This window comes from Novosphingobium sp. PhB55 (genome assembly GCF_004368805.1).
In the GTDB taxonomy this organism is placed as follows: Bacteria; Pseudomonadota; Alphaproteobacteria; order Sphingomonadales; family Sphingomonadaceae; genus Novosphingobium.
Map to the genome: position 1 here is coordinate 1 of NZ_SODQ01000013.1, position 57,671 is coordinate 57,671.

Genomic DNA, 57,671 nt, shown 5'->3' on the forward strand with positions numbered 1-57,671 from the left:
ACATGGGCCTGCGACAACAAGGCCTACATCAAATGGGAATGCCGGGATGCGTGATCCCAACCCGATTCAATTTCCATACGTGAGGTTGCTCAATCTGTCGGAAGATGCGAGCATTGCAGTATGGAAATTCGCCGTGCCGGCCCCAAACGCTGGCTGCGCGACGAGTTCGGTGGCGGCCCCGGCCTCGCCTGAAAACGCTGCCAATTGCAGCCAAAACACTAGAGCGATTTTCGATCTGACTGGGTCAGATCGACCGCTCTAGGCTTTTGATTTGGCGCATTTTCCGAGTCATCATGTGATGCCACCTGATTAGAAAATGCTTTAGCCCAGAAAAGCGGCAGCGCAGCGCTACAACGCAGCGCCGCAACGAAGCACTGCACCATGACGATCAAACCTGTGGCGGTCTATCAATGACGCCTTGTGACGAGGCGAACTTCTCCGCACAGGCTGCAGATGTCTTTCGCCCGTTCGAAACCGTTCGAACCCACCAGTTCGCGCGCCGCCTGGTCGGCGTTCTCGTGTCGTGAAAGACCAAGCGTCTGGGTGATGCAGTCGTCGCAGACCGGCTCCGGAGAGAGCCGGGTGACGAGCTTTTCGATGGCGCTAAGTTCGGTCATGGCCCTGCCCCCGATGGTATCGCGGATGTTATCCCGTCTCAGATGCGGTGGCGCGGCGGGCAGCGGCTGGCAACGCATTTTTTTGTGTTAGCGGCGGGGCCGCGCCTTTCAGCGCGCGGCCCCGCCGCAATTTTTGTGAGGACCGGCAAGAGGATCGACCGGAGGCGGGAAATTCCGCCTCCGGTCGCTTTATTCACGCCGCCAGCCGGTCAGACTCGCCACCGGGTTCAGAGCTTGGTTCAGCGCCCGGTCCCACACGCCGTTCGGCACCGGGATCAGGCACAAAATCGCCTTGGGGCGATTCGCCTTCGCCCTTCGCCAAGACGCCGTCGAGCTCCTCGGCCATCTCCCCCGCCAAGTCCGCGCCCGGCTCCCCGGCAAGCTCATCAGGTTTGGCGTCCTCATCCGGTGCGGCAAAAGCCCGGGCATGGGCTTCGACGGTGCCGACCCCGCCCCGCGAGGTGTAGGCGGCGGGCGGGAAGGCCATCCAGCGAGGAACCCAGCCCTCGCGCTTTTCGCGCCCGCCGTTCCCGGCCAGATGGTCGCGGATGATGCCCTTGAGCGTCTTGCCTTTCTCCTTGGCATTGGCGCTGGCAACCATGTCGCCCGCCACTTCCGCCACCATCGCCAGCAGCACTTCGCGGTCGCGCAAGCTGTCGAGGAAAGCCTCGTCGGCCTGCCACCAGTCGGCCATCGGCATGCCGATCTCGAGCCCCACGGCCTCGACCGCTGCGCTCCCCGTGGCAAGCGTTTCGCCCATGACGACGGTCAGGACGTCCATGACCATGGGATCAGGAAGTTCGACCAGCCGCGCGAATAGCTTGCACAAGTCGCGATGCGATCCGCACATGCCGTAACCGGTTCCGCCCGCCACGGCAGGTTCGTCGTCGGGAAGGTCAAGGATCGTCAGCACCGCGCGGCGCGCCGCATCGAAGACCGCTTCGGCGCGGCTCTCGTCGACGCTTTCCTTCGCTGCATCGTTGCGGCTCGACTGTGGTTCGACGACGATCCGCCAGAGCGGCGAACCGGCGATGGCGTGGGCGACCATGAGCCTCAAAGCAATGCCGCTCCGTCCCAGGAGTTCGGCGCGCACGGCGGCATGGCGGTGCAGGTCGATATAGGTCTGGGTAGTGGAGGTGAGTTCGGGGCGAACCGCCTTCGACGCGCCGTCCCCATTTGTGCCCCCATCCGCGTTCGCGCCGCCCGCCTTCGCCAGTCGGGCCGCTTCCTTGCAGGTGAGATAGCCCTCGTGGAACACGACTTCGCCGCTCGCGCGCACATCGATATAGACCCGCCCGCCCTTGCGCTTGGGAGTTTTCTCATATTCCCAAGAATGGAAATGGGTTTCGGGAGAGAGGATGACGGCATCTGCCCAGCCCGCCTCGATGAACGCGGCACGCTTCGCCTCGATGGCCGCATTCTGCAAGTCCCAGAAGGCATCGGCTTCGACGAAGTAGGCGTCTTCCCCGAACAGGTCCGCGATGGTGGCAAGGCCGCTCGCCTCGAGGTCGAACAGGGCGTGGTCCGCCGCGACCGACTGCCCTCCGAATAGCCAGGCCTTGAGCTGATAGCCGCGCGGCGCGTAGGCGTCAGGATCGTCAATGAGCGCCAGCCAAGCCTTTTGCTGGCTCTTGGAAGCGAGGGTGAGATGCCGCACGGTTGCCGCATCGATTTCCTCGGCGCGGTACATCTCGCGGATGCGCGGCAGCAGATTGCCGAGCGCAAGGATGCGCTTGACGGCGAGGTCGGGCAGGCCGAACGTCAGGGCAATATCCCCGATGCTACGGCCTTCCTTCACCAACCGCGTGAAGCAGACCCAGCGCGAAACCTCGTCGGGATCAAGCCTCGAGATATTCTCGATCAGCGAAGCCTCGACCGCGCTGGCATCGTCGGCGTCGTCCAGCACCGCGCACGGCAGCATGGCGGAATCGGGGTCCGGCTCGCCCGCTCCGGCGCAGGCAGCAAGCCGCTCGGCGGCAACGATCTGCGCGGCATGGAAGCGGCGGCATCCGGCGACGATTTCATAGTGCTGCGGCTTTCGATCGGTTTGGGCGGCCGGATCGCGGGTGGCAGCAACTGGTCCGTCTGGCGGCTGAGTGCAGGGTCGCACCAGGATAGGTTGCAGGATGCCGCGCGCCCGAATTGTGGGCAAGATGTCAGAGACATCAGGCGTTCTTTTTGAATAACGCATGTTAAGACGCGAGACACAAAGCTTGTCGAGGGGAAGAAATTGGAGTTTCATGACTTGATCCTTTTTTCTGGCTGTCAGGGGGGCATGCCGGTCCACTGCGAACAGGGGTGGGAGCAGTGGACCGGCTTCCCATTGGCGGCAGGAAACGCCTGCCCGCGTCATCGGCCCCTCAGCGGGGCAGAAGCCGTATGGCGTTCGGATCCTCCCGCGTGAGGCGGTCCAGCAGCAAAGCGGCATCGGGTATCGAGCCCGCCAGCCGCGCCGCTTCGGTCCAGACCGAGAGCCGGTGCCGGGTCGAAAAGGCGATATCGCGCTCGACGGTGAGGCCCATCGGCAGGCGGATCGCCTCGATTTCACGGAGCGAGGAAATGCCCAGCTCAGGGCTTCCAAAGCCAAGATCAGCCAGACCGAACAAAGTATCGTCGTCGGCATAGAGTTCGGTGATCAGCCAGACTGCACGCCCCACCGGATTGAAGAGGCGGACGAGCGGCAGCGGATCGAACTTCGGGTTTGCCACGCAATGCTCGAAATTGGCGCTGAGCATCGAGCGGATGGACCGGGAAAGGAGGGTCATTGCCGTGCCCTCCCCTCAACGGTTCGGCCCATCTCGCCCAATTCCCGAACAATGTCTTCGGCCACTTGCGCTTCGGCGGCGGCATGGCGCGCAAGCAACCAATCGGCGGCCTTGCTCGCCATGCTGGCCGCCCTGAAGATCGCCCGGCTGTCTTCGCGCAGCACCTCGAGCCACGCCCCTATGTAATCGGCGTGGCGCACGGTGGGCACGATGCCGAGCGCGGCGCAGAGGAAAGCCGAACCCATTTCGGCGACCAATTCCTCGCGCGCGTAATCCTTCGAACCGAACGGATTCGCCAGATTTCTGCCGAGTCGCGAGGCATGGCCGGTGGCGTGGCAAGCCTCGTGCAGGCACGTCCGGTAAAAGTTCACCTGATCATGAAAGGCTTGCTGGGGCGGCAGCTGCACGAAATCGGCACCGGGCGCATAGAACGCCTTGTCCCCGCCGATCCGGAACTCGATCCCGCTTGCCGCCATGAGCGCCTCGGCCACCGGCACGATTTCACGCTCGGGTAGGATGACGGGTTCGGGCACGACGTCATCGGGGAGGCCCTCGCACTGGGCGACGTTGAACACCGTGAAGCGCTTCAGGAAAGCCACCGACCGCGCGTCGCCGCCATTTTCGCGCGCCCTCTCCTTCTCGGCCTCGGGCGTGAACCTGTCGGCAAAGACCACTTGCGTGCCATGCTCGCCCTGGCGCACGTTCCCGCCAAGACTGAGCGCCTGCCGGAAGGTCAGCCAGCCCTGCGAAGGCCAGCCCCCGGCAATGACCGCGCCCCACAGGATCAGGACATTGATCCCGGAATAAGCGCGGCGCGTCAGGGCATTGGCAGGCAGACCCGGAAGGGGATTTGTCCCGCCTGCCGCCCCGCCCGCTGGCATGCCCGCTGGCGTGCCCGCTGGCGTGCCCGCTTCCCTGCCCGCCGCATCGCTGCCCGCTCCAATCCTACTCCATGGCTGCACCCACGGCACCCGCCCCGCCTCAAGCTCACCGATGATGCGGGCAGTGACCTCGTCATAGAGCGAAGCCCGATCCGCATCCGTGCTGCGGCCTGCCTGTCCCTTCTTGTCATGCTCCCTTTCCAACCGGGAACCCCGCGAAACCTTGCAATTGCTGCGCATGTCTCACCTCCATACGCCGCCCCAAAACCACCATGGCCTCCCCCGGCGGAGCGGGGGTGGGCGGCCCGGACGACCGACAAGGCCCGCCGCAAGGCGGCGCCTGCACCCGCAGCCGGGGTCCCGATCCTCGAGAGGATCGGGGTGGCAAGGGCCGGAACGTGAGTGGAGGAGCCGCGCTTCAGCGCGGCTTGCAGGAGACGCTGGCGGGCCTAGACGGGAGGCAAGCCCACCCGCGCTTCGCCCGGGAGAGGCCCTCAAAAAAGCGCCGCGCGCGGCCGAAGCCGCGCGCGTCCATAAAAGGGCGGGCATGCTCGCCCGCCCTCCCGCGCCAGCGATCGTGACCGTCAGGACGAAACTCCAAGAGACGCAAGGAACGGGGGCTCAGTGCCAGTGGGCGGCCCGAAGGCCGTGAGGCCAGTCGCCCGCAGCATAGAGCGCGGTCGCGCCGAACGGCGCGAGGCGCCGGGCGATGCAATGAGATAACCTCATGCCCCTACTCATTTCGTGGGGCCCGCCTCTCGCGATTCGCAGGATCGAGCTTCCCGATGCGCTGCTCGATGCGCTGCTCGATGCGCTGCTCGATGCGCTCCCGGATGCGCTCCCGGATGCGCTTCCCGGCGAACAGGCCAAAAAGCACTGCCAGGAGCCTTGATCGCCTACCACATGTTCTTTATATGTTCCATCAAGGACGGAGCATATGGAAACCATCAAGCAAATCCGCGACGCAGTCGCCAGCGAACTCGAAAACCGCGGCCTCGACAATCGCAAGTTCCTGCGCGAGATCCGCGCCGGAAGGCGCGACGATGGCCCGTACATGATCGGAGCTCTCGCCGCGACGCGGCTCGCCCACCAGGCCGCCAAGTCCGGTTGAATTCCCCTCCCCTCACGAAGGGGAATTCTTGCGCTCATCAATGCCGAAGCAGCAGGCCGCGATACCCTCCAAGCGCCATTGCCTTTGCTTGCCGGGTGAGACGGCGAACCCGCGACCGGAGCGAATCCGAGGGATCGTTCCAGTCGGCGTCGACGACCGTGGCGCCGACAAGGGCGCAGGCAAGGTCGCGGTGGCTGGCACCGTCCTCAAGCGCATCGTGGGTCCGAAGCAGTACGATTCCTCGGGCAATGGCCGGGTCGCGCGGATAGAGCATCTTGCCGAAACGCCGATGTCGGTGGAGAGCCAGTAGACGCTGTAGCGGCAAAACGCCGGACTCGGCCCTTTCCATCCCATCGAAAAGAATGCGAAGCCGAACGGCGCGGCTCTCCCGGAGAGATCCGGCGACAACGTCCAGCCTGATATGGTGGCTGCCATCCGAGAGGACGGCATGCTCGACGCCGGTATGGGCCGGCACAATGGTAAGCCAGGAGCAGATCCGCCCGATGTCGAGGCACGCCGCATCGCCTGCAACCCCGGGCTCAGCTTCGACGAAAAGCGTCGCGGGATCGCGTTCGGCCTGCCAGAGTATCCGGGCCGAGAGACAATCCCGGTCCGGTGCTTCTGCGAAAGTGAAGCCCCCATTCCAGCGGCATCTGGCGAAGCCCGCCGGTAATTGCAGAGGCCTTACCATACCAGGACAGGTAAGCGGAATCGCGCCGAAGCCACTCCCACATCAGGCCTGTTCGGTCAGCGTTTTTCAGATAGGCATAAGCCGAAGCATCTTCCCAGGAAAAGCGCCCATGCTTTCTCATTTTACATTTGGTGTGATCGAATTTTTAGAATGCTCGACTTCTGCGATTAACAAATTTTCACCGATATTCGGACACTCTGTCCGCAATAGTGCATTTCGCTGCACCGCAGCATGGTGATATGACAGTTTTGCGACACCACTTGCCAGGGGGCGATCTGAGAAATCGCTCTCTCGACGCTGCAAAACAGGAAGGGCGATCGCCGGAACTACGGTGACAAGCAACGCCGCCGAAGATCGTAAAGTCGAACCTTGGGCATGCACATAATAGAGCTGATGATGCGCTTCTGGCGCGAAATCGAAATGGCAATGTCGATGGACGAACTGGCTCTCGTCCTTGCCGAGGCCACCCCGATGCTGGGTTTCCAGCGCTATGCGCTGACCCACCATACCGATCTGATGAGAGCGGGCGGCAAGTTCATACGGCTGCATAACTATCCGGCCCAGTGGGCCGATTATTATGACCGGTGCGGATTCGGGATCAGCGATCCCGTCCACCGGGCAAGCTATGTGACCAGCGCCGGTTTTCGCTGGAACCGGATACCGTGGCTGATCGGGCTCAACAACGAAGACCGCAAATTCATGGAGCGAGGAAAGCTCCAGGGAATCAGCGATGGCTTCACCGTGCCGATCAACGTTCCTGGCGAAGCCCGCGGCTCGGTCACGTTCGTCGGGCCAGGCGCCGGCTTCGTGCGCGACGAAATGCTGTTCCTGGCGCAGCTTGTCGGCAACTGGACCTTCGAGAAGGCCCGGGTGCTGACCCTCGGCCGAGGGAACTTCACGCCGGCAAGTCCGCTGCTGACCAATGCACAGCGCCAATGCACGATGCTTGCCGCCTGCGGCAAGACCGACGGCGAGATCGGCACGATCGTCGGCATCAGCAAACTGACGGCTGGTCTGCATCTCAGGCAAGCCTGCGAGCGGTACGACGTTTCCAAACGCACATTGCTGGTGGTCCGGGCCCTGTTCGACGGAACGGTCACTTTCTCCGACATCTTCCGGCGATGATATATCGGTTTTCCGATATGGCGCGCTGAAGCCGATCGGGACGACCCTTGGCGCGTGACAAGCAAACGTCACGGCCAAGGAGTCACCCCCGATGCTCAATGTCCAAAGCTACGAAAACCGCGAAGCCCCAGACGAGGCGCTGCGCGCCATGTGGGCGGCGCGCAAATCGGTCTTCGTCGATCTGCTCAAATGGGATCTGCCGGTCTTGGCCGAACGCTACGAGCTCGACCAGTTCGACGATCCCTACGCCCGGTATGTCATTCTGGCCGGCCCCGACTGCGAGCACTACGCATCCGCGCGGCTGCTGCCGACGACGCGCCCGCATATCCTGGACAGCTTCTACGCCGATTTCTGTGACCACGGGCCTCCGCGCGGGCCGACGATCAAGGAAATCACGCGCTTCTGTCTCGATCGCCAGCTGACGGCGGCCGAGCGCCGCGAGGCGCGTGATACCCTCATCTGTTCGCTGGTCGATCACGCCCTGATGAACGGCATCACCGCCTACACCGCGATCGCCTCCGAGGGCTGGTTCAAGCAAGTGCTGACTTTCGGGTGGGACTGCCGCCCGCTCGGCCCGCCTCGCTCCTGCGGCAATGAAATGCTCGCCGCCATCCGCATCGATATCGACCGCGATACGCCGGCGAAACTGGCAGCGGCAGGCATCACCAGCCCGCATCGCGGGTCCGACCGCGCCGCGAATTGAGGAGAACGGACATGAACCTATTCGCCCAGGTTGCCCGCCATACCGCAGCGCTCAAGGAAAAGGGCTACTGCATCATCGAAAACGCGCTCCCGGCTGAAACCATCGCAGCGCTCGACGCCGATATTGCGCCGCGCTTCCATCGCACGCCGTTCTGCGAAGGCGGGTTCTACGGGGCGACGACCAAGCGATTCGGCCGGTTGCTTGCGCGCACACCGCACGCCGAAGCGCTGGTGCGTCACGCGCTCATTGTCTCGATCGCCGAGCAGATCCTGCTTCCCTGGTGCGACTGCATCCAGCTCAACACGGCGCAGGCCATTGCTCTCCACGGCGGCGCGCCCGCCCAATTGCCGCACCGGGACCAGGACATGTGGGCAGCCGCCAAGGGCAGCGCCGAGTACCTCGTCAACGTGATGTGGCCGCTCACCCCGTTCACCGCCGAGAATGGCGCCACCATGATCTGGCCGCGAAGCCACGCAGCTGCCGCTCTCGATCCGGATCCCAAGGAGGCGCCGGTCGCTATCGAAATTCCCCCCGGCGCCGCGCTCCTGTTCCTCGGCTCAACGCTTCATGCCGCGGGCAGCAATCGAACCGATGACGTGCGCCGCGGCGTCATCGTCGGCTACTCCCTCGGCTGGCTCAAACCCTATGAAGCCCAGTGGCTGGCCTACCCTCCCGGCATGGCGCGGAATTTCGACCCCGAACTCGCCGCGCTGGTCGGGTACCGTCAGCACCGGCCGAATCTCGGAAACTACGAGGGGCAGTGCCCGTCGGTTCTGCTCGGCGCGCATTTCGATCCCGATCGACCACTGGGAGCGATCGACGCGCTGCGCCCGGACCAGGCCGAGCTCCTGGGCCGCCTTGCGGGCAATTCCCCTCCAGATCTGTCGGAACCGAAATGAACGCGGGGCCGTTCTCCGAACGCGTCTACGGGGACCTGCGCGATCTCGTGACCAGCCGCGAAACACAGCCTGGTGCGCGGCTCGATCCCAGCGTGATCGCAAAGCAGCTCAATTCCAGCACGACACCCGTTCGCGAAGCCCTGAACCGGCTGGTCGGGGAGAGGATCGTGGAAACACGCACGAGCACGGGATATCACCTGCCGCTGCTCGACGAGCCGGCCCTGAAGGACTTGATCGGATGGTCGAACGACATCCTGTCACTGGCCCTTCGGCGTATCACCTCATCGCTTGCGCCTGCGGCCGAGCTGCCGGGACCATCCTCGAACTACCCCGACCGGATAGCGGCGACTTTCGCTGCCATCGTGAAGGCGTCGAGACACGTCGAATACATGCCTGCGATCTCGCAGGCGAACGCGAGACTGCACGCCGTTCGTTTGGGCGAGCATGAAACTTTCGATGATCTCGATCACGAATTGAGCGTCCTCGGGAAAGCCATCCGCAATGACCAGGTGCGTGAGGTCCGAAAGCTCGTCCAGTCTTATCACCGGCGCCGCCAGAAAGCGGCGGCCGAACTTCTTCGCCGGCGCTACCGCGCAGGCTGATCGACGCCCCGATCGATGCCTGATCGATGCCCGATCGGCCCGGGATTTGATATTCGCGGTATCAAATCCGTATAAGTTTCGGATACGGCAGCCCCGACCATAGCCTTGTCCCTGCTGCCAATTCCGGCGGCATCTTGAAGGAGCAAGACGATGGTACGCGAACTCGACGAAGACGTGATCGAACTGGGCGCCGTCAGCGCTGAAACGCATGGCTCGGGGCCGCAGCCCTCCGACGAAGCGCTCGGCCAGGTCTTCGGCCTTTCCGACGACTGACTGAACACGGGCCGCGGTCGGCCAGCACGCCGGCCGCGACCTGCCCGCCATTCGGGGAGCATCGTCGGGAGACCGCCATGGGTTATGCTTTACGACGCGATCTCACATATTGCGAGGTCAGCGACAGGCTGGTCTTTCTGGATCTGGCAGCGGATCGGTACTTCTGCCTTTCGCCGGGACTTGAAGCGGGATTCAGGGCAATTGCCGCGGGCTATGCGGACACATCGCCGACCGAGGAAACGCGGGCGCTTCTGCTTGCCGGCCTGATATCCGAAACGCCGGCGCCCACCGATGCGCCGCCGTGCGCCTCTCCAAATCCGGTCCACCGCAGCCTTCTCGACACTCAGACAGGGAAAGCCCGGCCGCTGACGATCGGGCTTCTGACAGGCCGCATTGCGTTTGCCCGCATGGCCCTGCGGATCGGGCGGTTTCACCAGACGATCCTGCGCCTTTCGCAGCGCAAGGCTGCCATCGGACGGGGATGCGATGTCGATCTTCTGGCGATGCGGGAGCTTGCAACCCAGTTCGAATGGACCGCGCGGCTGACGCAGGCGCACGACCGATGCCTGCCGCGCTCTCTTGCTCTCGCCCATCATGCCGTAACGCGCGGCTGGCCGGTCGATCTAGTGATCGGCGTTCAACTGCGCCCTTTCGCTGCACACTGCTGGGTCCAGGCCGGTTCCGACTTGCTGAACGATCGCATTGACGCGGTTCGTCCTTTCACGCCGATCCTCGTCGTATGATGCTGACCTCCCCGCATCTTGGTGCCAGGCACGCGCTGCCCGGTCCCCGCTACATCGGATTGCTGCGACCGTCCCCTGAAACCCATTCCATGCTCGCTGCCGGTTTCACCGCGCGAGCCAGCGCAACGCCCGACTGGACCATCGCGCTGGAGACAGGTTCGCTGGCGGTTGCCGCCAGCTGCGACGCGGCAATTTCCCTGGGTGCGCGCGGCATCGTCGTCGGCGAAATCTTCCGCAAGGCCGATGGTTCACGGGTCACGCACTTTTCGCTTGATGAAATCGAGCGCATCCACGCCAGCGACCTTGGGGAATTGACCGACCAGTATTGGGGGCCGTACATCGCGGTCTTGCACGATCCCGATCGGAATGAAACCCGGGTCCTGCGCGCCCCGCTCGGCGATCTTCCCTGCCTTCTCGTGCCCGTGGGCGAGGCCGTCGCCTTCGCTAGTGACATCGATCTGCTGTGCGATTTCGGGCTCTACGACCCGGCAGTGGATTGGAGTGAACTCGCCCTGCACCTTGCCCGCATGGACCGGGTCACCGCGCAAACGTGCCTCTGGAACGTCCGAGAGCTGCGGGGCGGGACGACGGAGGTGATTGGCCGAGCCGGCGTTCGCACCTTGGCGCAATGGTCTGCAAGCAAGGCGATCGGCCGGCAGCGCGCCGACACGGCCGAGGCAGCGGCAGCGCTGGTTTCCGAAGCGGCGCGAATGAGCGTCGCCTCAAGGGCCGCTCGGCTGCATCGCGCCGTGGTAATGCTGTCCGGCGGGGTCGATTCCTCGATCGTGGCGGCAGCGCTTGTCGAAGCGGGCATCCGCGTCGATGCACTGACGCTGGTGACCCGCGACGCGCGCGGGGACGAGCGGGACTATGCCCGCGCGGTCTGCGAGCACCTCGGCATTGCATTGCACGAAAGGCTGCGCGAGGTCGACGAGATCGACATCATGTGGAGCAGCGCTGCCGGCCTCCCTCGCCCGGCGGGCCGGGTCATGTGGCAGGAATCAATACGTCATTCGCGGGACCTTGCCCGCGCCATTCAGGCCGGTGCGATCTTCAATGGCGGCGGCGGGGATCAGGTGTTCTGCTCGCTCCACTCCTCCAATCCAGTGGCCGATGCCATGAGAGCCTTCGGCCCCGGCCGGGCCGCCTGGAAGATGGCGCATATCATGAGCGGGATCACCCAGGTTTCGATGGGCAGAATACTGCGGGACGCAGTGCAGTGCGCGTGGTTTGGAAAGCGCACAGCAGGTCCCACCTTCGACACGAGCCTTCTCGCCTGCCGCTTCGAGGATTTCGAGATCGCCTCATCCGAACCGCCGCGTGGCGGCATCCTTCCCGGGCAGGCTGCTCACTGCCGGCTGATCGCTGCCGGGCAGAGCTATGTCGAGACGCTCGATCCCCGATCTGCCCCGCCGATCGTCGCACCCCTCCTCTCCCAGCCGCTGGTCGAAGCCTGTCTGAACATTCCAAGCTGGCTATGGTTTGAGGAGGGAATGAACCGCCATGCGGCGCGGCGTGCTTTTGCACTGGATCTTCCGGAGAGCGTGATTTTCCGGCATTCGAAAGGCTCGCCGGACAGCTTCACTGCCGAGATCTTCGAGACCTGCCGCGCGCAAATCAGGGAGCTGCTTGCTGACGGCGAACTCGCCCGGCAGCGCATCATCGATCGCACTGCAGTCCTCGATGTGCTCGACGATCCGCGCCCTCCCCGCGACAATCGCTTCCGGAGAGTCCTGCAATTCGCCGAAGCCGAGGCCTGGGCCGCAAGCTGGACATAAGCTTCCCCCATAGTCACTCCCGCGTTTTTCCGATTGGCGCGTGATTGCGCGGCGCGATGGACACGGGTGTGGACACGGGCTCTTCGCGCACCGGTAACGGCGGCGGGAATGGCCGAAAAAGGCCGAATTTGATATTCGCCATATCGGATCGCTATCTATTTCGGATATCGCCCCTGCCCCCATAGCCTCGAGATTGCTGCCGCTCCTGGCAGCGCATTCGAGGAGTACGACAATGGCACGTGAGAACGAAGGGTCCGACGACCTCATCGAACTCGGCGCAGCGAGCACGGACACTCAGGGCGGAGGGCCGATGCCGATCGACGAAGCGCTGGGCTGGCCGATAGCCGGTCTCGACAACGACTGAATGCGAACCGCGGCCGTCTCCTGGGGACGACCGCGGTCCGTCGTACTGCGATCAGGGACGGGACCGCAGACGATCTCTCATCGCTTCCCAGCGCTTGTACTGAGGCCGCTTTGCCGGATCGGGATCCTCCTTGTCTTGAAGCCAGAATTGAAACCAATCGAGATTGCGCGCGTAGACGGCGGCACGGTGCGCGGGCTGCCATTTCCGGTGATGATCGCCGGGGAAGACGAACATCTCGACAGGTTGACCCGCGGACTTGAGAACGGTGAACGTGTTAAGCCCGGCCACGTATTCGTCTTCGGCAAGCTGCATCAGCAGAGGCCGGTTCATCCTCCCGGCATTAAGCGCCAGGGAATAGGGCTTCCAGAATTCCAGGTTACCCCCCGGACCTGCATAGCCCATCGCCTCGAACTGCCTTTGAACGGCCGGGCCGTTGTAGATCAACGCGTTCTCGTCGACGCAGCAGGTGCTGATCGAGGCCACCTTGAACAGATTGGAATTGATGAGCGCAAAGCGCACCGCCGACGATCCATCGCTTAGCCCGGTGATGCCGAGGCGCTGCGGATCGGCGATGCCGCGATCGATGGCGGCCTTTACTCCGACTTCGATCGCCGACTGCATGCTTTTTCGCTCCGCCCAGTCCTTGTGAAAAACCGAAAGCATCTGGTCCGGCGTCTTGACCTCCGGGTGCAGAGACACGACCGGAGCCGGGCGTTCGATGCTCAGGACCGCGGTGCCCTTCGCCGCCAGCGCATGGATGGGATACTCGTCGCCGGTCCCGCCGCGCAGGAAACCGCTGCTGTTGTATTGGACGACGACCAGCGGCAGGCGCGTGCCTTTACGATGGTCCGGCGGCAGGACAAGATCGCCCCGGACTTCGAGGCCCAGGTTGTTGCGCCAGTAGAGCCGCTCGACTTTGCCAAGCGATATCTTCGCAAACTCGGGATTGGGATCGAACACATCGGAAACTTTCCCCGTCTGCATGTCGATCAACGTAACCCGCCTGGGCGTAGTTGCATTCTCGCGCGAACACAGCAGGCGGGACTGGAAAGCCGTGCATCCGAGAAACACGTCTGCGGACGTCCAGAGCCGTACGGGTGCTGACCCCGCCTTTCCCGCCCAATGATAGAACGCGGTCGTCCCCTTGTCCCAGCCTTCTCGTCGCAGGAACACCAGGCCCTCACCGTCACGTAGCCACCAGACGCCGCTTAGCCCGCCCCTGCACGTCGGCGCCGAACATACGACCGGCGGTGCAGCGCCCTTATCTGGTCCGGCAGAGGTCACCTTGAGCTCATTCGGGCCATAGGGGTTTTCGGCCGTGTGGGCGATCGAGGCCGAGCGACCATTGGCGGAAACGGAACTCACGCCATGATCGACAGCATCAAGCATGCCGACAAGACTTCGCTCGTCGGCATCGCCTTGCCGCATGTCGCTACCGTCGCTCGCAACGGAGAGCGTTTCCAGCGGCTGAAGCGAAACGAAAGGCGCCGGACGCGCGGAAGGCCAGAACCTGCCGTCATAAAGCCAGCCGGATCGCCCTTCTTGTGCGAGCGCCATTTCCGCCTCCGCGGTTCCGGCACGGACCTGGTAGATCACCCGGTTGCCATCCTTGCTCCACGCAAGCCATTCTACGTCGGCATCGGCATGCGTTATCGCGCGCGCGCCGCTCCCATCCGCCGCTGCAACCCAGACCTGTACCTTGCCGCTGTCACGGTCGTCGTCGCGCCGAAGGTAGGCGATCGAAGATCCGCCCGGAGACCACCTCGGCGTAAATACGGCCGGGAAGCCGTTCTCGATCCGCTTGTCATAGGCGCCCACCGTGTCCGTGATGTAGTCGCCGCCTCGATCGACGATCCGTGGCAGCGTCGTGGTCGGCCCCTTTGCCCTGCCCTGCCCGCTTCCGCCGGCCGGTGGCAATGTCACGACCACAAGCGCCCGGCAGTACCGATTGCTCTGCGGATCTGCCCGACTGAGCACGAACGCGGCCTCCGATCCGTCCGGCGACACTGCGAACGGCGCGGGCATGTTGGTCACGGACCCGTCGGCCGAACCGAAATCACGCAGCCGCACGAGATCGTCGGCAGTGACTGCGAGAAGACCTCCCTTGGTCCGCCCGCGCGAAGAACTCGCAGTGCCGCTTTTGCCGGTTCGCTCATTGGGGTGGAACGCCGGCAACAGATCGTCGCATTGTGCGCGGGAAACCGAAGGAATCAGCATCGTACCGGCAAGAAGCGCGGCAGCAAGTCCGGCGGATCGCCGGAACTTGCTTTTGCCGTGGAGGGTTACCACGCCTTGGTCACCCCGATCCCGATGTAGCGACCGATTCCCGAGTAATTGGTCGTATCGTAGGAGGTGTCGGAAATGCTCGTTGTCGCGATGGTCTGCGGCTCGTCATTGAGCAAATTCTGGACTGTCAGACTGAGTGCAAGGCCGCGCAGCGGGCCACGCGCCTGCTGGAAGGCGTAGCGCGCCGTGAGATCCACGGTCGTCTGGCCACTGATCTCGACCGGGCTCGTCGTACGCTGATCCTCGACCCCGCCGATCCGGCTCACGGTCGCATTCAGCGAGAAGCCGTCCAGGTTCCAGGTCGCGCTTGCCCGGCCGCGCCAATGCGGCGGATTGAAAAGCGTGCCCGCAAGCTGCGTCGGTGCGGCGCCTGTGATCAGCGTTTGCGTGCTCTTTAGGTAGCTTGCATTCAGCAAGAGGACGAGCGAGCCGGCTCCATTGCCGAGGTCGCGGTGGTAGTCTGCCAGGAAATCTATGCCGTGGATGCGCTGGTTGCCGGCGTTCACGCTGGTGGTGTCGGCGATGGCGACCACGCCCGACGCGTCGAAGGGAGCGCCGGTATTGTTGTAGAGCGCGGCAGAATTGGCGACCACGCTTTCGACGGTCGCGGCGCTCGGGTTCCACTCGACATAGGGCTCATAGAGCGCGTTGCTCAGCGCCTGCGTGAAGTAGGTGATGGGCGTGACGATGCGATCGGTGTACCGCGTCGAGAAATAGCCGACCTGAAGTCCGAGCCCCGGGATCTGGTGCGGGTTGTATTCGAGCGTCGCGGTCCAGCTGGTCGCGCGCTCCGGCTTGAGGTCCGGATTTCCGCCAGTCAGCATGATCGTCCTGCCGCTCGTGCCCCCCAGCGAGGTTGAGTTGTAGTAGAGCGCCGACTGCACGGCATACTGTTGGTACAGCGTCGGCGCGCGGAAGGACTTGCCCCAATTGGCTTTGAACGCGAGATCGTGGATGGGTGCGAAGATCGCGCCGATTTTCGGCGTCACGACGTCGTCGATGCCTGGATAATGCTCGAAGCGGAGAGCCCCGCTGAGGCTCAGGCGGTCGATCAACCCGATGCCTTGCTCCGACGAGATGATGGGCAAGCTGAGTTCGCCGTAGGCGTAATAGCTGTCCTGAGAATGCTTGACGGTGTTGATGGTGCCCTTGCCGCGATCGATGAAGAGCAGGTTGTCGCGGTAGCCCAGACCCATCGCGATCTTGGCCGGACCGCCCGGGAGTGCGAACAGCGAACCGTCGGCGGATAGCTCGATTGATTTACCGGTGTTGCAATAGCAGTACCAGCCGGCGCTCGTTCTAGTCGTACCGGTGTAATTCCAGCTCCATGCCCGGACGTTCTCGGTGCCGTAGACACCCGAGAGCGCCAGCCGCCACCCTCCTTCCAGATCCAGGGTCAGCGAGGGAGCAATCGCGAACGACTTGCTGCGGGTGACCTTCTCGTTACGGCTTATGGAAAGATCGCCGGCCGTGTTCATCGGTATGACCAGCAGGCTGTCGCGATTGTTGAAGAGGCCGTCGACCGCGAAGGTGAGGTTATTGGTGAGGTCCTGATGGGCAGCACCTGCAAAGGCGTTGCGCTTCATCGGCGGGATCAGTGTATTGCCCGGTCGTGATGAAGCGAAACTGCGATCGTCCGAGAGGACGATGGTATTGCGCGCGAATTCGTAGGATCCGACAAATCCGCCGGAATCCCAGCGCTTGCCAGCCGTCAGGCCATACTGCTGACGGAAATCGCCCCCCTCGGTGGACGTCCCCAAATTGGCCGAGGCAAGGATGCCCTCGTAATCCCGTCGGAGGATGACGTTGGCGACACCGGCAACCGCATCGGAGCCATAAAGCGCGGAGGCTCCATCGGCGACGATTTCGATGCGATCGACCATCGCCATCGGCAGCGCCGAAATGTCGACGCCCTGGCGCGAACCATTGTAGGCGAGCCGGTGACCATTGATGAGCGTCAGCGTGGCATCGCTGCCCAGGCCGCGCAGGTTGACCGTCGATGCGCCGCCAACGTCGACGCCGCTGGCCGCCGGGACGTTGGAGCCGAGACCCGGGTTTTGCCCCCCGCCGAACGACTGGGGAATGCTGCGCACGACGTCGGCAAGTTCGGTCTTGCCCTCATCCTTCATCTGCTCGCTGCCAACCGCGATCACCGGCGAGGTCACCGGCGCGCCGCGGATGCGGCTGCCGGTCACGGTAATGGCGGAGCCCCCTACCTGTTTATCATTGTCATCGGCTGTCGCTTCGACGCTACCCCGCTGCCGGACCACGAAACCGCCCTGCACGGGCTCTGCAATCAGGTACGACCCGGCCAGCAACCGGCGAAGGGCATCTTCGAGCGTATAAGTGCCCCGCAGAGCGGGAGCGCGCATTTCGGCAACGCTCCCGTCATCCGCAAGGACCGTACGGCCCGAGAGCAGCGCAAGAGCCCTCAGCGATTCTGCCAGGCGCTGCTCTGGAAGATCGATGGATAGTTGCGCAGTTTGCTGCGCGTTTGCGACCGAAGGGCTAGGCACGAAAGCGACGAGCGACGTCGAAACCAGCCAGAGCGTGGCTGAGCAGGCACTTTTCTTCATTTTTTTTGTTTCCCCCCTGAGCCGAAAACTGGCCGGTTAATGGGGAAACGGAGGGAAACGAATCTGCCCCCCAACTTTTTCAATCCAAATTGTTCAGGGTCGGGAGCGCAGCAAGGTATCAGCGCATGGAGAGCACTATTTCGCTCGAATTCGGCCGCAAGATTTTCAGGTCCAGCATTCTGGCAACCACCTCCGCAAAAGCATTGGGATCGTTCGCCCGAAAGGCACCGGAGATCTTGCGCGACGCCAGGGCTGGATCGCCCAGACGGACGGTCGTCCGGTTGTACCGGTTGATAGCCGCGACCGCATCGCCGAGCCTGCTGCCGTCCAGCGCCAGCATTCCCGACACCCATTCGAGATCGGATCGCGCTACGGGGAACGGATCCGTACGAAAACCGATCTCCACTTGCGCGCCCGCGCCGATCCGCTTTGGCGCCCCGGTTTCCGGGTCCGCTGATGTCAGCTCGACCGGCGATCGCGGTGCGGCGATCCGCATCCCGGTGCCGGCAATGTATGCATCAAACGTCTCACCTTTCACCGTCGCGCTGCGCTTGCCAGCCGTCACGGTAAAGGCGCCGGCGCCCACCGTATTCTCGATGCGGACGCGCCCTTTAGCGATCTCGAGCTGACGACTGCCGCCCGACACGACGACTTCAACCCGTGAGTTGGTATCGAGGGTGATCGCGCTGCCGTCGGCCAGGCGAAAGGTCTGGATCTGGCCGATCCGCGTTTCGTAGGCCGCTGCCTGTGCCGGCGTGACGAGACCAGGAAAGGCGTCCTTGCCGACGATCCATGCGGTCGACAATCCTGCCAGCACGACGGCCGCTGCACTGGCCAGGCCCACATGCGTGCTTCTGCGCTCTAAGAAAGGCGCGCGCATCACGGTGCCGTCAAAGCCGCCGTAACCTTCGGGAATCACGTTTGTCTCGCGCCAGACCCGCAGGGCTTCATCGAAAGCCTCGCGGTTGCGCGGATCGGCGACCAGCCATTCTTCCAGTTTCGGCTCAAGCCCCGGCTCACCCGCTAGACGGCGATTGAGCCACCTCGACGCGGTCCGATAGGATTCGCGGGAGGGCGACGGTTCATGGCTCTCAGTCACGCCGCAGATGCCGCCCAAGCTGCTTGATGGCAACGCCCATGTGCTTCTCGACCCCCTTGACGCTGAGACCGGTCTGCTCGGCGATTTCTGCATGACTATAGCCATAGACGCGGCACGCCAGGAAAATCTGGCGTGTCAGAGGCTTAAGACGATCCAGCGCAGCTCCGATGCGGTGAAGACGATCGCGCGCCTCAAGCGCAGCCAAGGGATCGCAGTCGGCAAGCTCCTGCTCGTCGTCTTCGGACAATGAAAAATTTGGATGCCGGGCCGACCATCGCGCTTCGTCGCGAAGCAAATTGACGCTCGTCTGCCTGAGATAGGCGCCCGGATTGTCGAAGCGCGATGCGCTCTTGCCGGCGGCAAAACGGGTAAAAGCCTGCTGCACGACGTCTTCGGCATCCTCGCGCCGTGACCGCCGCGTCACGAACCGCAAGAGGCCGGCACGTTCCTGCCTGTAAACCTGATCGACCGACGGAAGCGGGGCACAAGCTCGGTCGATTTCCGGGGGAAGCGGATCGTCTTCATCTACCGATACAGATCCCAGGCCTAGGGCAAATCGCATGACTTGCCACCAGGTTGCTCCAAGACTGACTGTGAACGCATTAACCGGCTCCGCTCGACGAACGAGACAGAGCCGGTCAATGCCCGGGTCTTGAGAACATGCAAGCACATGCGCCGACGCTTTAGTCGCAAAGCGACCTGGACATACGTCAGCCCCCCGACATCATCCCGCAGGGCGGGAAGAATTCTGTTCGCTAGCGAGGTTCTCACGCCTCGGCATCACACTAAGTACGATGCCCGATCAGCGTACTATGAAGTTGACCATTTTCAAGCAAAAATAGCCCACGCAGATTTCCGTGATATATTAGCCACGACATCTTGGGCCGTCGGACACTGACAAGACAGCTATAGTGCCGAAATTGGCCGATCTTGCACGGTACAGGTTCATCCCTCTATCGACACATCCAAGAAATGCATTCAGCGTACGAAAAAACAGTTAGGGTAAATTCACTTGGCGGCGTTTAGCACGCTTATGCCCATCGCAAGTATCGAGTGGAACAGCCCTTGGCCGCGAACGCCCCAACCGGCGCTCCCCCCAAGCCTCCGCTCACAGTAGGGTTGCTTGGGAGTGAAACATGCCGGGTTTCATGCGGATTTCGACGTCATCGCCTCCCACTCCGAGGCGTGTTCGGCGCGATGCTCATGCACCATGCGTTTCGCCCGCTCGCGGGTCTCAGGTGAAAACTTGTTCCGGGTCTTGCTCATCACGAAAGCTCCTTCTCACAAATTGGAGCCTCCGGAAAACCCGCGACGCTTCAGAGCCCATCGGCGCCATCTCCATGTGTCCACCTCATCCTTGGTGGACACATCCTTCTCACCACCTCTCTCAACCGAACATGTGCGGGGAATCTCGCGCTTACAACAAACGCCTCCCCTACAGCCACCCGCAGAATTTTGCGACAGAACCGGGCATCGTGCTATGGGTTCGATGATTATCGACCAAAGCGATATGTTGATGCACCGATCAGAACTGAATTTTGACTTGTCCGCCTAAGGCGAGAGCGTCCGGTGTCCGGCGATAGCTGAAGGCGCCCGGATCGATGATATATTGCACGTCCGGGCGGATCACCAGCCAGCGGTTCACCTGGAAGCCGTAGCTCATCTCGATCGCCGTCTCCCCTGCGGGGAGTGAGGCGTAGCTGCCCGGCACTGGTGCGACATCAACATTGGCGTGGCGCAGGCGGGGATCGACCTGCGCATAAACGAAGCCCAATGCCGCCGTATCGGCATCGCGTCCCTTGAATGTGCCCGTTGTCACGAGTCCCCCCGCATACCAGCGGGTAATCTGCCCTGTATCTGCTGGATTGATCGTCACCTGGGCAAACAGGGACAGCCCACGCGAACCTTGTCCCTCACGCCAGATCATCTGGTCGGCCAGCAGGTAGAAGCCGTAGCGCCCCTTGACCATGCCGCCGCCGCCCTGCCGGGTGACGCGCGAGGTGTCATAGTAGAAGCCCACCTTGTAATGGCCGGGCAGCGTGCGGCTGCCCTTGCCCGCGCCGGGATCATATTCGATTTCCAGCGGCAACAGCACGCCGGTGGTGCCGCCCGCGAAGGGATTCCATGCATTGTCCTTTTCATTGAGACGCGGATTAACTTGATAAAGGCCAGTGCGGATCGTCAGGTCTGGCCGCAGTTTGTAGCGCACCGCCGCGCCCCAACGTGCGTTGGGATAATTGTACCACCCACTGTCGCCCGACATGGAGAGGGGATGGGCACAGAAGGCTGCGTTCACCAGGTCGCAGCCGATCGGCAAGTTGCCGATGTCGTTGCCCATGGCAAAGTAGCCCATTCGAAGGTTGAGCCTCCCGGCCATGAAGGCCTGCTCCCAACTCACCTCGGTCAACCGCGCATAATAGCCACCGGCCGCCTCCTGGATCGGCAGGCGATTGCCAACGAAGTCGGACGAGATGCCAACGCCGCGCCGGTCGTTGACGGTGAAGTGAATCGTCGCGCCATCCACGCCCGCAAGACGGTCCATGTCGAAGTCCGCGCCCATGCGGACCTGCTGGACATAAGTCGTGCCCTTCCTGAGCCCGCCGTCGACCGCAGAGAAAGTCTCCGACACATAGTCGCCCCGGAAGGTCACGCCCGTCTGCTTGAGCTGTGTGCGCAGCCCGCCCCAGTCACCGGTAAGCGTCTCGCGACCACCCGACGGGGCGGCAGGTGCCTCCGCCTCCACAGATTCAGTCCTGTCGGCCGACGCGGCGGGTTGTTCTTCCACCACGTCGGCATCCTTTGCCCGTGCATCGGCTGCGAAAGGTGCCGTGATGAACAGTACGCAGCCGACCAGGCGAAACATCCCACGGAAATAAACGAGCAGGGTCCCGTCTTTCTCCGCGTTCTCGCGCAACTGGCTTGCCTTGCACCGAGGGTGTGGCGCGCGGCGTTTCGTTTCGCTCGCCATGATCATGGCAGGGCGTAAGCGATCACATAATCGCCGCGATCCGGGGACTGACGCGCGCCGCCTGCGGTGATCACGATATATTGCTTGCCAGTCCTGGGCGACTTGAAGCTCATCGGCCCTCCGCCGCTGCCAACCGGCAGCCGCGCCTTCCAGATTTCCCTGCCATTCGCCGAGTTGAACGCGCGCAGATAATAATCCTGCGTGCCGGCGATGAAGAGCAGGCCGCCCTGTGTCGCCAGCGTGCCGCCAAGTGTCGGCAGGCCGACCGGGATGGGCAGGCCCATCTTGATCCCCAGCGGGCCGGTGTCGCGCACCGTGCCGACCGGGACCTGCCACTTGATCTTGCGGGTCTTCATGTCGATCGCCGTCAGGGTGCCGAAGGGGGGCGTCTGGCATGGTACGCCGAGCACAGAGAGGAAGCGGTCCTTCATCACCGAATAAGGCGTTCCTTTCAGTGGAACGCTGCCCATGCCGGTGTTGATAGCCTCGCCGCCACTGCTGGCGGGCGCGGCCTTTTTGGCAGTCTGCGGAAACATCTGCACCCACAGGCCAAGCCGCATGTCGTTGGCGAAGATCGTGCCGGTCGTCGGATCGGTCGACAGGCCGCCCCAGTTCATACCGCCCAGCGAACCGGGCAAGCTCAGCGACTTGTCGGTGCCGGATGCGGTATAGAGCCCTTCATAACGCATGCCCTTGAAGGCGATACGGCACAGCAGCTGGTCGAACGGCGTGGCGCCCCACATGTCCGCTTCAATCAGCGGGCCGACACCGATCTGCGGCATACCGACCGATCTTGGCTGGGTGAGCGAATAGGGTTCGTTCGGGATGTTCGCGGCCTTGACCGTGACGTTATCGACCCGGGTCAGCGGCTTGCCCGTCGCCCGGTCGAGCACATAAAGCTGGCCCGCCTTGGTGCCGAATACCAGCGCGGGCACCGTCTGGCCGCCGTCGGCCGCGAAGTCGATGAAGCTGGGTTGCATCGGTATGTCAAAATCCCACAGGTCGTTGTGGACCGTCTGGAAGTGCCATTTCTCTTTGCCGGTCGTCGCATCAAGCGCCAGCATCGAAGCGCCATATTTGTGGTCGAGCGCACTGCGGGTCACGCCGTAGAGATCGACCGAGGCGCTGCCCACGGGCATGAATACCGTGTTGGAGGCCGGATCGTACGACATCGGCGCCCAGACATTGGGGGTCGAACGGGTATAAGTCTGGCCCGCTGCGGGCATGCCTGTGATCGCCGGGTTGCCCGGATCGAAGGCCCAGCGCAGCTTGCCAGTGACCACGTCAAAGCCACGCATCACGCCGCCGGGCATGTCGACCTGAACATTGTCGGCGATGCGGCCGCCGACGACGACGGTGGTGCCCGCAATCGTCGGCGGGGACGTTAGCTGATATTCGGGGTCGGGAGCGCTGCCGAGCCCGGCCTTCAGGTCGACGCGGCCGCCATTGCCGAAGTCGGTGCAGAACCGACCGGTATCGGCGTCGAGCGCGATCAGTTCGGCATTGACCGTGTTCATCAGGATGCGGCGCTGGCACGCCGCACCTTCGGGCACGGTGACGGCGGTGACCGGCGTGGCACCGGGCATGTTCGGCTGCTTGAGCGGCGCCTTCGCATCGAAATAGGCAAGGCCCCGGCACCGCATCCAGACCGAGGCGCGGGCATCGATCCGCGCCTTCCATTTCTCACGGCCGGTATCGCCGTCGAGCGCGATCACATTGTTATGCGGGGTGCAGATGAAAACCGTGTCGCCGACCTGCAGCGGCGTATTCTGGTCTTCGGCGCCATTGCCGTCGCTGACCGCCACATCGCCGGTCCGATAGGTCCACGCAACCTTCAGCTTCTGGACATTATCGCGCGTGATCTGGTCGAGCGCCACGAAGCGGTTGCCGCCAGGACTATTGCCATAGGCTTCCCAGTTGCGCTGTTCATGCGCCGGATCGACAGGGATAAGAACGCTTTGCGCGCCGGCGAAGGCTACTGTTGGATGCGACACGAACATGCCCGCGAAGCCGACAGCCGAACAGAAACCCAGAACGACCGCGATCGCAAGAGCGGGGCGCCACAAAGGTTCGCGCCCGGCGGCGCGCCTCATGAGAGGCCATGAGAGAGCGACGACGGTCGTTCCGACTCCCATCGCCAGCAGACGCGAGATGAGCGGCCAGAAGGCGAGCCCGACTTCCCACAGCGCCCAGATAATCGTCGCGAGGAACATGGCACCGAAGACTAGGCCACCCGCAGGCCTCGCGCGGGCGATCAAGAAACCCGACGCCGAAAGTCCGATACCTGCGGTCAGAAAATAGGGGCTGCCACCAAGCAGAACGAGCTTTGCGCCGCCAATGAGAAAAAAGAGGCCGGCGACAACGATGACAGTGCCAAGAAGTGCGAGCCAACCCCTCATCAACTCACCGTGAGCGATTTTGGCATCTTTCACGGCAATCTCCTTTGGCGCAGCCCAAATGCGAGAAATCTATGTGATGGATTTGTCAGGTTCTGCATCCCAATGCACGCAAAATGTGGCTTTTGCTGGGCTTTGATGATGTCACTTCATGGCCAGCATAAATCCGTTACTCTCAGCGGTGGAAGTATTCATGAACGTTGTTTAGCATAACGCGCAAGAAATTCATTCGAAGAGCTGCAAACTCAAAGAAAAGGCGCATCGATCAGCGATCGACGCGCCTTCTTGAACCTCTCGTCAGTTCCCCGTCGGCATTCCGATCCGGAAACCTTCACTGGCGAGCTGGTCCTTGATGTGTTTGAAGCGCTCGTACTGAGTGAGCGTGATCGGCCCCGAATAACCCTCACCCTGCATCTTGCGAGGCGGGTATTCGAGATAAGTCTTCATGAGTTCCTTGATCGCCTTGTTGATCGTCACCAGCGTCCAGGTGTGCTCGGTGTAGTTGTTCATGAAGATGTCGTAGCGTTCCTGCGGGTCCTGCCAGAGATCGAACACCTGGGGCACCGTTGCGACATAGGCATTGGGGCCTTTCCATCCCAAGTTAGTATCGACGGCAAGGCCGCCCGTGGCCGCCCCGTTGTCGCCACGCACGTTAAAGCATGCCTTGTAATTGCCCACACGCGCGGCACCGGGGGTGAGTTCGTCTTCGGTGAAATAGAACCAGCTGTCGCGTTCCGACTTACCTTTGCCGAAGAGGACCGGTGACATGTCATAGCTGTCGAAGATGATCGGTTCGCCTTCACGATCCTTCTTCGGTAGCTTGATGCCGGCCAAGGATGCGAATGTTGCCATGTAGTCGAGGCCGCCCACGATGTCGGCGTTCCTCGTGCCCCCCTCAATGCCGGGGCCCCATGCCAGCGAAGGTACGCGATTGCCGCCTTCGCGGATTGTGCCCTTGGTCCCGCGATAGGGCGTATAGCCGGCATCGGGATAGACATCCTGCCATGCGCCGTTGTCGGTGGTCCAGAAGACGTAAGTGTTGTCATCAAGGCCCAGCTCGCGGAGCTTGTCCATGATCGCCCCGATGCGCGCGTCATTCTCGACAAGCGAATCCGAATACTTGGATTTGGACAGTGACTTACCCTTGAAATCGGGGTGGGGCATGCTGGGCTGATGCATCTTCATGAAGTTGATGTGCATGAAGAATGGCTCTTTGGAATCCTTGACGCTGTCAAGATAGTCGAGCGAAGCCTTTTCAACATACGAATCGTAGTAGGGGATGCCGACGATACCATTGTCCGGGTCGTCAACGTACTGTCCGTTGACTTTGAACACTTCCTTCGGTTCCTCTCCGGCGTCTCCGGAAAGGGCCCCCTTGGTCACCTTTTCGAACATCGTGCGCAGTTCCTCGTCCATGTCAGGGAACCACTCGGGGTCTGCATAAGTGTAGGCGTTCAGGTGATAGAGGCCGACATATTCCATGCGGTCGTAACCATGGGCGGTGGGCATCGCATAGTCGGACTCGCCCAAGTGCCACTTGCCGGTGAAGTAGGTCTTGTAACCGGCTTCCTTGAGCACTGAACCCAACGTCCACTCGGCCGCAGGAAGGCCGCCGCCGTCACCCTGGAAAGCCACCGTCGTCATGCCGCTGCGGTTGGGGATACGTCCCGTCAGGACGGCCGCGCGACCTGGAGTGCAACTGGGCTGCGCGTAGAACGACAGGAACTGCATCCCTTCAGCCGCGATGCGATCAAGGTTGGGAGTAGGCATTCCGCGATTTTCGCCGCCCCCGTAGCAACCTGCATCACCATATCCAAAATCGTCGGACAGGATCAGAACGATGTTGGGCTTGCGCTTGTCTGCCATTAGGATCTCCTGCTGATAGCCTGGACGAGATTTCTCGTCCGCACTGCGAGTGCTTTCGCACTGCCATTGCGCCTCCTGCAGGCGCTCGGGAGGTACCGCGCCAGCAGACCTTCATGAGTTAATCGGCTAGTCGCTGTGGTGCGCCAATCGGGGTTTACCCTATGTTACGCGCGTGTTGGCGCCCAGATCACTTTCGGAGAAAATCGGAATCCCGGTGAGGCTCGTGGGTTGCTTGCGGCGACGGGAAATCGTTTCGGTATCGAAAGGGTTTTGATGATGTAACCGCTCTCCTCCATGGATTTGAAGACCCACGTTGGCACATCAATGCCGTCGGGGGACGGTTACATCATCATTCTGAGGGACAGCCACCCAACTTGGCTACTCTTGAAACGCCGGCCCATTAACAGTGAAGCGTCCCGGGTTTTCCGGAGGCTCCTATCTGTGAGAAGGAGCGAATATGCCCAGCAAGAAAATGAACAAGTTTTCTCCTGAGACGCGCGAGCGCGCGGTACGAATGTTGAGCGAGCATCGCGCCGATCATGCCTCGCAGTGGGAGACGATAACGTCGATCGCCGGCAAGATCGGCTGCACAGCCGAGACGCTGCGCCGCTGGTGCCGTGAGGAGGCTAGCCGACGAACGGGACCAGCGGCGCAGGCGGCCGACGAGAAGGCCCGGATCAAGCTGCTCGAACGCGAGGTAAAGGAACTGCGCCGGGCCAATGAGATCCTGCGCAAGGCGTCGGCATATTTCGCGATGGCGGAGTTCGACCGCCGCGAGAGATGATGGTGGCGTTCATCGCCGCCCATCGCGAGGAACTGGGTATCGAGCCGATCTGCCGCGAACTGGCGATCGCCCCGTCCTCATTTCGAGAGCACGCAGCCCGGCTTGCCGATCCTGCCAAGCGTCCGGCGCGTGCCCGCCGCGATGACGAGATGCGCGAGAATATCAAGCGCGTGCACGAGAACAGCTATGGCCTCTATGGCTCACGCAAAGTCTGGCATCAACTGCGCCGCGAAGGGATCCCGGTCGCCAAGTGCACGGTGGAGCGGCTGATGCACGTCATGGGATTGGCCGGCATTCGCCGGGGCAAGAAGACGATCACCACGATCAGCAATCCCAAGGCGCCGTGCCCACTCGACAAGGTCAACCGAGAGTTTCACGTCGCCCGGCCCAACGCCTTGTGGGTGGTCGATTTTACATACGTCCACACCTGGACCGGCTTCGTTTACGTGGCCTTCGTGATCGACGCCTACGCCCGCCGTATCGTGGGCTGGAAGGTCAGTACATCAGCCACGGCCAGCTTCGTCCTGGATGCAATGGAACAAGCAATCCATGCCCGCAGACCCGGTCCCGATGATGGCCTGATCCATCATAGCGACAGGGGTGTTCAATATTTGGCCATGAATTACACCCAGCGCCTGGCCGAGGCCAATCTTGTTCCCTCGGTCGGCAGCGTCGGGGACTCGTACGACAACGCCTTGGCCGAGACGATCAATGGCCTCTACAAAGCAGAGGTCATCTGGAGGCAGCGCTCATGACCGAGTGTTTCCGCAGTCGAGATGGCCACCCTGCGCTGGGTCCACTGGTACAACGAACATCGTCTTTTCGGACCCATCGGCTATATTCCACCTGCCGAAGCAGAGGCTAACTACTATGCAGCCATAGAGACCCTCGATATGGTTGCCTGACTCAAACCATACGGCCTCCGGAAAACCCGGGAGGCTTCACACCCCTCACATTCGGCGATGACGGAATGGCTAACATGCCATCACGGCCTTGCCTATCTATCGATCGCGGGCGGCGCGCCGGCGCGAACGACCATGGCGCCGCGGTCTACGACGTCCCCTAATCCATCACAGCGCGGGTGGAGGGCGAAGTCTCTTCACCGCGTGAGTCCGGGGCGTTCAGGCTCGCAATCCGCCGCCCGCCGCAGGTGGCGAGCGCAAACTAGACCCGGCGATCGGCGACTAAACCCTCAACTCTCTTCCGGCAGGGTCCGGGGGCGCTCGCCGGAATCGGCATGGAGCCATAGCTCCCGCTGCGGGAAGGGAATGCCGATGCCCGCCTTTTCCAGCGCCTTGAGGATCGCGAAAAAGAGGTCCGATCGCACCGACTGGCGCTGGTTCACGTTCTCGACGAAGCACATCGCCTTGAGATTGATCGCGCTGTCGCCAAGGGCATCCAGCACCACGCACGGTGCGGGGTCGTTCAGAATGTGGGCGTGCCCGGCCATGACATCGAGCAGCACCGTCCGGGCCATCTCGACGTCGCTGCCATAGGCGATGCCGACCGGCAGAGTGATGCGGCCGAGGCTGCCGCCGTAGGTCAGATTGGTCACGCTGCCCGAGATCAGGTCCGTGTTCGGTATGATGACCTCGTGGCGATCGAAGGTCTCAATGTGGGTCGAACGGAACGCGATCTTACGGACATGCCCAGAGTAGCTTCCAACCTCGATCCAGTCCCCGACTTTGATCGGGCGTTCGATCAGCAGGATGATGCCGCTCACGAAGTTGGCGACCACCGACTGCAGGCCGAAACCGATGCCCACCGAAAGGGCCCCGGCGACGAACGCCAGGCTCGACAGGTCGAGCCCGGCCGCCGTGATGGCGACCAGTGCCGACAGCGTGAGACCGAAATAGCCGAAGCCGGTGAGCACCGCGGCCCGCGCGCCGGCCTCGATATGCAGCCGGTCGAGCACGGCGAAATGCAGAACCCGCTGCAGCCAGCGGGTCAGTGCATAACCGAGGAGGAACACCAGCGCGAAGGTCATCACGCTGCCGAACGACACGCGGATCTGCCCCACCGCCACACCGTTCTTCATCGCCAGCATGCCGTCGATGATCTTCTCCGGGCTGAAGCCCCACATCACCGCCACGAAAAGCAGCGTCAGGGCGAACAGGACGAAGCCGAAGGCCAGCGGCAGCAACTGCAGATACCGTGACCCGGCGCCCCCCCGACGGCGGAACAGGAGCTCGCTTGCCTCGGTGAGCGAACGATAGAGGAATAGCGCCGTGCAGACCGTCGCGAGCGACATCAGAGTCGAGATCAGGAGATAGCGCGCCAAAGCGACCAAGCCTGCAAGCGCAGCCAGAACGGCAAACGTCGCCGCCGCCAACATGGCCTGGCCAATGGGCTGAACCACATCGGCCGAACGCGCGTCGGGCCTGGGGGAACGAACGTCTTCGCCAACGTGCTTTGCTCCCGTCGAATCCTTTAGGATGCGTGCCAGTTGCCACATGAACAGGCTTGCCGTCACGACGATCGCAAAGGACAGAAGCGCGCTCAGAGCGGATGAACTGCCCGGCTGCTGCTCTCCGTAGTCGACGATCTGATCAGCCGCGATCGCCACTCCCAGCAGGGTCATCAGCCGGATCGCAGCGGACGTCCTGCCGTCAGCGATCCGCACAAGCTGCGCGGCCGGAAACGCCGGGGCGAACAAGCTCTGCCCCAGCCACCGCGCATAGATGACGACCAGCCCTGCCAGGATGATCTGTTCGCCAAACGCAGCCAGGAAAGGCAAATCAGCCGTTAGCAACCGGACGCTCGAAAGCACGATCATCAGCACGCCTGCTGGAATAGCGATGTCGAGCAGGTCGCGCGCGAAGGCGAGGCCGAGCCTACTGCGCGGCGATCCGGTCGCAACGCTTCGCCTATCTACGGCTGCTCGAAGCCGTAGGCGGCATCGCGCCGCGACCCAGACGGCAAACACACCGACCAGGACGGCCATTGTCAAGCGAACCGCCAGAGGCACGCCGGCAAGTTCGGGATAAGGTTTCCGTACAGGCGTCTGAGAGACGATATTGATCCTGCCCGCGCGCAAGTCTTCGGCTGCCGCGATCCAGGTGGTCGCCATCAGAACGGGATGGTCGTGCAGAAACAACTTCTGCCGCCGCTTTTGCCGGAGGACCTGATCGATTTCGCGGATTAGTACACCCCCTCGTGCCTCGACGTCGCGGGCGGCAATGACGGGCCCGTCTTCCACGGCGACTCTCTCGTTCAGGTCGAGACGCTTCTGCCTGATCCAGACAGGTTCGCTCGTGCCCTTCGGGGTATCGGCATCGAGTTGGGCCAGTTGAGCCTTGGCGATCCTACCCTTCAGCGTTCCCCGCTCCACCAAGGCGAGTGCCAGTTCGCGCTGGACAGTCAGGTCGAGCCGGAGTTGTTCCCATCGATCCTCCGTTACGCGGCCGCGCACCGACAAAGGTAGATCGAGCAGCGACTCTGCCGTGCCGGCTGTCTTGCGCCATTCCCCGATTGCGCGCCAATCGTCCGGCGGAGTCTGCGCGACCGCAGGCGAACACATGGCGACCATGCAAATCATCAGATTCAGGAAATAGAACGATAGGCGAGCGATGATTGCAGTCTTCCTGTCGTGTTCACACAAAGGTTTAGCCGCAGGCGCTAAAATGAAAAGCCGCGCCTGCCAAGCCCAATTAGAAAACGTGGTATCCTACACCGGACGACGAAGCGACACATGCTATTGGAAACGTTCAAATGCGATACCTCGCCGGGTGATCGACCCAGATGGCCGCATACCCGAGGCGCTTTCGATGTCTCACTAAAGGCGGGCCTGAGGTGTGCGAGCCACGGCGACTGCGAGCGCTTGAGGACGAGAATGCGAAGCTGAACAAGCTGCTGGCAGAGGCTAAACTCGAAAACCCCGCTTGTAAGGTTTTCCGTCACTCGTTTCGCCCGTTTCGTAACCGCCGCTTTATGAGAATTAGATCTCCTCGCCGCCACCCCAGCGGCATTCGCTCGCGCAAAGCCCTGCATACAGACCGGCGGTTTCATTCACCACAAGCGCTGCAACGGCGGTCCACGAACGTCGGAGCCTACCGGAACCGACGGTTTGCCGAAAAGGCGCTGCATTTTGGGGGAAGGTGGATCAGAAGCCCGCCGCGTTTTCTTCGACCAGATCGGCAATGCCCGCTTCGGTGGTGATGACCATTCCCGCGACCGACGCCGCATCCTGGATGGCGCAGCGCGCGACCTTGGTGGGATCGATGACGCCGGACTGAAACAGGTTCTCATAGCGCTCAGTCTGGGCGTTGAAGCCCATGTTTTCGTCGCCGCCATCAAGCAGCCTCCCGGCCACGACGCCGCCGTCATGCCCGGCGTTTTCGGCGATCTGGCGGACGGGTGCCTGCAAGGCGCGGCGCACGATTTCGATGCCTCGGGTCTGGTCGTCGTTCGCGCCTATCAGCCCGGCCAGTACCTTGGATGCATAGAGCAGTGCGGTGCCGCCGCCCGGCACGACGCCTTCTTCCACGGCGGCACGCGTCGCGAAGAGGGCATCGTCGACGCGGTCCTTCCGCTCCTTCACTTCGACTTCGCTGGAACCGCCGACCTTGATTATGGCGACGCCGCCGGTGAGTTTGGCCAGGCGCTCCTGAAGCTGCTCCTGGTCGTATTCGCTGGCGGTGTTTTCGATCTGCCCGCGGATCGCCTCGATGCGGCCCTTGATCGCATCCGCAGTGCCGGCACCGTCTACGATGGTTGTGGTATCCTTGTCGATCGTCACCTTCTTGGCAGTGCCCAGCATGGCGAGCGTGATGTTTTCGAGCTTGATTCCCAGGTCTTCGGAGACAACCTCGCTGGCCGTCAGGACCGCGATATCCTCAAGTACGGCCTTGCGGCGGTCGCCGAAGCCTGGCGCCTTCACGGCCGCGACATTCAGGCTGCCGCGCAGCTTATTGACGACAAGCGTGGCTAGGATCTCGCCCTCAACGTCCTCGGCGATGATCAGCAGCGGCCGCCCGGACTGGACGACGGCTTCGAGCAGGGGAAGGATCGGGGCGAGCGTTGCCAGCTTCTTGTCGAACAGCAGGATATGCGGGTCGGTCAGTTCCACCGTGAGTTTCGCGGTGTTGGTGACGAAGTAGGGCGACAGATAGCCACGGTCGAACTGCATGCCTTCGACAACATCGAGTTCGAATTCGACGCCCGAACCTTCCTCGACGGCGATAACGCCTTCCTTGCCGACCTTTTCCATGGCCTCGGCGATCTTGCGGCCGACGATCTCATCGCCATTGGCCGAGATGGTGCCGACCTGCCCGATTTCGTCCGTGCCCGCCACCGGCTTGGAGCGGGCCTTGAGTTCGGCAACCACGGCCTTGACCGCCATGTCGATGCCGCGCTTCAGGTCGATCGGATTGGACTGCGCCGCGACCGATTTCATGCCCTCGCGGACGATCGCCTGCGCGAGCACGATGGCCGTGGTCGTCCCGTCGCCCGCGTGATCGTTGGTCCGCGATGCCACTGTGCGCATAAGCTGCGCGCCCATGTTCTCGAACTTGTCGAAGAGGTCGATTTCCTTGGCGACGGTGACGCCGTCCTTGGTAATGCGCGGCGCGCCATAGCTCTTGTCCAGCAGCACGTTGCGGCCCCTGGGGCCAAGCGTCACTTTCACGGCATTGGCGAGAGTGTCGACGCCCCGGCTGAGAGCTTCACGGATATCGCGCGAGAATCTAACGTCTTTGGCGGCCATGGTCGTTATCCTTAAGGGTGGACATGTCGGCTTCGCCGGGAGGCGCCGGCCCGCAAACAACTCAGCCCAACACGGCGAGCACGTCGCTTTCCTTCATGATGATAAGGTCTTCCCCAACCACCTTGATTTCGGTGCCGGACCATTTGCCAAACAAGATCCGATCGCCCGCCTTGACGTCGAGGGCGATGATGGCCCCATCTTCCGAGCGAATGCCGGAGGCGGCGAAGACAATTTCGCCTCCCTGTGGCTTCTCACGGGCATTGTCGGGAGTGATGATGCCGTTGACGGTCTTCTTGGTGGCTTCGAGCCGTACGAGGACACGGTCGTGCAGTGAGCGAAATGCTATGGGGAGCGATCCTGTCGCTGGGCCGCGACGGAACATCGCTTTCACAAATGTGGCCAGCGCCGAACATTGCGATCTGGCCGTCTCGATAAAAGACTACCAATTATCTGCATATGGGCGGGACATGTGTCAAATCAAGTATGGCATTCATCTTGCCGAAGGTGACGCAGTCACTCAAGCAGGGTCTGAATTCTCCTCCTGTTCAAACTCCAAGGCGATCGCAGTGTCGAGCTTGTCGAGAGGGCTCGATTTTGACGCCCGCTTTTCTGCCAGCAGTGCTTCGGCTTCCCAGGCGTTGGCGGCCTGCAGAGCGATTTTCCGCCTATTTTCCAAAGGTTCGCTGAGCGCCTTGGCACGCTGCAACGCCTCCTGCTCCCTGCAATGGGCCGCCGAAATTTGCATTAGCCGCCCTTCCTAGCGTTTTATGTTTTGAAGGCCGGGCACTACGCCTGGCTTCTCCGATGGCTTGGACGCATTGGTCTTGGGTTTTTCTGCTTTGGGCTTGCGAACTTCGCGGCTCGATTTCTTCTGCGATTTAGCCATGATATCGTCCTTTCGAGACAGTGCTTGGTCGTGATGATCCGCTTGTCATGCCGTCGCTATTAGCGGCATGTCGATAGGCGAAGGCATTTTGACTGCGTTCGGCGGCGCATGATAGACATCCGCTGCGGGAGTTCGCAGATGGCGCTCGAGCAGAGAAAGGATCCGTGTGTCCTGCTCGGCATCGAACTTGCGCGCGAAAAGGTCGGTGCTACGCTGTAGCTCTTTCAGATCCGCTTCATCATAATTGCGGGGACGCAGTTTGATATCGCCGTCTGGAACCCAGTCTATCATCCTCAGATCGTCGTTCATGACGATGCCCGGATGGTCGAAGCCCCGCGCACGGCGACAAACGTTTCCTGCCTCAGGAAAGCCAATCAAATGAATTTCTGATCGTGCAGAGACATCGCCAGACAGAGTTGCGATTTAAATCGGCGCAATGACGTAATAGGTAGATGTCATTTGAATGGCGAAATTACAAGGACTTTTCTTTGATGAAAGTCGTATTTTAGGCTCACGGACAAAGGAATGTATCCTCCATCAGGAGGGCAATTTTACTCGAATGAATAATAATGCAAGTGAAGACGGCGGTGTGAGATGTCGCTTCGACCTACACGCTCAGGCATGCGGCCATCTCGTCCGAAACCCGCCGATCACGACGCGTTCGGGCGATCTCAACCCCAGTCACGTCGCCGCCTACACTTTCGTCGACGTGATCAACGGCCCGATGGAAATGCGGCGGTCGGTCCGCAAATTCTTGAAAGAAGGCGTCGACAATATCAAACTCAACCGTAACCGCTGATCCGACCCCACGCATTTATGGGTTCGGTAGGTGTTGTCAGGCCGCTGAGGTCATGCGCGCGAAGGCGCACTGGTCATGGATCAGCGAGATGATTTGCGGGACCATGCGCCAGGTATCGGCAAGTGCCAGATTGGCAAGCGGATCGCCAAGTTGCTCGATCCATGACGGGCCGCCGGTTACGGTGCTGTGTGCCAGCAATGCAGTGAGTGGGTAGCCGAACTCCGGTTCGGCGATGAAGGGCTTCCATGCCTCCATGTCCAGGTGCATGGCCGTGAAGAACCCGTTGGCGAAGTCCTCGAGCAGCACCTCGCCTTCCTCGGTGCGCATGTAGATCGGCGCGTAGGCCTCGGGCTTCTCGGCAAGCTCGAAGCAGATGCGGTTGTAACGCTTGAGGATCGTCCGCCGCGCAGGCGCCGAACGCGCGCTTTGAGTGTGCTCGCGCAGGATGCTCTTGATCCAAACGTCGGGGTCAATGACGCTGGGGCCTGCGGCGACTGCGGCCAGGAAGCCGTCGATCGATGAGACGCCAGCTACGGGGGGATCAAGCTCGTCGAGCCATATCTCGAGCTGTTCGAGCGAGAGGGTCCGGCCCTGCGATGAGCGACTTTTGAAGTTCATGCCGCCAGAGCCTTTACCGGTTCTGCCGCCGGCCGCCAGTTCCACGGTAGCAAGATGTCCAGTTCGTTGATCTTCACAGCGCCCGTGACGATGCGCTCCAGCACGTCATTCAGCCAGGTGTAGGGATCCAGGCCGCCCAGGCGAGCCGTCTGCAGAAGGGATGCCATGACAGCCCATGTCTGGGCTCCTTCCTCGCTACCAGCGAAGAGACTGGACCGGCGGCTGTCAACGGCGGCGCAAAAGTCGGCCACGGGGCGGAGTAAAACATGGGGTAATCGCGGCGCGATTGCCCCATGCCATTTTATAAGATGATGGCTGGCGGAGGTGGTTGCCCCGATAAGATGGAAATACGGGCTCACGATTGGAACCGGGCCCAAACATCAAATGGAGGCAACCGTGGACCAATATATAGGGCTGGACGTTTCATTGAAAGATACCGCGATCTCGATCCGAGAAGACGGGAATCGGATCTGGCGGGGGAAGTGCCCTTCTGACCCAAAGCTTTTGGCAGAGATGATCCGCAAGCACGCACCATACGTCAGGCGCGTCGTATTCGAGACGGGGCCGTTGTCGACGTGGTTCTATCATGCGCTGACGGCCGAGGGAGTTCCCGCGATCTGCATTGAAGCGCGGCACGCGCAAAACGTATTGAACGAGACGCTCAACAAGACCGACGCCAATGATGCGGATGGTTTGGCCCAGTTGGCAGAAGCCGGCTTCTACAAGTCGGTCCGGGTAAAAGCGTTCGACAGCATGCTAACACGCACGCTGGTGGGGGCCCGCAATCAGCTCCTGAGCATCTCAACCCAGCTGAGCAACCAGATTCGCGGCCTGATGAAGACGTTCGGTCTTATCATCCCCAAAGGGAAAGGTCGGGTGTTTGATGGCAATGTAAGGGAGCTTTTGGATGGGAGTGACGGCCTGGCACGGATCATATTGCCTCTGCTTGAGGCGTGGCGCGACATACGCAAGCGCGCGGCCGATCTTGATCGCCAATTGCTCGCAGTGGCACGGGAGTAGCCAGGCTACGAAGCTTTTGATGACAATTCCGGGCGTTGGTGCCGTCACGGCCGTCTCCTACGTCGCAGCGATTGAAGATCCAGACAATTTCCGAACGTCGCGCTCCGTTGGCGCCTGGCTCGGGCTGACAACACGGCGTTATCAGTCAGGCGAGGTCGACTATGACGGCCACATCTCACGAAGGGGCGACAACCACCTGCGGGGACTGCTTTACGAAGCGGCGACGGTGATCCTCACGAGAACCAGTACCAGGAACGAGAGCAGTCTCAAAAGCTGGGGGCTAAAGCTGCGTGAGCGGTTGGGCTTCAAGCGCGCTGCGGTGGCGGTCGCGCGAAAGCTTGCGGTCATCATGCACAGCATGCTTAAGACAGGTGAAGTATTCAACACATTGGCTGGCGCAACAGCATAAGAAAAGTGTCAGCCTTCTCACCTCAGCGCGTCAAACCGATTTGAGGCACTGAGCGTCCCTGCTGCGGACGTGGGTTGGATCATTCCGCTTAGCCTGGCTGCAGCTCATTGAGACTGCGGGTAAAACATAGGAAGATCCTACCTGCGAAGACCCATTGTGCGGCGACCCTATGTCGACCGCGGAGACAACCCTGCTCCCAGCACTGGACAGCTCTGACGAAAACAAAGCCGCTGAGGCCCGATCCAACCAATCAATTACGTCGCGTTGCGTGTTCTGCAACACGGCGGCGATGCCGAATGCCCAGGCCACCTTGACGAACGATGTGCGATTAGACAACCAGGCCAGTGTGGCGGCCGCCCGGGGAAGTGCCGTGAGGGCGTAGCCCGAGGGCCACTTCCCCGGGCGTTGGCCTGATTTCAGGGGTTGGTTTTGGGCTTTCGGGCGCGGCTATGGGCGAGGCGGTAGCTCTCGCCATTCATCTCCAGGATGCTGACGTGATGGGTCAGCCGGCCGAGGAGCGCGCCGGTGAGACGTTCGGATCCGAAGGTCTCGGTCCATTCGTCAAAGGGCAGATTGCTGGTGATGAAAGTCGAGCCGCGTTCATAGCGCTGTGAGATCAGCTCGAACAGCAATTCGGCCCCGGTCTTGGAGAGCGGCACGAAGCCCAGTTCGTCGATGATGAGCAGCTTGTAACCAGCCATCTGTTTCTGGAAGCGCAGGAGGCGTCGCTCGTCCCGGGCCTCCATCATCTCGCTGACCAACGCGGCGGCGGTGGTGAAGCCGACGGACAGCCCTTTCTGGCATGCCGCCAGCCCCAGTCCGAGAGCCACATGCGTTTTGCCCGTGCCCGATGGCCCCAGAGCGATGGCGTTCTCGCGGCGCTCGATCCATTCGCAGCGCGCCATCTCGAGCACCTGCATCTTGTTGAGTCGGGGGATCGCGGTGAAGTCGAAGCTGTCGAGGCTTTTGACCGCGGGGAAGCGTGCCGTCTTGATGCGCCGCTCCACCATGCGACGCTCCCTGTCGATCATCTCCATCTCGATGAGCCGGGCGAGGAAGCGGATATGGTCGAGGCCTTCGGCCGCGCATTGCCGGGCCAGTTTCTGATGCTCACGAAGGCAGGTGGGCAGCTTGAGCGCCTTGAGATGGTGGGCGAGCAGGATCTCGGGGGCCTGACCGCTCATGCCGCTTCCTGCTTGTCGGACAGGAGGCTCAGGTAGGCTTTGGCCAAAGTCTTTTCGACCTTGGCCCTGGGCAGGAAGGGATAGACCTCAAGATCGAGCCTGGGCGGCACGCGCTCCACCCGGCACAGGATCAGGTGCTTGACGGCATCGAAGCTGATGGCGCCCAGGTCGATGGCCTGTTCCACCGCCACCTGGAGATCGGCGATATCGAAGCTCTCCAGCAGGCGCAGCACCTGCACATACTCGCGCCTGCCATGCTTGTGCATGCGCGCTTCCATCAGGCGTTGCAGTGTCGCGAACGCCTCGGGCAGTTCCCATCCCTGCAGCGGCGCCGCCTGGTCCAGCGCATTGATCTTCTGTTCGATCAGCGGGAGATAATGAAGCGGATCGAAGATGACCTCGTCCCGCCGCCAGCAACGAGGATGCCGGGCGATGACCTCGCTGCGGCAGCCGATCACCACCTCATCGACATAACCCCGGACCCAGGCTTCTTGATGCCCCCAAGCCACCGGCACCGAATAGTCGTTGGTCTTGTAACGCACCAGGGACTGTGACGAGACACGTCCGCTGGTCTGGTCGCAAGCCTCGAAGGGCGAGGCTGGCAGGGGCTGCATCGCGGCAAGATCGCGCTGAAGCCGCTCGCCGATCGTCTCGCTCTCCCCCCGCAGCTTGTCGTCCTGGCGTTTGCGGCACTGCTCCTCGAGCCACAGGTTGAACGCCTCCCAGGTCGGGAACTGCGGGATCGGCACCATGAAGTTACGCCGGCAATAGCCAACGAGACCTTCCACATTGCCCTTCTCGTTCCCCTTGCCCGGGCGTGCGTAGCGATCGCGGATCAGGTAATGAGACAGGAAAGCGCTGAACAGCGATGCGCGCTGCCTCGTGCCGTCGGGCAGGATCTTCGCCACCAGGCAGCGATCGTTATCGTAGACGATCGAACGGGGCACCGCGCCGAAAAAGGCGAAGGCATGGACGTGACCATCGACCCAGGCTTCGGCCACCGCGGCCGGATACGCCCGGACATAGCACCCGTCACTGTGCGGCAGATCAAGCACGAAGAAGTGCGCCTTCTGCGTGACCCCGCCGATCATCACCAGCGCTTCCCCAAAATCGGCCTGAGCATCGCCCGTCGGGTGGGCCAGCGGCACGAACATCTCCCGGCTACGCTGCTCGCGCTCCCGGACGTAATCCTTGATGATCGTATAGCCGCCGGTGAACCCATGCTCCTGGCGCAGGCGATCGAATACCCGCTTCGCCGTATGGCGCTGCTTGCGCGGAACGCCCCGGTCCCCGTCGAGCCAGCCATCGATGATCGCTACAAACCCGTCCAGCTTCGGACGGCAAGGCGCTGCCTGGCGCCGGTAACCGGGCGGCGATGAAAACGACAGCATCTTGCGCACCGTGTCGCGCGACACATTGAAACGCTTCGCCGCGCTCCGCTGGCTCAGCCCTTCCGCGCAAGCCAGACGTACCTTCAGATAGAGTTCCACGCTGAAAATCCCCAGTCCTCCCTGCCAAGCAGAAAGGCTTCAAGGTGGACGACTTTTACGCCGCCCGCAGCGGACCTATCCCGCCGCTACCGTGGCCGACTATTCCACCGCCGTTCTCATACTCTGCTGGGAGAGACATAATCGTCCACCGTGCCGCCGCGCCGATCCAGCCAAGCCAGCAGGCTTGCCCGAGCGTCCGGCAGCAGCTCGAACTGAACGGGCCGTCCCGTTTTTGCTGCATCACAATTGCTCGCGTTCGGATCTGTCCGCCGCTGACAATGTCGCCGATCTTCATCTGCACCAAGTCGCAGCCCCGAAGCTTGCTATCGATCGCCAAATCGAAAAGCGCCCGATCTCGCAGGCGGCGGCGCTGATTGAGGTAGAAACGGATTTCCCAGATCTGCTTTGGTTTCAGAGCCCGCTTTGCACCCACGGTCCTTCCGGCATTCCAGACCGGGCGCTTGATGGCGGTAAGTTCGGTTTCAGGCATCTCCATGGTCGTTCTCCTGTGGCCAGATCGGCCAAATGCAGAACGCTTGTCGGCGAGGACGCGGGCGAATTGCTTTGGGGCCTGTGCCGGCCACAGCCCGTCGCTCAGATCAGCTATCGCGAACGTCTGCTCCTGACAGAAGCTGCCGTTCGAAGGAGATCTGGTAAGCTGCAGTTGTTCACCGTCGATCTGATAGGCTATTTCCCGCGGCCGCGATCGGCACCTCATCGATCAACACATTGAGAAACGCGCGAACGGCTGGATTGGAGCGACGACTTTCCGGCCAGATCGCCGTGACGTTGTGTCGCTCCACGGCGAACTCCGTCAGGACAGGAACCAGTGCGCCCCGTGCGACCCAAGGGGCGGCCATGAAGCTTGCCCCGACGCCAATCCCGCCACCGGCGGCGATGGCAGCGATCACGCCTTCACTGGCATCGACGACAATCCCGGCTGCAGGCACCAGTTCAACCTCCCTGGCACCGATACGGAACGGCCAGCGGAAGGTTTGCCCAGTGCTCTGGTAACGCAGATTGACTGTTTCGTGGTCGACCAGTTCATCAGGGTGAGCCGGCGGCGCCCGTCCCTCCAGATACGTCGGCGATGCGTAACAGCACAGGCCATGCGGTGCGAGCCGCCGCGACAGCAGCCGTGAATCAGAAAGATCTCCGATGCGAACGGCCAGATCGATGCCGTCCTCGATGATGTCCACCCGTTGATCGCTCAGGCGCAGATCGATCGTCACCTTGGGATGGCGGGCCCGGAACCGGGGGAGCAGAGGCACGATCATATGCAGACCCATCGGCAGGGAAGCGGCGATCCGCAGAGTGCCGGACGGCTCTGCCCGTGCGGCTTTCGCGACCTGCTCGATCTCTGCTACATCCCGGAGCAATCGCAGCGCGCGGTCATGCAGGTTTCGTCCCTCCTCGGTAAGCGTAAGCGAGCGGGTGGTGCGCGTGAGGAGCGAAACGCCGAGATCACGCTCCAATCGCTGAACGCTCTTGCTGATGGCCGATGGCGAGATCCCCAGACTATGCGCGGCTGCCGTGTAGCTGCCGAGTGAAGCTGCGCGGGCGAATGCGAGCAGGCCGGTGAGGCGTTCGAGGCCTAATTGTTCCTTCATAGCATTATTGAAGCGACGTTCCCAATCATTATCAACCCGCGATCGTGTCGCTACATCGGGGTCATCAGACATTCCATGCGAGATCGACGATGAACGAGATGATGAAAGCGGCACGCCTGCACGAATTCGGTGGACCCGATGTGCTGCGTTACGAAGATGCCCAACGCCCGATCGCGGGCGCCGGGGAGGTACTGGTGCGCGTCCATGCTGCGAGCCTCAATCCGCCCGATCTGTATCTGCGCGATGGCTACCGTGCGCTTCCGCCTGAATGGCGCCCGGATGCGGTGTTCCCGCTGATCCTCGGCACGGACGTTTCAGGCGTTGTCGCCGCATTGGGCGCTGGCGTGACCGGGTTTGCTGTGGGCGATGACGTCTATGCCATGGTCCGCTTTCCCGAGGATCTGATGACGGGCAGCGGCGCCTATGCCGAGTATGTCAGCGTGCCCGCCGCGGAACTGGCGCTCAAACCCGCCGGCATCGACCATGCGCAGGCCGCTGCTGCGCCGATGTCGCTTCTCACCGCCTGGCAGTTCCTGATCGACCTCGGCCATGACGCGCCGAACCCGTTCCAGTCCTTTACGCACCGTCCGGTCCCGCTGGCGGGCAAGACGGTAGTGGTCAACGGGGCCGGTGGTGGTGTCGGCCATTTCGCCGTCCAGTTGGCGAAGTGGCAGGGCGCGCGCGTCATCGCCATCGCCTCGGGCAAGCATGAAGCGCTCATGCGCGATCTGGGCGTCGACCGGTTCATCGACTACACCCGGACGGCAGCCGAAGAGATCGTGCGCGATGCGGATCTCGTGATCGATGCCGTGGGCGGCACCACGATCGATCGCTTCCTGCAGACGATCAAGCGCGGCGGTGCGCTGTTCCTCGTCAACCCGCTTGGCTTTGAAGGTCATGACAAGGCGGAGGCTCTGGGCATCACCGTCTCGGTGACGCAGGTTCGCTCCAACGGCGCGCAACTCGACGAGGCGGGGCGCTTGCTGGCCTACGGTACGGTCAAGGTGGTCGTGGATAGCAGCTTTCCGCTCGCCGAAGCCGCCCGCGCCCACGAGCGCGCTGCGCAGGGCAACATCCAGGGCAAGATCGTCCTTACCGTCGCCTGACCAACAAACGCTCCGGATCTGCACAAGGTGCTGCCGGTCCGGAGCGATCACGAGTAGACATCATGCTGATCGTCACCGGATACATGCATGTTGACCCGTCCGACCTGTCGCGCTTCCACGCCGAACTTCAGGCGATTGCCGTTGTCGTCCGGCAGCGTCCCGGGAGCCTTTCCTATGACGCTGCCGTCGACGACGCACAGGCTGGCCGGCTGTTGATTGCGGAGCGGTGGCACGATCAGGCCGCGCTCAATGCCCATCTGGACGCGCCTGAAACGAAAGCGTTCGTCCAGCACTGGGAAGGCAAGATGCGCGGTGACATCTGCAAATATGATGCATCGAACGAGCGCGACCTAATCGCAGATTAATCCCGCTTAACCCGCCCGCACCGCGGGCGCGCTGGAAGATCGCGTCGCTCTCGTAGCCGATCCCGATTTGCCCAATTGGCCCGAGCCGGAATCGGTCGGCCGTTGATCCGTTCTGATTCATCGGAGAGCATTGCGGTTCGCCCATTATGACCGATATTGGCCGAATCTGCCGCCCCGAACGGCTGGCCCGATAGCCCGGATGCCCAGGAGCGGCGGCGGCAGTCGACCAGAATGCGTCGTTCACATTTGCCACCGGAAGCGTCCGCCCCAGACAAAAGCTGCCGGTGCAGCTGTTACAACCGGCTTAGATCCTCGTCTGCGCCATGTTTGGCACGGCGCTATGCCAGTCGGGGGAAGCATGAGGCGCTCGCCTTTTGGGATTGATCAGACTGTCGCCCCTGCCGGGGGCGTGCTTGCAAAATCGAGCCTACTGCGATGTTCCGGCGAGAGTGATAATGCGGCGGCACCAAGGTTGCTCCGCGCCTGCTCAAGTGTGCGCGGTCCGATGAGCGGAACGGCGCCATGCCCCATGGCCCAAGCGATGGCGACGCGGTCCGGGCTGGTGTCGAGTTCCTGCGCAATTGCCAGCACAGCATCAACCGTTGCAGTACGAATTGCGCTATCTTCCACCTGGAAGACGCGGCCGCCAAAGCCTTCCTTCCGGCCGGTCTCACCATTGCGATACTTGCCGGTCAGTACGCCTCCGCCAAGCGGCGACCAGGTGACGGGAGCGATGCCGAGCGCGTGGCATGCCGGGAACAGGTCGGTCTCCGGATTGCGGTGCACAAGACTGTGCTCGAACTGGGCAGAGGCAATCGGCACCGCACTTGTAAGCGCGGCGATCGTCGCAGCATGTGCCAGTCGCCACGCGGGGAAATTGGAGAGCCCGGCATAGAGGATCTTGCCGGCGCGGGCGAGATCGTCGAGGCCGCGCACGATCTCTTCCGACGGCGTGGCCGTGTCCGGATGGTGAACCCAGTAGAGGTCGATCCGGTCGGTCTTGAGGCGCTTGAGGCTAGCTTCTACCGAGGCGACCATCGCCTTGCGGCTGTTGCCCGTGACGAGGCGATTCGGCGCAGATACGGCGCCGTTGGCAAACTTGGTCGCCAGCACGAAATCCTCGCGGCGCCCCTTCAGGAGATCGCCGACGATCTCCTCGGACTGGCCGAACTGATAGACATCGGCGGTGTCGATGAAATTACCGCCAGCCTCGACATAAACGTTGAAGATGGCTCGCGCGGCGTCGGCATCGGCGCCATAGCCCCAGCCGGTGCCGAAATTGCCGGTGCCAAGTGCAAGGTTCGAAACTTGAAGGCCGGTGTGGCCGAAGGTCACGTAGTCCATGTTCGTATCTCCGTGTCGACCGCTCAGGCGGCGAGGAAGGCCCTGGCCTTTTCGAGAAAAGCTTCATGATATTGGAAGATGCCGCCGTGTCCGGCGTCGGGGTACAGGACGAGCTCGGCGCCGGGGATGCGCTGCGCGAGTTCGCGCGAATTTTCGGTCGGGACCATGATGTCGTGATCGCCGTTGGCAACGAGAACCGGCTGACGGATCGTCTCCAACGGTTGCTGCGCCTGCAGCCCCCACGCCTCAATCGCCTTGAGCTGCCGTCCGAACGCGCTGAGCCCAACGTTCTTGTCGCGATCCGCCTTGCGCATCTTCAAGCGGTTTAGAAATGCCTTGCCAGCGCTGCGGCTCTGTCCACTCGCCGTGAAGAACAGATAGGTCTTAGGGTCGCGGAAGGTCAGGAGTCCCTTCAGGATCAAGGGCCAGGAAACCGAACCGACCTTCTCGATACCGGTACCGCCGGCAGGGCCGGTGCCTGCCAATATCGCCCGCCGCACCAGATCAGGTGTGTCGAGCAGGATCTGCTGTGCGACGAAGCCGCCGAGCGAGAAACCGATCAGATCGACCTGCTCGAGTCCGAGCGAGCGGATCGCCGCGATCATGTCCGCCGCCATCGCCGCGACGGTCAGCGGCGGTTTGCCACCGGATGCGCCGATCCCGCGATAATTTATGGCATAGACGGGCCTGTCAGCAGCTAGTCCCGTGACGATGGGCGGATCGAAATTGTCGAGGTTCGCACCCCAGTGGTTGAGCATCACCACCGGCACGCCCGCTTCCGGTCCGAGGCGGCGATAGGCAAACCGTGTGCCTGCCACCTCGATGTGGCGGGTCTGAACTGTGTTCCAGTCCTCCTGGCGCTGTGTCATGATCCGCCACCGCCCTTCAGACTGACGACGACCTTTCCCTTGGCGCGGCCTTTATCGACATAAGTCATGGCTTCATTCAACTTCCCGAACGGAAAAGTACGATCGACCACCGGACGGATCGTCCCATCCTCGATCAATGTCGCAATCTCGCCGAGTTGCCCGCCATCGGCGCGCATGAACAAGAACGAATAGTCGACACCCACACGCCGGGCTTTTCGGCGAATACCGGCACTCATCAGGCGCAGGACAAGGCGAAGCAAGGCGTTCAGCCCCTGCGCCCGTGCAAAGGTCGGGTCGGGTGGCCCCGAAATCGAGATCAGTTGGCCGCCGGGTTTGAGCACCTTGAGCGAAGCCTCCAGCGTCTTGGCATCAAGACTGTTGAGCACGACATCGTAGCCCGACAGCATCGCCGAGAAATCCTGCGTCCTGTAATCGATCACCACGTCCGCGCCGAGGCTACGCACCAAGTCGGTATTTGCCGCGCTGGTCGTGGTCGCGACGGTGGCGCCAAGATGTTTGGCAAGCTGGATCGCGATCGTGCCGACGCCGCCCGATCCGGCGTGGATCAGGATCTTCTGCCCGGCCTTCAGGCGCGCCCGTTCGACCAGCACCTGCCAGACGGTAAGCGCGACCAGCGGCAGCGAGGCGGCCTCTTCCATCGAAAGGCTAGCTGGCTTGTGGGCCAGATCGGCCTCGTCGACCGTGATGCGCTCGGCAAAAGTGCCGATCTTACCATCGCGAGGACGGGCATAGACGGCATCGCCCGGTTTGAAGCGCCGCACGGCGGAGCCCACCGACAGGACAACCCCAGCCAGATCATGGCCCAGCACGAAAGGCGGCTTGTACGGCAGGATCGGCTTGAACGCGCCGTCGCGGATCTTGCTGTCGAGCTGGTTGAGCCCGGTCGCTCGGATTTCGACCAACACCTCGTCGGAGCCGGGCACCGGCTCGGGCAGATCGCCAAGGCGAAGGGGCTGCCCCTTGCCGTAGCGGTCCAGAATATAGGCCTTCATGGCATTTTCTCCCTGTAGTCGATCACGCCGCCGTATCGGCGTTCGCTACAGGGTAATCGATGTACCCCTCTGCGCCGCCACCGTAGAGGGTGGCGGGATCGATCTCGGCCAGTGCAGCACCGTATTTCAGGCGTTCCACCAGGTCGGGATTGGCGATGAAAGGCCGCCCGAAGGCGATCAGGTCGGCTTCGCCCTTCGCCAAATGCCCCTCGGCCAGAGTGTGATCGAAGCCGTTGTTGGCGATGTAGGTGTTGCGGAACGCCTTGCGCAGTGCTGCGAAATCGAAGGGCGCAACGTCGCGCGGGCCACCGGTCGCGCCTTCGACAACATGGATATAGGCAATGTCCAGCTTATCCAGCTGGGCCACGATATAGTCGAACTGCGCCTGCGGATTGCTGGACGAAATGCCATTGGCGGGCGACACGGGAGACAGGCGGATGCCGGTGCGGTTCTGGCCGATCTCTCCGGCCACCGCCGCCACGACCTCGATCATCAGCCGGGCCCGGTTCTCGACCGAGCCGCCATAGCTGTCGCTGCGCTGGTTGGCGCCGTCCTTGGCAAACTGGTCGAGCAAGTAGCCGTTGGCGCCATGAACCTCCACGCCGTCGAACCCGGCCGCTATCGCATTAGCGGCGGCCTGACGGAAGCTATCGACGATGCCGGGGATCTCATTGAGTTCCAGCGCGCGCGGCTCGGACACATCGGCAAAGCCATTGTTCACGAACGTCTTGGTCTCCGCCCGCATAGCCGAGGGCGCTACGGGCGCTTCGCCGCCATGGAGATCGACATGGCTGATCCGTCCGACATGCCACAGCTGCACGAAGATACGGCCACCCTTGGCATGGACGGCATCGGTCACCTTGCGCCAGCCGGCGATCTGTTCGGGCGTGTAGAGGCCGGGGGTGTCCTGATAGCCCTGCGCCTGCGCCGACACCTGCGTCGCCTCGGTGATGATCAGCCCGGCGCTGGCGCGCTGGGCATAGTACTCAGCCGCAAATTCGCTTGGCACCAAGCCTGCACCTGCGCGATTGCGGGTCAGCGGGGCCATCACGACGCGGTTGGCGAGCGTGATATCGCCGAGGTCATAGGTCGAGAAAAGTGTGGTGCCGGTCATAAGCGGTCGTCCCTTCGTATCTATATGGTGAAAGTTCAGGCGACGTAGCGTGATGCGGGCTGCGTCGTGCCGAAGCCGGGGAGCATCGCCTTGCGGGCGCCATCAAAGGCATCCCACAACCTGCCATCATGCAAAGGCGGGATGGTGACGCCCTCGCGCTTGTCGAAGCCGACCAGCGCCGCATCGACCAGATCGTTCACGTCCATCATGGGCGGCAGGTTCGCCTCGTCGGCACCGGCACGCCCCCACAATTCCGTGCGGGTCGCGGCAGGAAGTACCGCCTGAACATACACGCCCTTTGGCCCAAGCTCCAACGCCAGTCCCTGCGACAGGAACAACACGAACGCCTTGGTTGCCCCGTAGACCGACATACCCAGTTCCGGTGCCAGTCCCACGACCGAACCGATGTTGATGATCGCGCCATCCCCGCGCGCGGCCAGGCGGGGGGCCACTGCACTGGCGAGGCGCGTCACCGATGTCGTGTTGAGCGCGATCAGCTGCGTGATCGCGTCCGTGGGCTGATCGACGAAGCTGCCGTTCAGACCAGCACCTGCGTTGTTGAGGAGGATGCTGATCCGATCGTCATCGCGCAGCCGCGCCTCCACCGCCGCGATCTCATCGGCGCGGGTCAGGTCGGCAGGCAGGATGTCGATCGACACGCCAGTCTGCGCGCGCAGGCCGGTCGCCAGCGCCTCCATGCGGGCGGCGTCGCGCGCGACCAACACCAGATCGTGGCCGCGCCGGGCGAACCGATCGGCATATGTGGCACCGATCCCGGTCGAAGCGCCGGTGATAAGAACGGCAGGTTTGGTCATCGCATTGCCCTTTTTCCAGAAAATCACTATATTCATGATGATCATCGCGTTTCTATAAATGTGATGGCCATCATGAAAGTGTCAATGGGGACCGTGGAGATTTTTCGATGAGAGTCAGTCGTGGGCAGATGGTGGAAAATCGCGTACGCATCCTGCGTGAGGCAAGCCGCTTGTTCCGCGAGCATGGTTTCGCTGCAGTCACCGTAGCCGACGTGATGAAGGCTGCCGGGCAGACGCATGGCGGTTTTTACAGCCACTTCGCCTCGAAGGATGATCTGATCGCGGCGACTGTCGCCGCGGCGATGACGGGCGAAGGCAATGGCATAGCGGATCTGGAAACATGGACGGATGCCTATCTCTCGCCCCTGCACCGCGATCATCCCAACCAGGGGTGCCCGACAGCAAGCCTTGCAGGGCTGATGCGTCAGCAAGCGCCTGCAGCGCGCGGCGCGATGGCAGTTGGGCTAGAGGCGCAAATTGAACGTTTTGCGGCGACGCTCCCCGGCGGCGATCATGCCGAACGCCGCCGCGACGCGATTGGTCGATGGTCGGCAATGGTCGGTGCAGTGGTGTTGGCGCGTGCAGTGGACGATCAGGCACTTTCGGACGAACTTCTTGCCGAGACGCGCTCCTGGCTCGCCGAGAAGGCCACGGCATCAGGAACATCGGCATGAACGTGACGCAGGATCTCGCCGACCTCGACGGCCATGATCAGCTGGCTGCGCTGATCGCGGCCAACCGCCAACCGCCGATCGGCGAGACACTGGAATTCCGGTTGGTCGAACTGGAGCGCGGGCGCGTAGTCTTCGAAGGATCGCCATCACGCAAGGTGTTCAATCCGATCGGCTCGGTCCACGGCGGCTATGTCGCTACCTTGCTCGACAGCGCCTGTGGCTGTGCCGTGCATTCTAGTGATTGGAATCTAACGTTTGGTGCCCGCGCCTGACGGCGGCGATGATTTTGTCAGGATCGGCGGTCCAGACGAAGGGTTTTGGGCTTTCATTGTGCTCGGCCAGGAAGCGGTTGATGGCGGCCTGAAGGTCGACGAGCGAATGGAAGACGCCGCGTTTGAGCCGGCGATTAGTAAGCTTGGCGAAGAAGCCCTCGACGGCGTTGAGCCAGGAGCACGACGTTGGCGTAAAGTGAAAGGTGAAGCGCGGGTGCCGCTCGAGCCACTCGCGGACCTTGGGATGCTTATGGGCAGCGTAGTTGTCGAGGATTACATGGATCGCCTTGCCGGCGGGGACGCGCGCTTCGATCAGATTGAGAAAGCGGATGAATTCCTGGTGGCGATGCCGCTGCATGTTGCGACCGATCACGGTCCCGTCGAGCACATTGAGCGTGGCAAAGAGCGTGGTGGTGCCATTGCGTTTGTAATCATGGGTCATGGTGCCGGCTCGTCCCTTCTTGAGCGGCAGGCCGGGCTGAGATCTGTCGAGGGCCTGGATCTGGCTCTTCTCATCGAACGACAAGACGATCGCGTGGGCGGGCGGCGCTACATAAAGGCCGACGACGTCGCGGAGCTTGTCGATGAACTCAGGATCATTGGAAAGCTTGAACTGCCGAACGCGGTGGGGTTGGAGGCCATGGCCACGCCAGATCCGGTGAACCGAACTGGCGCTGATGCCCGCTTCGCGGGCCATCAGTGAGGCCGTCCAGTGGGTCGTTTCACCGGGCGGCTCCTCATGCGTGCGGGTGACTACCCATGCGACAACCTCTGGGGTCAGAGCAGGGATGCGCGACGGGCGGGTCTTGTCGCGCAGCAGGCCTTCCACCCCTTCCTGCATGAACCGCTCTTGCCAGCGCCACACGCATGTCTTCGACGTGCCTGTCCGGCGCATGATCTCGCTGGTGCCGAGCCCGTTGGCGCTCAGAAGCACGATCTCGGCGCGCCAGGCGTGCTTCTGAGGGGTGTTGCGATCCTTCCATATCCGTTCGAGACGCTCTCGGTCCGCGGAACCCAGGTCGATGACTATACCGCTGCGCATCCCCCTGACTCGCACGGCCGAAGCCTAATGGGAATCCCTAATCGGACTCAAGTGTCAGGCGGCAACCACTAGCCTCCCGGCCGGACAGGGCTACACGACGCTAGAACTCAAGGTGGCCTATCACCGGGCGCTCAGCGAAACGAGCGGTCCAGTTCGCGCAGAAGGAAAGCTGGTAACGCTGGGACGCCGTGTGGGCTTCTCCGAGGCGCGACTGGTCGATGCGCAGGGCAGGTTATGCGCCTCTGCTACCTCAACGTTGCTGGTGTTTCCGATTAAGCACTGAGATTCATGTCCAGCAAGGGTCGAACAATATGGGTCGCTCAGCTCATCAACTGAGCGAGGGGCAAGCGGATGTCGATCGCTAGCCCTTCGGGTCGCCATGCACGTTCGATCGTGCCGCAAAGACCGCAGATCGACGCCTGTTCAAGATGGCTGCCGAAACCCTCGCGTTCGGGTGTGCCGCCCAATTTAGCCGGTAACGTCTCCTGCCAGTGCAACGCCAGGCTCTTGTCTTCCGTGGTGATGTGAATGGCGAGCTCGCCGCCATCAGGCGAGAGTGCGCCATACTTCGCAGCGTTGGTCGCCAGTTCGTGGAACAGCAGGGCAAGCGAGGTCAGCGCGCCCGAACCGACCGGGACGTCGCAACCATGGATCTCGACACGAGGCGCGGCGATCTCGTCATAAGGTGCGAGGATTGCCTCGAGGAGCGCCCTCAATGTGGTCACATTCGCTGCCGGATCGCCCCCGATTTCGGTCAGTGTCAGATTATGGGCACGCGCGAGCGAGGAAATACGCTCCGACAAGTCGGCCTTCAGCTGCTCGACGCTCTCCGCGCCCCGTGCGCTCAATGTGACGAGCCCCGTCGTCAACGCGAACAGGTTCTTAATCCGGTGGTTCATTTCTTGAAGTAGCAGCATCTGCCGTTCGGTCGCCCTGCGGGTCTCGGTGACGTCGCGCGCGATCTTCGAAGCGCCGATGATGCGCCCCTCACGATCCCGGACTGGCGATACCGTCAACGAAATGTCGACCGGCGTACCATCCTTGCGGCGACGCACGGTCTCGAAATGTTCAACCCGCTCGCCCTGCCGTATCTTGCCGATGATCGTTGTCTCTTCGGAAAGGCGATCCTCCGGAATGATGATTGTGATCGGCTGCCCAATCGCTTCGTCGGCGGTGAACCCGAACAACCGTGCGGCACCCGGATTCCACGACGTAATGATGCCATCTAGCGTCTTGCTGAGGATCGCGTCGTCGCTGCTTTCGACGATCGCGGCGAGCCATGCCGCGGCATTCTGGGTTTCGCCGACGGACGCCCCGCCTAACAGCGTGTGCAATGTCTCGATGGCGGTAGAGTCGTCTCTCGATTGCACGTCGACTTTGCTCTGAAGCGTCCCGGGTTTTCCGGAGGCAGTATGGTTTGAGTCAGGCAACCATATCGAGGGTCTCTATGGCTGCATAGTAGTTAGCCTCTGCTTCGGCAGGTGGAATATAGCCGATGGGTCCGAAAAGACGATGTTCGTTGTACCAGTGGACCCAGCCGGCGTTCGAAGCGTCGCTTGTTCAGGAGGAGCCCAATCGGTTCTGGTCGCTTTACGGTGCCGCCAAGGCGGCTAAGCGAGCCGGCAACGGTCAGAGCGCCAAGACCTACTTTCAGAAGCTGCTGGCCATGTCCCCGCACCCTGACCACCCAGAACGGCCGCAGTTGGCAGAGGCGCGCCAGCAAGCAACGCCGTGAAGACGTGTCTACAAGTTCAGACATCCCCGCTCTGCCCCTTAAAAACCCTGCTTAACCGGGAGAGGCGACGATCATGCTGCCGCGCCTCAGACCGCCCTCGCCGCTGCCAGTCCGCAGACGACCAGTTTGCGACATTCCTTGGCCGGTTCTTGAACGTCCGCTCGCTTCGGAACCGGTCGTTCGTTTTAGATCGAGCACGCGGAGGGCTGTCCGCTTCGCATCCAGCCGTTATCATCATGCGGAGGTTTAGGCGCGTTGGTCCTTCTGCATTCACAGCGATAGACTTTTAGACACAGAAAATCGACTATGTCCCGAGTCTCTATTTGAAGGGCTAGGTATCATGAGATCGAAGATCTTTCGTGCCGCATGGCTCCTGGTCGCGCTCTCTGTAGGCCCGGCGTCGGCACAGATGGCCGGGCATGACCATACTTCGATGGAGCGACTTGGCAGCGTCAGCTTCGAGACCTCTTGCAACGCGGAGGCTCAGCCGCGCTTCAATCGCGCTGTGGCGCTCATGCACTCTTTCCAATTTGGCCCGGCGATCGACGGCTACCGCGCAGCACTTGCGGCTGACCCCAGTTGCGCCATCGCCTATTGGGGAATCTCGCTGAGCAGCTGGAGCAACCCGTTTGCCGGATTCAAGTCGCCGTTACAGCTGAAACAGGGCCTCGAGGCGGTCCAGACCGGTCGCGCTCTGAAGGCCAAGACCTCGCGCGAACGTGCTTATATCGAGGCGGTAGCGCACCTCTACATCGACACCGCGATCTTGGACCAGGACGCTCGAACCGTCGCTTACGAACGCGCAATGGAGCGTCTGGCCGCCGACTATCCCAAGGACATCGAAGCCAGGATCTTTTACGCGCTGGCGCTCGCAGCGGCCGCCGATCCGGCCGACAAGACCTACGCCAATCAGCTGAAGTCCGGCGCGATCCTTGAAGGCCTGTTCGCCAAGTACCCCGACCATCCTGGCTTGGCCCACTATATCATCCACGCCTATGACGAGCCGGCCCTGGCGTCACGCGCCGCCGGGGCAGCGAAGCGCTACGGCGCGATCGCGCCCTCGACTCCCCATGCCCTGCACATGCCCTCCCACACCTTCACACGGATCGGCGACTGGCAGGCTTCGATCGACACCAACCTGGCTTCGGCGACCTCGGCGCGGGCCGCCGGTCAACCAGCCGACGAACTGCACGCCAGCGACTACATGATCTACGCCTACCTGCAGACTGGACAGGACAAGGCTGCCGGGCAGCTTGCCGAAGCCTCTGTCCAAGTGTTTTCGCGCTTCGATCCCACTAAAGCCAACGGCGCCGCGCCTGCTTCGGCGGCCTACTACGCCCACGCCGCGATACCGGCGCGCTACGCGCTCGAGCGCCGCGACTGGGCAAGGGCGGCCAGGCTCGAGCCGACGTCGAGCCGCTTTCCCTACGCAGAATCGATCACCTATTTTGCCCGGGGCCTGGGCGCGGCGCACCTGAAAGACGCGGCCGCCGCGCGGTTGGCGATCTCGTCGCTGGACCAGATCCACGTCAAGCTTGTTCAGCAGGGCGAGGGCTATTGGGCAGGGCAGACGGACATTCAGCGGCGGGAAGTTGCTGCAACCCTTGCCTTAGAGGAAGGTCATGTCGTCGAAGCCCTGACGGGCATGCGCCAGGCTGCTGACCTTGAGGACAAGACCCAATTGGCCTCCGTAACGCCCGGACCGTTGGCGCCGGCTCGGGAGATGCTGGGCGAGATGCTATTAGGAGATAACCAGCCGGATGAAGCGCTGGCGGCGTTCGAGGCGTCGCTTGTTCAGGAGCCCAATCGGTTCTGGTCGCTGTACGGTGCCGCCAAGGCGGCTAAGCGAGCCGGCAACGGTCATAGCGCCAAGACCTACTTTCAGAAGCTGCTGGCCATGTCCCCGCACCCTGACCACTCAGAACGGCCGCAGTTGGCAGAGGCGCGCCAGCAAGAAACGCCGTGAAGACGTGTCTACTGGTTCAGACATCCCCGCTCTGCCCCTTAAAAACCTGCTTAACCGGGAGAGACGACGATCATGCTGCCGCGCCTCAGACCGCCGTCGCCGCTTCCGGCGGCATCCGACCCAGCTAAGGTCGTTCCGACGAGGCTAAGGGAATGTCAGATCACGCCATAAGCCGTCGTTCAATGACCCATGAAAAGTCAGACAACAAACGGAAAGTTTCGGGCGAGCAAGTTGCCCTCGCGAACTCGCGTAACGAAGAGGATTTCGAACGAGTCGGTGCGCGAAATACTTTCATGACAAAACGTACCTTCAGAAAGCGCGACCAGCGCCGGCGTCACCACCAGCGCTGGTCAACAAACAAGCTATTTGCAACGCCGAGAAGACCTAGCTTCCGCCCAGGTTCCAAGGAGGTTTTGAAACCTATTGCCGTGCCATAGCCAGGTTAAACTTGTCCTCCGCCGTAATGAGGTGATCGTGATCGTCGTTGCCGATGTCGATCTGCACCCAATTGATCGTGCCGTTGAAGCGGTTCCCTGTGGGGCCATAGTCCGGCGATGCAGGCGATCCGGTATCGCCGCCGACATCGCAGGCTTCGTCAGCGGAATAGCCCATGGGCTGCGATTTATCGACGCGGCCCTTACCTACCGCTTTGCCGTCGTAGTAAAGCGTGATGTCGCCGCCCTTGGCGAGGCCGCCCCCGTCATAGGCGAACTCCATGCGAAGCTGGTGGGCGCCAGGAGGGATCGCGGCTTCGGCCTCGGTGAAATAATGTTCGATCCCAAAGAAGTTGTAGCAGTACTTCAGTTTGCCGTCCTTGGCATAGAGCGTCCAGCCGCCGACGCTGCCGCCCTGCGTGATGATAACCCCGTTCGCTCCGTCATCAGGAATGACGACATCGGCGGTCACCGAATGAGACTTGTTCTTGAGCGTGAGTACGCATGCCTCGCTCACCCGCATCCCCGGAAACAGCAACTGGGAATTGCCGGAGATAAGTTGCGGGCGGCCGGCAATGTCGGGATTGATGCGTTCGAACCCGCGATCGTCTAGCGGAATGACGTTGTACTTGGTCGCCTCGACCAGCCACAACCTCTGCAGCTCGGCGAGCTTGGCGGGATTCTGTCCGGCAAGGTTGTCGGTCTGGGTCCAGTCGTCGGGACCGTAAAGCTCCCAGATATCGTCGTCGAAGGGACCGGGCTGGTCGGCTTTCCACGGAGTGCGGTGCTTGGTCGCAGCAGTCCAGCCCTGGTGATAGAGGCCGCGATTGCCCATCATCTCGAAGTACTGGAGATCGTGAATCTCCGGTGCCTTTAGATCGTTGAAGGTCGGCACCATAGAGAAACCCTCGAGCGGTGCCTGGGCGATGCCGTTCACGAACACCGGTTCGGGTAGTCCGCAGACTTCAAGGATCGTCTTTGCCACGTCGATGACGTGATGGAACTGGCTGCGGATTTCGCCCTTTGCCTTGATCCCGTTCGGCCAGTGGACAACCGTGCCGTTGCGGGTTCCGCCCCAGTGTGAGGCAACCTGCTTCGTCCATTGATAGGGTGCGCAAAGGGCGTGCGCCCAACCCACCGCATAGTGGTTGTAGGCTTTAGGGGTGCCGAAATCGGCGATCTTGCTGCGCAGGAAGTCTACCGTCTCGATCGCCGGCATGCCGTTGAGCGTCGTCATCTCGTTGAAGCAGCCGTTGATGGTGCCTTCGGCCGATGCGCCGTTGTCGCCGACAATGAGATAGATCAACGTGTCGTCCAGGATACCGAGGTCTTCCAGTGAATCCAGCAGGCGACCGATCTCGTGGTCGGTCTGCTCCATGAAACCGGCATAGATCTCCATTTGACGGGCAAGCACGGGCTTCAGGTCATCGGGCATGTCATCCCAGGCAGGGATTTCGTCATGGCGTCTGGTGAGTTCGGAATTTTGGGAAATGACGCCGAGCTTCTTTTGCCGGGCAATGGTTTCCTCGCGCAGTTGATCCCATCCGCCGTCGAACTTGCCCTTGTACTTGTCTGACCACTCGTGCGGCACGTGATGCGGGGCGTGAGTGGCGCCAGGCGCATAGTAGGTAAAGAACGGCTTGTCGGGCATCAGTGCCTTCTGCTGGCGGATCCACTTGATCGCGTGATCGGCGAGATCACGGTTGAGCGTATAGCCTTCCTCCGGCGTGCTGGGCGGCTCGACAGCCGTGGTGCCTTCGTAAAGGCCGGGATAATACTGGTTCGCCTCGCCCCCGACGAAGCCGTAGAAGTATTCGAATCCCGACCCGGTCGGCCATTGGGTGAAAGGACCGACCGGCGAAACCTCCCAGTAAGGCACCTCGTGGCACTTGCCGAACTGCGCGGTCGAGTAGCCGTTTAGCTTCATCGTTTCCGCAAGAGCGGCCTTTTCCTTGGGGCGGATGCTGTTGTTGCCCGGCGCCGAAGTAGCCATTTCGGTGATGGCGCCCATGCCTACCGAATGATGGTTGCGGCCTGTCAGCAGTGCCGCACGCGTGGGCGAGCACAGCGCAGTGGTGTGGAAGCGCGTATACTTGAGCCCGCCCTTTGCCAGCTTCTCGAAGTTGGGGGTGTGGCAGGGGCCGCCGAAGACTGATGACGATCCAAATCCGGCATCGTCGACCAGCAGGATCAGGACATTCGGCGCACCCTTGGGCGGCCGCAGCGCGGTGATCGGCGGGTACTTCGTCGCCGGATCGCGAGCGTCATAAGTGGTAATTCCGACATGCTTCGAATCTGGCATCGGAAGGATATGACGGGGCAGATCGTCGCGGATTGCAGGCATGGAAGGGCTCCCGGGTGCGGAAATCTTCTCGTACGCTACGTCCTGACGGTTTCGATCGGCACTAGGGTTTTCCAGCGGAAACCCTCGGAAAACCATCGGGCTGCCAATCCGACCAATCAACGGCCAGAATCGCATGCAGTTTGCTGAAGTGCTGCCAAGCGCGCCTTCGATATGCCACATGGCTACCAGCGCTTTACCTCTTCCAGAGGCTTCCTGGGGGGATCACCGGGTTTTTCCCGATGGCGATTTCCCGACCTCGGTGAGAGGTTCGCCCCTCCTCGCCTTGCCTCACGGCGCCGCATCGCTGGCGAGACCTTGAGCCGGAAAAATGCATCCCAAGACCAGGAGTCGAACGATGACCCTCACCGAATATTCCCCCGGAGCCGCATTTCCCGGCCGCATGGGCCGCACGGTGGACGAATCGGAGCCTGCCTGGCCTGCGCCCGAACGCGCAAAGCCGGGCGCGCCCAATGTCCTGTTCATCGTTATCGACGACACCGGATTCGGCCAGCTAGGCTGCTACGGAGGGCTGATCGACACTCCGAACATAAATAAGCTCGCCAGGAACGGCCTGCTCTACACCAACATGCACACCACCGCGTTGTGCAGCCCGAGCCGCTCGTGCTTCATCACCGGGCGCAACCACCATTCGAACGCGATGTCGTGCATCACCGAAGGATCGACCGGCTTCCCCGGTGGCAACGGCGCGATTCCCTTCGAAAATGGCTTCATGTCGGAAATGCTGCGCCAGCAGGGCTATTCGACGCTGTGCATCGGCAAGTGGCACCTGACGCCGGCCGAACAGATCAGCGCCGCCGGCCCCTATGACCGCTGGCCGCTGGGCCGGGGCTTCGACCGCTACTACGGCTTCCTCGGCGGTGACACGCATCAGTATTATCCCGACCTCGTCTACGACAACCATCAGGTGGAGCCGCCGCGCACGCCGGAGGAAGGCTATCACCTGACCGAGGACCTCGCGGACAAGGCCATCGCCTTCATTGCCGATCTCAAGCAGGTCGCCCCAGACAAGCCGTTCTTCATGTATTTTGCGCCGGGCGCCAACCACGCGCCGCACCACGTTCACAAGGAATGGGCCGACAAGTACAAAGGCAAGTTCGACGACGGTTGGGACGCCTACCGCGAGAAGGCCTTCGCCAACCAGAAGAAGGCGGGCATCATGCCCGAGCACGCCGTGCTCTCGCGTCACGACCCCGACGTGCAGGACTGGAACGCCCTGTCCGCCGACGAACGCCAGCTCTATGCGCGAATGATGGAAGTTTTCGCCGGCTTCTGCGAGCACATGGACCATCACGTCGGCCGCCTGGTAGACTTCCTCGAGAAGATGGGCCAGCTCGACAACACGCTCATCATGTTCGTGTCCGACAACGGCGCCAGCTCGGAAGGCGGGCCGAACGGCTCGGTGAACGAGAACAAGTTCTTCAACAACGTCCCCGACGACCTGGCGCAGAACCTTGCCGCGCTCGACGATCTCGGCGGGCCGAAGTACTTCAACCACTATGCTTGGGGCTGGACTCATGCGGGCAACACTCCGTTCCGCCGCTGGAAGCGCGAGACCTACCGGGGCGGCGTATCCGATCCGCTGATCGTCCACTGGCCGCAAGGCATCAAGGCGCGCGGCGAGCTGCGCCACCAGTTCACCCACGCCATCGACCTCGTGCCCACCGTTCTGGAGGCGCTCGACATCGAGGCTCCGGCCACAATCAAGGGCGTTACGCAGTCCCCGGTCGAGGGGATCAGCTTCGCCTATAGCTTCGACGACGCGAGGGCCGAGGAGCGCCACAAGACCCAGTACTTCGAAATGTTCGCCCACCGCTCGATCTATCACGACGGCTGGCGCGCGGTATGCCCGGTGCCGGGCACATCCTTTGTCGAATCGGGCACCTTCTTCGGGATGATGACGCTCACCGAAGACAAGCTGCGCGAACTCGATGCCAGCGGCTGGGAACTCTACAACCTGAAGGACGATCCCACCGAATCGAACAACCTTGCGACGAGCAACCGGGGCAAGCTGATCGAGATGATCGCCATCTGGTACACCGAGGCAGGCAAGTACAACGTCCTGCCGCTAGACAGCCGGGGTACCCTGCGCTTTGCCGACGAACGCCCGGCGCTGACCAAGGACCGCGAGAGCTACACCTATTATCCGGGCACGCAGCAGATTCCGGAAAACGTCGCGGCCAAGCTGCTCAACCGTGCGCACAGCCTCACGGCGGAAGTGGAAATTCCGGCGGGCGGAGCGGAAGGGGTGCTCATCTGCCACGGCGGAAACGTCGGCGGCTACACGCTGTTCGTGAAGGACGGGAAGCTCCA

The 57,671-nt window shown here is 62.2% G+C and carries 49 protein-coding genes, 3 pseudogenes and 1 other annotated feature (1 of these 53 running past the window's edge); of the genes and pseudogenes, 21 read left to right on the forward strand and 31 right to left on the reverse strand.

From position 1 onward, the window contains the following. Positions 1 to 407 precede the first annotated feature (407 nt). The 4 genes from EDF57_RS23820 to EDF57_RS23835 all read right to left on the reverse strand — a co-directional run bounded on the left by EDF57_RS23820 (position 408) and on the right by EDF57_RS23835 (position 4,503). Positions 408 to 617, reverse strand: a complete 210-nt coding sequence (locus EDF57_RS23820; protein WP_132269201.1) for a hypothetical protein — start codon at positions 615 to 617, stop codon at positions 408 to 410. Between the two features lie 193 nt (positions 618 to 810). Beyond that, positions 811 to 2,859, reverse strand: coding sequence for a ParB/RepB/Spo0J family partition protein (locus EDF57_RS23825; protein WP_134096161.1), 2,049 nt, complete (start codon positions 2,857 to 2,859; stop codon positions 811 to 813). A 118-nt stretch (positions 2,860 to 2,977) separates the two neighbouring features. Beyond that, on the reverse strand, positions 2,978 to 3,382 hold the full coding sequence (locus tag EDF57_RS23830) for a DUF2958 domain-containing protein (protein ID WP_132270225.1): 405 nt from the start codon (positions 3,380 to 3,382) through the stop codon (positions 2,978 to 2,980). Beyond that, on the reverse strand, positions 3,379 to 4,503 hold the full coding sequence (locus EDF57_RS23835; RefSeq protein ID WP_134096162.1) for a zincin-like metallopeptidase domain-containing protein: 1,125 nt from the start codon (positions 4,501 to 4,503) through the stop codon (positions 3,379 to 3,381). Before EDF57_RS23835 ends, EDF57_RS23830 begins: the two co-directional genes overlap by 4 nt. Positions 4,504 to 4,990: 487 nt before the next feature. Here EDF57_RS23835 and EDF57_RS25680 point away from each other — a divergent pair, with 487 nt between their 5' ends. Next, on the forward strand, positions 4,991 to 5,155 hold the full coding sequence (locus EDF57_RS25680) for a hypothetical protein (RefSeq protein ID WP_166675379.1): 165 nt from the start codon (positions 4,991 to 4,993) through the stop codon (positions 5,153 to 5,155). A gap of 45 nt (positions 5,156 to 5,200) precedes the next feature. Further along, positions 5,201 to 5,374 (forward strand): hypothetical protein, encoded by a 174-nt coding sequence (locus EDF57_RS25685; protein ID WP_166675380.1) that lies wholly within the window; start codon positions 5,201 to 5,203, stop codon positions 5,372 to 5,374. 808 nt (positions 5,375 to 6,182) lie between these two features. On the opposite strand, the gene EDF57_RS23845 is transcribed toward EDF57_RS25685, so the two are convergent. Then, a complete protein-coding gene (locus tag EDF57_RS23845) occupies positions 6,183 to 6,407 on the reverse strand; it encodes a hypothetical protein (RefSeq protein WP_134096164.1) in 225 nt (74 codons plus the stop codon). 51 nt (positions 6,408 to 6,458) lie between these two features. Here EDF57_RS23845 and EDF57_RS23850 point away from each other — a divergent pair, with 51 nt between their 5' ends. The 8 genes from EDF57_RS23850 (at position 6,459) to EDF57_RS23885 (ending at position 12,552) form a co-directional block, all read left to right on the forward strand. After that, positions 6,459 to 7,190, forward strand: a complete 732-nt coding sequence (locus tag EDF57_RS23850) for an autoinducer binding domain-containing protein (protein ID WP_166675381.1) — start codon at positions 6,459 to 6,461, stop codon at positions 7,188 to 7,190. Positions 7,191 to 7,281: 91 nt separating this feature from the next. Further along, positions 7,282 to 7,893: an acyl-homoserine-lactone synthase gene (locus EDF57_RS23855; RefSeq protein ID WP_134096166.1), complete on the forward strand. Its 612-nt coding sequence runs from the start codon at positions 7,282 to 7,284 to the stop codon at positions 7,891 to 7,893. 11 nt (positions 7,894 to 7,904) lie between these two features. Next, the gene (locus EDF57_RS23860; protein WP_134096167.1) at positions 7,905 to 8,792 is read left to right on the forward strand and encodes a phytanoyl-CoA dioxygenase family protein; all 888 of its coding nucleotides are present in this window, start codon (positions 7,905 to 7,907) and stop codon (positions 8,790 to 8,792) included. Beyond that, entirely contained in the window at positions 8,789 to 9,394 is a 606-nt protein-coding gene (locus tag EDF57_RS23865) for a GntR family transcriptional regulator (RefSeq protein WP_134096168.1), read from the forward strand. Before EDF57_RS23860 ends, EDF57_RS23865 begins: the two co-directional genes overlap by 4 nt. A gap of 150 nt (positions 9,395 to 9,544) precedes the next feature. After that, positions 9,545 to 9,667: a benenodin family lasso peptide gene (locus EDF57_RS23870; RefSeq protein ID WP_134096169.1), complete on the forward strand. Its 123-nt coding sequence runs from the start codon at positions 9,545 to 9,547 to the stop codon at positions 9,665 to 9,667. Between the two features lie 77 nt (positions 9,668 to 9,744). Beyond that, entirely contained in the window at positions 9,745 to 10,410 is a 666-nt protein-coding gene (locus tag EDF57_RS23875) for a lasso peptide biosynthesis B2 protein (RefSeq protein ID WP_134096170.1), read from the forward strand. Continuing rightward, the gene (locus EDF57_RS23880; RefSeq protein WP_134096171.1) at positions 10,407 to 12,188 is read left to right on the forward strand and encodes an asparagine synthetase B family protein; all 1,782 of its coding nucleotides are present in this window, start codon (positions 10,407 to 10,409) and stop codon (positions 12,186 to 12,188) included. The genes EDF57_RS23875 and EDF57_RS23880 overlap by 4 nt, the downstream gene beginning before the upstream one ends. Positions 12,189 to 12,420: 232 nt before the next feature. Then, positions 12,421 to 12,552, forward strand: coding sequence for a benenodin family lasso peptide (locus EDF57_RS23885; protein ID WP_134096172.1), 132 nt, complete (start codon positions 12,421 to 12,423; stop codon positions 12,550 to 12,552). A gap of 51 nt (positions 12,553 to 12,603) precedes the next feature. Here the strand turns inward: EDF57_RS23885 and EDF57_RS23890 are convergent, their stop codons facing one another. The 7 genes from EDF57_RS23890 to EDF57_RS23920 form a co-directional block, all read right to left on the reverse strand. Beyond that, positions 12,604 to 14,769, reverse strand: a complete 2,166-nt coding sequence (locus EDF57_RS23890) for an Atxe2 family lasso peptide isopeptidase (RefSeq protein ID WP_134096173.1) — start codon at positions 14,767 to 14,769, stop codon at positions 12,604 to 12,606. Positions 14,770 to 14,834: 65 nt separating this feature from the next. Continuing rightward, the gene (locus EDF57_RS23895) at positions 14,835 to 17,414 is read right to left on the reverse strand and encodes a TonB-dependent receptor (protein ID WP_134096174.1); all 2,580 of its coding nucleotides are present in this window, start codon (positions 17,412 to 17,414) and stop codon (positions 14,835 to 14,837) included. A 118-nt stretch (positions 17,415 to 17,532) separates the two neighbouring features. After that, the gene (locus EDF57_RS23900; protein WP_166675382.1) at positions 17,533 to 18,531 is read right to left on the reverse strand and encodes a FecR domain-containing protein; all 999 of its coding nucleotides are present in this window, start codon (positions 18,529 to 18,531) and stop codon (positions 17,533 to 17,535) included. After that, positions 18,506 to 19,075 carry a sigma-70 family RNA polymerase sigma factor gene (locus tag EDF57_RS23905; RefSeq protein WP_134096176.1) on the reverse strand — a complete coding sequence of 190 codons (570 nt, stop codon included), beginning with the start codon at positions 19,073 to 19,075 and terminating at the stop codon, positions 18,506 to 18,508. Before EDF57_RS23905 ends, EDF57_RS23900 begins: the two co-directional genes overlap by 26 nt. Before the next feature lie 963 nt (positions 19,076 to 20,038). Further along, complete coding sequence (locus tag EDF57_RS23910) at positions 20,039 to 21,427, reverse strand: carbohydrate porin (RefSeq protein ID WP_243841268.1); 1,389 nt, start codon at positions 21,425 to 21,427, stop codon at positions 20,039 to 20,041. 56 nt (positions 21,428 to 21,483) lie between these two features. Next, positions 21,484 to 23,913, reverse strand: a complete 2,430-nt coding sequence (locus EDF57_RS23915; RefSeq protein ID WP_166675383.1) for a membrane-bound PQQ-dependent dehydrogenase, glucose/quinate/shikimate family — start codon at positions 23,911 to 23,913, stop codon at positions 21,484 to 21,486. Positions 23,914 to 24,174: 261 nt separating this feature from the next. Next, entirely contained in the window at positions 24,175 to 25,743 is a 1,569-nt protein-coding gene (locus EDF57_RS23920; RefSeq protein ID WP_134096177.1) for an arylsulfatase, read from the reverse strand. 472 nt (positions 25,744 to 26,215) lie between these two features. On the opposite strand from EDF57_RS23920, the pseudogene EDF57_RS23925 reads away from it, so the two are divergent. Next, positions 26,216 to 27,432: pseudogene (locus tag EDF57_RS23925) on the forward strand (IS3 family transposase). Further along, positions 26,485 to 26,599, forward strand: a sequence feature (AL1L pseudoknot). Its footprint overlaps the pseudogene before it by 115 nt. Positions 27,433 to 27,719: 287 nt before the next feature. Here the strand turns inward: EDF57_RS23925 and EDF57_RS23930 are convergent. The 5 genes from EDF57_RS23930 to EDF57_RS23950 form a co-directional block, all read right to left on the reverse strand. Next, positions 27,720 to 30,056, reverse strand: a complete 2,337-nt coding sequence (locus EDF57_RS23930) for a mechanosensitive ion channel domain-containing protein (protein WP_166675384.1) — start codon at positions 30,054 to 30,056, stop codon at positions 27,720 to 27,722. Between the two features lie 573 nt (positions 30,057 to 30,629). Continuing rightward, on the reverse strand, positions 30,630 to 32,231 hold the full coding sequence (gene groL, locus EDF57_RS23935) for a chaperonin GroEL (RefSeq protein WP_134096179.1): 1,602 nt from the start codon (positions 32,229 to 32,231) through the stop codon (positions 30,630 to 30,632). Between the two features lie 61 nt (positions 32,232 to 32,292). Continuing rightward, positions 32,293 to 32,577 carry a co-chaperone GroES gene (locus EDF57_RS23940; RefSeq protein ID WP_134096205.1) on the reverse strand — a complete coding sequence of 95 codons (285 nt, stop codon included), beginning with the start codon at positions 32,575 to 32,577 and terminating at the stop codon, positions 32,293 to 32,295. Positions 32,578 to 32,748: 171 nt separating this feature from the next. Next, entirely contained in the window at positions 32,749 to 32,976 is a 228-nt protein-coding gene (locus EDF57_RS23945) for a hypothetical protein (protein ID WP_134096180.1), read from the reverse strand. A 186-nt stretch (positions 32,977 to 33,162) separates the two neighbouring features. Next, entirely contained in the window at positions 33,163 to 33,426 is a 264-nt protein-coding gene (locus EDF57_RS23950; protein WP_243841269.1) for a hypothetical protein, read from the reverse strand. Between the two features lie 154 nt (positions 33,427 to 33,580). Here EDF57_RS23950 and EDF57_RS23955 point away from each other — a divergent pair, with 154 nt between their 5' ends. Beyond that, positions 33,581 to 33,916, forward strand: coding sequence for a hypothetical protein (locus tag EDF57_RS23955; RefSeq protein ID WP_134096181.1), 336 nt, complete (start codon positions 33,581 to 33,583; stop codon positions 33,914 to 33,916). Between the two features lie 36 nt (positions 33,917 to 33,952). Here the strand turns inward: EDF57_RS23955 and EDF57_RS23960 are convergent, their stop codons facing one another. Then, the gene (locus tag EDF57_RS23960) at positions 33,953 to 34,579 is read right to left on the reverse strand and encodes a UPF0149 family protein (RefSeq protein WP_243841270.1); all 627 of its coding nucleotides are present in this window, start codon (positions 34,577 to 34,579) and stop codon (positions 33,953 to 33,955) included. Beyond that, a complete protein-coding gene (locus tag EDF57_RS23965; protein WP_243841271.1) occupies positions 34,531 to 34,701 on the reverse strand; it encodes a transposase domain-containing protein in 171 nt (56 codons plus the stop codon). Before EDF57_RS23965 ends, EDF57_RS23960 begins: the two co-directional genes overlap by 49 nt. Before the next feature lie 229 nt (positions 34,702 to 34,930). On the opposite strand from EDF57_RS23965, the pseudogene EDF57_RS23970 reads away from it, so the two are divergent. After that, positions 34,931 to 35,963: pseudogene (locus EDF57_RS23970) on the forward strand (IS110 family transposase). Between the two features lie 416 nt (positions 35,964 to 36,379). Here the strand turns inward: EDF57_RS23970 and istB are convergent. From istB to EDF57_RS23990, 4 genes and pseudogenes are all read right to left on the reverse strand, one after another. Further along, positions 36,380 to 37,147 (reverse strand): IS21-like element ISSsp5 family helper ATPase IstB, encoded by a 768-nt coding sequence (gene istB, locus EDF57_RS23975; RefSeq protein WP_134096183.1) that lies wholly within the window; start codon positions 37,145 to 37,147, stop codon positions 36,380 to 36,382. Then, complete coding sequence (gene istA, locus EDF57_RS23980; protein ID WP_134096184.1) at positions 37,144 to 38,637, reverse strand: IS21 family transposase; 1,494 nt, start codon at positions 38,635 to 38,637, stop codon at positions 37,144 to 37,146. The genes istB and istA overlap by 4 nt, the downstream gene beginning before the upstream one ends. Positions 38,638 to 38,756: 119 nt before the next feature. Further along, positions 38,757 to 39,133: pseudogene (locus tag EDF57_RS23985) on the reverse strand (integrase); the annotation flags it as partial. A gap of 172 nt (positions 39,134 to 39,305) precedes the next feature. Next, positions 39,306 to 40,247: a LysR family transcriptional regulator gene (locus EDF57_RS23990; protein WP_134096185.1), complete on the reverse strand. Its 942-nt coding sequence runs from the start codon at positions 40,245 to 40,247 to the stop codon at positions 39,306 to 39,308. Between the two features lie 89 nt (positions 40,248 to 40,336). Here EDF57_RS23990 and EDF57_RS23995 point away from each other — a divergent pair, with 89 nt between their 5' ends. Next, a complete protein-coding gene (locus EDF57_RS23995) occupies positions 40,337 to 41,353 on the forward strand; it encodes an NADP-dependent oxidoreductase (RefSeq protein ID WP_134096186.1) in 1,017 nt (338 codons plus the stop codon). A 62-nt stretch (positions 41,354 to 41,415) separates the two neighbouring features. Next, entirely contained in the window at positions 41,416 to 41,718 is a 303-nt protein-coding gene (locus EDF57_RS24000; RefSeq protein WP_134096187.1) for a putative quinol monooxygenase, read from the forward strand. A gap of 384 nt (positions 41,719 to 42,102) precedes the next feature. On the opposite strand, the gene EDF57_RS24005 is transcribed toward EDF57_RS24000, so the two are convergent. From EDF57_RS24005 to EDF57_RS24025, 5 genes are all read right to left on the reverse strand, one after another. Next, a complete protein-coding gene (locus tag EDF57_RS24005) occupies positions 42,103 to 43,062 on the reverse strand; it encodes an aldo/keto reductase (RefSeq protein ID WP_134096188.1) in 960 nt (319 codons plus the stop codon). Positions 43,063 to 43,085: 23 nt separating this feature from the next. Next, positions 43,086 to 43,931: an alpha/beta hydrolase gene (locus EDF57_RS24010; RefSeq protein ID WP_134096189.1), complete on the reverse strand. Its 846-nt coding sequence runs from the start codon at positions 43,929 to 43,931 to the stop codon at positions 43,086 to 43,088. Next, the gene (locus tag EDF57_RS24015; protein WP_208324948.1) at positions 43,928 to 44,875 is read right to left on the reverse strand and encodes an NADP-dependent oxidoreductase; all 948 of its coding nucleotides are present in this window, start codon (positions 44,873 to 44,875) and stop codon (positions 43,928 to 43,930) included. The genes EDF57_RS24010 and EDF57_RS24015 overlap by 4 nt, the downstream gene beginning before the upstream one ends. 91 nt (positions 44,876 to 44,966) lie before the next feature. After that, positions 44,967 to 46,058, reverse strand: a complete 1,092-nt coding sequence (locus tag EDF57_RS24020; protein ID WP_134096191.1) for an alkene reductase — start codon at positions 46,056 to 46,058, stop codon at positions 44,967 to 44,969. 35 nt (positions 46,059 to 46,093) lie between these two features. Continuing rightward, positions 46,094 to 46,918 carry an SDR family oxidoreductase gene (locus EDF57_RS24025; protein WP_347876968.1) on the reverse strand — a complete coding sequence of 275 codons (825 nt, stop codon included), beginning with the start codon at positions 46,916 to 46,918 and terminating at the stop codon, positions 46,094 to 46,096. Between the two features lie 62 nt (positions 46,919 to 46,980). Between EDF57_RS24025 and EDF57_RS24030 the strand changes: the two genes are divergently transcribed. Together EDF57_RS24030 and EDF57_RS25875 are read left to right on the forward strand one after the other, a co-directional pair. Continuing rightward, a complete protein-coding gene (locus tag EDF57_RS24030; RefSeq protein ID WP_134096192.1) occupies positions 46,981 to 47,547 on the forward strand; it encodes a TetR/AcrR family transcriptional regulator in 567 nt (188 codons plus the stop codon). Continuing rightward, positions 47,544 to 47,819 carry a PaaI family thioesterase gene (locus EDF57_RS25875; protein WP_208324949.1) on the forward strand — a complete coding sequence of 92 codons (276 nt, stop codon included), beginning with the start codon at positions 47,544 to 47,546 and terminating at the stop codon, positions 47,817 to 47,819. The genes EDF57_RS24030 and EDF57_RS25875 overlap by 4 nt, the downstream gene beginning before the upstream one ends. Here EDF57_RS25875 and EDF57_RS24040 read toward each other — a convergent pair. Further along, a complete protein-coding gene (locus EDF57_RS24040; RefSeq protein ID WP_134096193.1) occupies positions 47,782 to 48,861 on the reverse strand; it encodes an IS630 family transposase in 1,080 nt (359 codons plus the stop codon). The two genes, EDF57_RS25875 and EDF57_RS24040, sit on opposite strands and share 38 nt — an antisense overlap. A 40-nt stretch (positions 48,862 to 48,901) precedes the next feature. On the opposite strand from EDF57_RS24040, the gene EDF57_RS24045 reads away from it, so the two are divergent. Continuing rightward, positions 48,902 to 49,144, forward strand: coding sequence for a hotdog fold thioesterase (locus EDF57_RS24045; protein ID WP_134096207.1), 243 nt, complete (start codon positions 48,902 to 48,904; stop codon positions 49,142 to 49,144). 37 nt (positions 49,145 to 49,181) lie between these two features. Here the strand turns inward: EDF57_RS24045 and EDF57_RS24050 are convergent, their stop codons facing one another. After that, the gene (locus EDF57_RS24050; RefSeq protein ID WP_243841273.1) at positions 49,182 to 50,231 is read right to left on the reverse strand and encodes a PAS domain S-box protein; all 1,050 of its coding nucleotides are present in this window, start codon (positions 50,229 to 50,231) and stop codon (positions 49,182 to 49,184) included. Between the two features lie 149 nt (positions 50,232 to 50,380). On the opposite strand from EDF57_RS24050, the gene EDF57_RS24055 reads away from it, so the two are divergent. Together EDF57_RS24055 and EDF57_RS24060 are read left to right on the forward strand one after the other, a co-directional pair. After that, positions 50,381 to 50,596: a hypothetical protein gene (locus tag EDF57_RS24055; RefSeq protein ID WP_134096194.1), complete on the forward strand. Its 216-nt coding sequence runs from the start codon at positions 50,381 to 50,383 to the stop codon at positions 50,594 to 50,596. Between the two features lie 340 nt (positions 50,597 to 50,936). After that, a complete protein-coding gene (locus EDF57_RS24060) occupies positions 50,937 to 52,562 on the forward strand; it encodes a hypothetical protein (RefSeq protein ID WP_134096195.1) in 1,626 nt (541 codons plus the stop codon). Between the two features lie 420 nt (positions 52,563 to 52,982). Here EDF57_RS24060 and EDF57_RS24065 read toward each other — a convergent pair whose 3' ends face one another. Next, on the reverse strand, positions 52,983 to 55,520 hold the full coding sequence (locus tag EDF57_RS24065; protein WP_279587457.1) for an arylsulfatase: 2,538 nt from the start codon (positions 55,518 to 55,520) through the stop codon (positions 52,983 to 52,985). Between the two features lie 175 nt (positions 55,521 to 55,695). On the opposite strand from EDF57_RS24065, the gene EDF57_RS24070 reads away from it, so the two are divergent. Beyond that, positions 55,696 to 57,671 carry the 5' portion of an arylsulfatase gene (locus EDF57_RS24070; protein WP_134096196.1) on the forward strand. The gene runs 394 nt beyond the window's last position, so the window shows 1,976 of its 2,370 coding nt (coding positions 1-1,976); its start codon is at positions 55,696 to 55,698; its stop codon lies beyond the right edge, outside the window.

What these genes read in the sequence shown, in the direction of transcription:
- EDF57_RS23820 (WP_132269201.1), bottom strand. Translation starts at nt 617, where the DNA reads ATGACCGAACTTAGCGCCATCGAAAAGCTCGTCACCCGGCTCTCTCCG.
- EDF57_RS23825 (WP_134096161.1), bottom strand. Translation starts at nt 2,859, where the DNA reads ATGAAACTCCAATTTCTTCCCCTCGACAAGCTTTGTGTCTCGCGTCTT.
- EDF57_RS23830 (WP_132270225.1), bottom strand. Translation starts at nt 3,382, where the DNA reads ATGACCCTCCTTTCCCGGTCCATCCGCTCGATGCTCAGCGCCAATTTC.
- EDF57_RS23835 (WP_134096162.1), bottom strand. Translation starts at nt 4,503, where the DNA reads ATGCGCAGCAATTGCAAGGTTTCGCGGGGTTCCCGGTTGGAAAGGGAG.
- EDF57_RS25680 (WP_166675379.1), top strand. Translation starts at nt 4,991, where the DNA reads ATGCCCCTACTCATTTCGTGGGGCCCGCCTCTCGCGATTCGCAGGATC.
- EDF57_RS25685 (WP_166675380.1), top strand. Translation starts at nt 5,201, where the DNA reads ATGGAAACCATCAAGCAAATCCGCGACGCAGTCGCCAGCGAACTCGAA.
- EDF57_RS23850 (WP_166675381.1), top strand. Translation starts at nt 6,459, where the DNA reads ATGATGCGCTTCTGGCGCGAAATCGAAATGGCAATGTCGATGGACGAA.
- EDF57_RS23855 (WP_134096166.1), top strand. Translation starts at nt 7,282, where the DNA reads ATGCTCAATGTCCAAAGCTACGAAAACCGCGAAGCCCCAGACGAGGCG.
- EDF57_RS23860 (WP_134096167.1), top strand. Translation starts at nt 7,905, where the DNA reads ATGAACCTATTCGCCCAGGTTGCCCGCCATACCGCAGCGCTCAAGGAA.
- EDF57_RS23865 (WP_134096168.1), top strand. Translation starts at nt 8,789, where the DNA reads ATGAACGCGGGGCCGTTCTCCGAACGCGTCTACGGGGACCTGCGCGAT.
- EDF57_RS23870 (WP_134096169.1), top strand. Translation starts at nt 9,545, where the DNA reads ATGGTACGCGAACTCGACGAAGACGTGATCGAACTGGGCGCCGTCAGC.
- EDF57_RS23875 (WP_134096170.1), top strand. Translation starts at nt 9,745, where the DNA reads ATGGGTTATGCTTTACGACGCGATCTCACATATTGCGAGGTCAGCGAC.
- EDF57_RS23880 (WP_134096171.1), top strand. Translation starts at nt 10,407, where the DNA reads ATGATGCTGACCTCCCCGCATCTTGGTGCCAGGCACGCGCTGCCCGGT.
- EDF57_RS23885 (WP_134096172.1), top strand. Translation starts at nt 12,421, where the DNA reads ATGGCACGTGAGAACGAAGGGTCCGACGACCTCATCGAACTCGGCGCA.
- EDF57_RS23890 (WP_134096173.1), bottom strand. Translation starts at nt 14,769, where the DNA reads ATGCTGATTCCTTCGGTTTCCCGCGCACAATGCGACGATCTGTTGCCG.
- EDF57_RS23895 (WP_134096174.1), bottom strand. Translation starts at nt 17,414, where the DNA reads ATGAAGAAAAGTGCCTGCTCAGCCACGCTCTGGCTGGTTTCGACGTCG.
- EDF57_RS23905 (WP_134096176.1), bottom strand. Translation starts at nt 19,075, where the DNA reads ATGCGATTTGCCCTAGGCCTGGGATCTGTATCGGTAGATGAAGACGAT.
- EDF57_RS23920 (WP_134096177.1), bottom strand. Translation starts at nt 25,743, where the DNA reads ATGGCAGACAAGCGCAAGCCCAACATCGTTCTGATCCTGTCCGACGAT.
- EDF57_RS23930 (WP_166675384.1), bottom strand. Translation starts at nt 30,056, where the DNA reads ATGGTCGCCATGTGTTCGCCTGCGGTCGCGCAGACTCCGCCGGACGAT.
- groL (WP_134096179.1), bottom strand. Translation starts at nt 32,231, where the DNA reads ATGGCCGCCAAAGACGTTAGATTCTCGCGCGATATCCGTGAAGCTCTC.
- EDF57_RS23945 (WP_134096180.1), bottom strand. Translation starts at nt 32,976, where the DNA reads ATGCAAATTTCGGCGGCCCATTGCAGGGAGCAGGAGGCGTTGCAGCGT.
- EDF57_RS23950 (WP_243841269.1), bottom strand. Translation starts at nt 33,426, where the DNA reads ATGAACGACGATCTGAGGATGATAGACTGGGTTCCAGACGGCGATATC.
- EDF57_RS23955 (WP_134096181.1), top strand. Translation starts at nt 33,581, where the DNA reads ATGGCGAAATTACAAGGACTTTTCTTTGATGAAAGTCGTATTTTAGGC.
- EDF57_RS23965 (WP_243841271.1), bottom strand. Translation starts at nt 34,701, where the DNA reads ATGGCATCCCTTCTGCAGACGGCTCGCCTGGGCGGCCTGGATCCCTAC.
- istB (WP_134096183.1), bottom strand. Translation starts at nt 37,147, where the DNA reads ATGAGCGGTCAGGCCCCCGAGATCCTGCTCGCCCACCATCTCAAGGCG.
- EDF57_RS23990 (WP_134096185.1), bottom strand. Translation starts at nt 40,247, where the DNA reads ATGAAGGAACAATTAGGCCTCGAACGCCTCACCGGCCTGCTCGCATTC.
- EDF57_RS23995 (WP_134096186.1), top strand. Translation starts at nt 40,337, where the DNA reads ATGAACGAGATGATGAAAGCGGCACGCCTGCACGAATTCGGTGGACCC.
- EDF57_RS24000 (WP_134096187.1), top strand. Translation starts at nt 41,416, where the DNA reads ATGCTGATCGTCACCGGATACATGCATGTTGACCCGTCCGACCTGTCG.
- EDF57_RS24005 (WP_134096188.1), bottom strand. Translation starts at nt 43,062, where the DNA reads ATGGACTACGTGACCTTCGGCCACACCGGCCTTCAAGTTTCGAACCTT.
- EDF57_RS24010 (WP_134096189.1), bottom strand. Translation starts at nt 43,931, where the DNA reads ATGACACAGCGCCAGGAGGACTGGAACACAGTTCAGACCCGCCACATC.
- EDF57_RS24020 (WP_134096191.1), bottom strand. Translation starts at nt 46,058, where the DNA reads ATGACCGGCACCACACTTTTCTCGACCTATGACCTCGGCGATATCACG.
- EDF57_RS24025 (WP_347876968.1), bottom strand. Translation starts at nt 46,918, where the DNA reads ATGATCATCATGAATATAGTGATTTTCTGGAAAAAGGGCAATGCGATG.
- EDF57_RS24030 (WP_134096192.1), top strand. Translation starts at nt 46,981, where the DNA reads ATGAGAGTCAGTCGTGGGCAGATGGTGGAAAATCGCGTACGCATCCTG.
- EDF57_RS25875 (WP_208324949.1), top strand. Translation starts at nt 47,544, where the DNA reads ATGAACGTGACGCAGGATCTCGCCGACCTCGACGGCCATGATCAGCTG.
- EDF57_RS24040 (WP_134096193.1), bottom strand. Translation starts at nt 48,861, where the DNA reads ATGCGCAGCGGTATAGTCATCGACCTGGGTTCCGCGGACCGAGAGCGT.
- EDF57_RS24060 (WP_134096195.1), top strand. Translation starts at nt 50,937, where the DNA reads ATGAGATCGAAGATCTTTCGTGCCGCATGGCTCCTGGTCGCGCTCTCT.
- EDF57_RS24065 (WP_279587457.1), bottom strand. Translation starts at nt 55,520, where the DNA reads ATGTGGCATATCGAAGGCGCGCTTGGCAGCACTTCAGCAAACTGCATG.